Source organism: Leifsonia sp. NPDC056824 (assembly GCF_042789575.1).
Lineage (GTDB): Bacteria > Actinomycetota > Actinomycetes > Actinomycetales > Microbacteriaceae > Leifsonia.
The window spans coordinates 105293-162963 of record NZ_JBHUAV010000003.1 but is presented as its reverse complement, the minus strand read 5'-3'; the positions used below and the strand labels follow the sequence as shown (position 1 = coordinate 162963).

The window sequence follows — 57671 nt, the reverse complement described above, 5'->3', positions numbered from 1 at the left end:
GGCTCCTACTCGAACGCGACGATGAGCTCGACCTCGACGGGCGCGTCGAGCGGAAGGACTGCGACCCCGACGGCGGAGCGGGCGTGGACGCCGGCGTCGCCGAAGATCTCGCCGAGCACCTCGGACGCGCCGTTGATCACACCGGGCTGGCCGGTGAACGACGGGTCGGACGCGACGAAGCCCACGACCTTCACGACCCGGGTCACGCGGTCGAGCGAGCCGATGACGCTCTTGACTGCGGCGAGCGCGTTGAGCGCGCAGATGCGGGCGTACTCCTTGGCGTCGTCGGCCGGGACGAGGCCGTGGCCGTCGCCGACCTTGCCGGTCGCCGGGAGGGCGCCCGAGACCATCGGGAGCTGGCCGGAAGTGTAGACGTGGCCGGCGTCGACGACGGCAGGCGTGTAGGCGGCGACGGGCGGCACGACGTCCGGGAGGTCGATCCCGAGCTCGGCCAGGCGCGCTTCGACGGTGCCCATCAGGCGGCATCCTCGGCCGGCACCGGACGCTTGAGGTAGGCGACCAGACCGCCCTCCGGGCCGGTCACCACCTGCACCAACTCCCACCCCTCCGAACCCCAGTTGTTGAGGATGGCGGCGGTGTTATGGATCATGAGAGGAGTCGTAAGGTATTCCCAGCGCAGCATGGTGCTCTTTTCATTCGGGGGGTTTATCAGCTTCATCGCCTACTCTGATCCTATGTCTGCGCAAAAACCACAGGCTAGAGGTGTGCTCGGAGCAGTCGGCGCGTTCGTCGGCATGAGTGCCGTGGCCGGTCTTCTGGTCACCGCTGCCGTCACCCCCGCCATCGCCGTGACGGGCATGGCCGCCAACAACGGTATCGGTGTGTTCGAGGGCCTTCCCGAGTACCTCCAGATCGGTCAGCTCGCCCAGCCGACCACGATCTACGCGAAGAACGGCGACCAGGACGTCCCGCTCGCGACCTTCTACTCCCAGAACCGCCTGCCGGTCGGCTTCGACCAGATGTCGCAGGCGGTCAAGGACGCCGCGATCGCCGGTGAGGACCCGCGGTTCTACAGCCACGGCGGCGTCGACATCCAGGGCACCATGCGCGGTGTGCTGTCGACGGTCTCCGGCGGCGGCGTGCAGGGCGGCTCCTCGATCACCCAGCAGTACGTCAAGAACGTCCTGCTGCAGAAGTGCGAGGCCCTGCCGGTCAAGACCGCAGCGGAGAAGAAGACGTACCAGAACTGCGTCGACGACTCGACGGGCGTCACCCCCGACCGCAAGGTCAAGGAGATGAAGTTCGCGATCGGCCTGGAGAAGAAGTACACCAAGGACCAGATCCTCGAGGGCTACCTCAACATCGCCGGCTTCGGCGGTTCGGTCTACGGCATCGAGGCCGCGGCCCGCTACTACTACAACACCACGGCCGCGGCGCTGACCCCCGCGCAGGCCGCGAGCCTGGTCGCGATCGTCAACGAGCCGACCGGCCTCAAGATCGACAACCCCGCGTCGACGACGAACGGTGCGGCCGACGGCTACGCCAAGAACAAGGACCGCCGCGACTACATCCTCGGCAAGATGTACGAGTACAAGAAGCTGACCAAGGCGCAGTACGACGACGCGATCAAGACCCCGATCCAGCCGGTGATCACGCCGTCGGCGCGCGGCTGCCAGACCGCGGGCGGGGCGGCGTACTTCTGCGACTTCGTGCAGAAGATCATCCTCAACGACGCGTCGTTCGGCAAGGACCTGGACACCCGCACGGCGAACTTCAACCGTGGCGGCTACAAGATCTACACCTCGCTCGACATGGACCTCCAAAAGGTCGCGGAGGACACGCTCGCCTCCTATGTGCCGCAGGTCTACAAGGTCGACATCGGCGGCGTGCTGGTCGGCGTCCAGCCGGGCACCGGCCGTGTGCTCTACATGGCGCAGAACAAGCAGTACAGCCAGGACCCGGATGTCCTCAACTCGGGCGCGCAGTACACCAGCATCAACTACGCCACCGACTACGCCTACGGCGCTTCCGGCGGCTTCCAGGTGGGCTCCACGTACAAGGTCTTCACGCTGGCCGAGTGGCTCAAGCAGGGGCACTCGCTCAACGAGACCGTGAACGCGAACATCCGCACGTACACGAAGTTCAAGGACACCTGCGACGGCGACTGGACGGGCACGTACCGGCCGACGAACGACTCCAGCGGCGAGGAGGGCATCCGCACCGCCCAGAGCGCCACGACCCAGTCGATCAACACGGCGTTCATCGCGATGGCCTCCCAGCTCGACCTCTGCCAGATCCGAAATGAAGCCGAGGCCTTCGGCGTCCACACCGCGACGGGCACCCCACTCGGTACCACGCCCGCGTCGGTGCTCGGCACCAACAACATCGCCCCGCTGACGATGGCGACGGCGTTCGCCGGCATCGCGAACAACGGCCTGACCTGCTCGCCGATCGCGATCGACAAGATCGTCAGCGGTGACGGCAAGGAGGTGGCGCCGCCCGCGACCAAGTGCACGCAGTCGATCGACCCCGCCATCGCCAACGCGATGGCCAAGGGCCTCCAGGGGCCGCTCCAGAGCGGTGGAACGGCCAGCGGGATGAACACGACCGGCAAGGACATGCTCGGCAAGACGGGCACCACCGAGAACAACGAGCAGCTCTGGCTGGTCGCGGCGACCACCAAGGTCGCCGGCGCGTACTGGGTCGGCAACGTGACCGGCCACCAGGACATGCGCAGGATCTACCCGACGCACGGCACGACGCCCGCCATCGCGCGAACGGCCGTGATGCGGTCGATGATGTCCGCCGCGGTGGGCAAGTACGGCGGCGACCCGTTCCCTGCGCCTCCGAGCAAGCTGGTGCAGGGCGTCCAGGTCGCGGTCCCCGACCTCACCGGCAAGTCGCCCGACGAGGCGAAGACCATCCTGACCAGCCTCGGCCTGGACAGCGCGGACGGCGGCCCGCAGGATTCCGCCGCCCCCGCCGGCACGGTCGCATCGACCAACCCGCCCGCGGGCTCGCAGGTCGGCAAGGGGACCGTCATCACGATCTACACCAGCAACCAGTCGCTGGTCGCCATCCCGAACGTCGTCGGCCAGAAGTTCTCGGTGGCGCAGGCGGCCTTGGCGGCGGCCGGTTTCGTCGCGAAGGTCGGCCCCGGCTTCACCCCCGACGACGTCGTCCAGGCGATGGACCCTGGTGCGGGAACGGCTGCGAAGGCCGGCACCCAGGTGACCCTCACCCTGCAGAAGAGCACCCCCACTCCCGGCCCGGGAGCGGGCGGCTAGTGGCAGGCGCTTCACGCTTCCGGCCGGTGGGCACCGCACTCGCGGTGCTCGCCGGCGCGGGCGCGGCCGCCTTCGCGTATGGCTCGCTCGTGGAGCGCCGCGCGTTCACGCTGCGCGAGGTCAGCGTCCCTGTGCTGCCGGCCGGCGCCGAGCCGATCCGGGTGCTGCACCTGTCCGACCTGCACATGGCGCCGTGGCAGACCGACAAGCAGGAGTGGCTGCGCCGGCTCGCGCGCTTCCAGCCGGACCTCATCGTGGACACGGGCGACAACCTGAGCCATGAGAACGGTCTGGAGGGTATCCGCGCCGCGTTCGACGCGTTCCAGGGCATCCCCGGCGTCTTCGTGCACGGCTCGAACGACTACTTCGGCCCGCAGCTCAAGAACCCGTTCAAGTACTTCCTCGGCCCGTCGAAGCGGCACTCGTCGACGGCCCCGCGACTCGACGACAAGGCGCTCACCGAATACTTCCGGAGCCTCGGCTGGCTGAACCTCAACAACGCCGCGGGCGCCCTCGACATCCGCGGGACGCACCTCGAGTTCTTCGGCGTCAACGACCCGCACATCCAGGCCGACCGGGTGGAGGCCATCCCGGGCGCCCTGGACGAGCTGCGCGAGGACGACCCGTACTCCGACGACGCGATGTGGCCGGCGGACGAGCCGCGCACGGAGCGCCCCACCGTCACGCTCGGCGTGGTTCACGCACCGTACCGACGGGTGCTCGACGCATTCGTCACCTACGGCGCCTCGATGATCTTCGCGGGGCACACGCACGGCGGTCAGGTGTGCGTCCCCGGCTTCGGCGCGCTCGTCACCAACTGCGACATCCCGCGCGCCCAGGTGAAGGGGCTCAGCATCTGGCGGCACGCGTTCCGGGCGGCCTACCTGAACGTGTCGGCGGGGCTCGGCACGTCGATCTACGCGCCGGTGCGGTTCGCGTGCCGGCCGGAGGCGACGTTGGTCACGCTGACGGCGTCGGAGTGATCCGGGTGGTCATTCGCACCCCCCGCGCTCGTGTATCCTAGATGAGGCCTTCGGGCCACCGGGGTGTGGCGCAGCTTGGTAGCGCGCTTCGTTCGGGACGAAGAGGCCGCAGGTTCAAATCCTGTCACCCCGACCCAGTGGTAAGAGAAAAGGACGGCCGGCTCGCTCAGCGAGTCGGCCGTCCTTTTCTGTTACCACTGTTCGCTGGTGTCTATTGGGCCCCTGCCGCGAGGGGCCCCGGGCGACGCCCCGAGCGAAGCGAGGAGCGGCGTTCGGGGGAGCGCGTAGGGCGCACCCCGACCCAAGAGAAAAGAGCCGGTTCCCATGCGGAACCGGCTCTTTTCGCGTCCTGCCCTTCGAGCGCCCGATCGCGTCCTCACTTCGCCGAGATGCCTCCGAGCATGCCGGAGATGAAGCGCTTCTGCAGCACGAAGTACAGGATCACGATCGGGAGGGCGACGATGATGCCGGCCGCGCTCAGGAGCGAGTAGTCGGTGAGGTGCTCGCCCTTGAAGAACGCCAGCCCGAGCGGGGCCGTCCGGCGGTCCTCGCTCGTGATCAGCACCAGGGGCATCAGGAACTCGTTCCAGGTCCACATCGCCACGAGCACGCACATCGTCATGATCGGCGCGAGGGACGGCGGAACGATCACCTGCCACAGCACCCGCAGGTCGCGCGCACCGTCGATGCGAGCCGCCTCGATGATCTCGCCGGGGAACGAGCGGAACTGGTTGCGCATCCAGAAGATCGCGAACGCGAGCGACTGGGCGGTCTGCGGCAGGATGAGGCTCGGATACGTGTCGGTGAGTCCCACGCTGCGCAGGTTGAAGTACAGCGGGATGATGAACGCCTCCGCCGGCAGCATCAGCCCCGCGAGCATCACGAAGAAGAGGATGCCCGATCCGAGGAAGTCGAGCCGCGCGAACGCGAACCCGGCGAGCACGGCGAGGATCGTGGTGAGCGCGACGACCCCGACCGTCACGATGAGGCTCGACACCATGTAGGAGGCGAAGTGGCCCTCGGACCAAGCGGTCGCGAAGTTGCCGAGATCGACCTGCGTCGGCACGGCGAAGCCGCCGTTGTTCGTCTTCGCCGGCGTGACCGCCGAGAACAGCACTCCGATCAGCGGGACGATCGCGAAGAGCCCGAACAGCGACAGGACGACGTAGTCGACGATCTTCTCGCGGGCGGTGAGTCTCATTGCGCGTCCTTCGGCTGGAGCCGGCTGATGAGGGCGGTGACGACCATGATCACGGCGGTCAGGGCCACGGCGACCGCCGCAGCCGACCCCACCTGGCCCGTGTTGAAGGCCCGGTTGTATGCCTCGAATGCGGGCACGGTCGTGGAGGTGCCTGGGCCGCCTCCGGTCGTCACGTAGACGAGGTCGAACGTCTTCAGCGCCGACACCACGGTCAGCGTGAGGGCGACCGCGATCTGACCGCGCAGCGCGGGCAGTGTGATCGAGAAGAACTCGCGCGCCGCGCCGGCACCGTCGAGACGCCCCGCCTCGAACAGCTCCGGCTGGATGTTGCCGACACCGGAGAGGAACAGCACCAGGCAGAGCCCGATGTTGAGCCAGGTGCCGACGAACCCGATCGCGGGGAGGGCGAAGCTGTAGTCGCCGAGCCACACCCGGGCGAGGTCGCCGAGCCCGAGCACGCGCAGCGTCTGGTTCAGGAGGCCGTCCTGCGAGTAGATCGACACCCAGATCGTCGCCACCACGACCGAAGCGATGACCTGAGGCAGGAACAGGACGGTCCGGTACACGCTCATCCCGCGCAGAGCATTTGCCCGTGAGATCAGCGCCGTGAGGAACAGGGCGAAGAGGATCGGGACGGCCGCGTAGAACACCATCAGCACGAGAGCGTGCGCGAAGGCGCCGCGCAACTCCGGATCGGCGAACACCGACAGGTAGTTGGCGAAGCCTGCCCAGGTCGCCGCCGACAGCCCGTCCCAGTCGTAGAACGAGTACTGGATGGTCTGGAAGAACGGCCAGCCCAGGAAGATCGCGAAGACGACGAAGGCCGGGAGGACGTAGAGGTAGGCCACCCGGCTGCGGCGCCGGCGCCCCGGACGGGCGGGGCGCGTGGCCCCGTCCGTCCGGGCGCCGGTCGTCGCCGACGCGCCTCTGTTGGCGGTCACTGTCATCCGTTGCTCTTCGTGAACTTCGCGTAGTCGTCCTGCAGGGTCTGCCCGAACTGCTCCGGCGTCGTCTTCAGAGCGACGAGGTCCTGCGCGGCGGCGGTGATCGTGTCGTAGAACGTCGGGGTCGCGTAGTCGAGGTACGGGGTGATTCCGTTGCTCTTCGAGATGGTCATGTAGTCGGCCGTGATGTCACCGGTGACCGTTCCCTTGGCGGGTGCGGAGCCGCTGGGGACGACGGTGGGCAGGTTGCCGGTCTTGACCAGCACGTCCGACGCGTTCTTGTCGGTGACGAAGTCGATGTAGGCGGCTGCGGCATCGGCGTGCTTGGTCTTGGACGTGATCGCCCAGGCCAGGCCCTCGCCTCCCATGGTGACCGGGGTGGAGGAGCCCGCCGGCTTCAGAGCGGTGAACCCGATGTCCTTCGACGCGGCGGCATCGGCCAGCGTGGCGAGGTACCAGGTTCCGGTGACCAGGAAGGCGGCGCCTCCCTTGCCGAAGGCGGCGACCGCCGCATCACGCGAGACGCCGTTGGCCCCTGGCGTGATGTAGCCGGCCTTCTGCCAGCCCTGCACCACGCTGGCGGCCTTGACCGCGTTGGAGTCCGTCCAGGACCCACTGGACCCGCTCACCAGGTCGTTGACCTTGGTGCCGGCGAGCGCCGACAGGGCGAGCCCGTAGAGGTGGATCCCTGGGCTCTTCTCCACGTCGCCGTAGCTCAGGGGGAGGTCGCCCGCGGCCTTGACCTTGGCCATGTCGTCGGTCAGCTCCTGCAGGGTGGTGGGCGGCGAGTCGATGCCGGCCTTCTGGAGTACAGCCTTGTTGTAGTAGAGGCCGACGAGCTCGCCCGTCTGCGAGACGCCGAAGAGGTCATCGCCCTGCCAGGTCTTGCCGTCGGACGAGAACGAGTTGAGCTTGAGCAGGCTCGACGGGTAGTAGTCGTTCCACTTGTAGAGGCCGGCGTAGTCGTTGATCGGGCGCAGGAGCCCGGCCTTCACGAACGCGCCCATGTCGGGGTAGCCCTGGTTGGCCTGCACCACGTCCGGCGGGTTGTCGCCGGAGAGTGCGAGCTTGAGGGTCGTCTTGAGGTCGGAGAACGAGCGGGAGACGCGCTTGATCGTGACGTTCGGGTACTTCTTCTCGAAGGCGGCGTTCAACTGCTTCTGCGCGGCATCGATGCCGCCGTCGGTGTTCTGGTCCCACACGGTGAGCGTGATGGCGCCCGAGCCGATGCTCTTGGAGACCGGGCCGAGGCTGTGCGACGCGGCCGGGGCCGAGCCGCCGGGAGCACAGGCGGTCAGTCCGAGCGCGACGGCTGTCAGGGCTCCGGCGAGGAGCGCGGCTTTCCGGGTGAATCTCATGGTGTGTGTCCGTTCTGTCGGGGAACCGGGTTCGATTCGGGAGTGGTGCGGAACAGGGAACATGGTGCGGGGAGGTCGCGCGCCGGCCGGCGTGCGCCGATCACGGCGCGGCAGGCTCCGGGAGGCGATCGAGGAACGACCAGTCGCCCTCCGGCCGATGGCGTTCGACGAAGGCCAGGAGGTCCGCCGGTCTCGGTGCGCTGGCGGCGCCGCCGAGCCCGGTGACCGAGAGGGAAGCGCTGAGCGCCGCGAAGCGGAGGCGGTCGGGCAGGTCCCAGCCCCGGAGGCCGGCGGCCATGAACGTCGCGACGAAGACGTCGCCCGCTCCGGTCGGGTCGACCACGGTGACCTGCGGCGACGGCACTTCGACGATCCGCCCGGCCGCGGAGTCGACGGCCACGACGCCGCGCGGGCCGCGCGTCACCACCGCGAGCGCCACGCGCTCCGCGAGCGCTTTCGCCGCGGCGACCGCGTCGTCGGTGCGGGTGTAGCGCATGGCCTCCGCGTCGTTCGGGACGAAGACGTCGACCTCGCCCAGCCGGTCGAGGACTTCGCCGGACCACTTGCCCGTGTGATCCCAGCCGACGCCGCCGACCACGGTCGTGCCCGCCGATCGCAGTCTGGCCACCCACTCCGGGAGGTCGTCTGCGACGTCGACGTGCACGCCGGCGATGGCGCCGAGATCGTCCGGCACCTCCAGCCGGCCGAGGCGCTCCTGGTAGGTGATGAAGCTGCGGTCGTCGGCGGTGGTCAGCGAGACGGTCACCGGGCTCTGGTGGCCGGGCACGCGCCGGAGCAGACGGGTGTCGAGGTTGGGCTCGCCCTCCAGGGTGGAGCGGATGTGCGTTCCCAGCGGATCGTCTCCCAGCCGGGAGAGCAGGAGGGTGTGCGCGCCCGCTCTGGCAGCTGCCACTGCACGGTTCGCCGCGCCGCCCGCGGTGATGGTGAACGTATCCGCGTAGACCTCCGCTCCGACTTCCGGCACGTCCACCCCGGCGAAGACGACATCGCAGAAGATGTCGCCGGTGAACAGGAGCTCGGCTCCTTCGTGCAGCGGTCGTGCGGTCACGGGTTCTCCTCTTCGTCGCGGATCCGTGCGGGATGGGATGCTCGAGTTTGCGTGACTACGGGTCGGAACCGCTGATATCCAGCAAGCTTGCGCATCCAGTGTTTCAATTACATTACCCGCGTGACGCACTCTTGTTAAGTTTGCGCGATTTGTCAATTCCTTCTGAGCAAGTTTGCGTGACTTTGCTCAAGTGTGGGTAGAGTGTCCCCATGATCCTTCGCGAGAGGCAGAACCGCATCATCACCGCGTTGCAGGCCGACGGGTCCGCCTCCGTGCGCGAACTCGCGGCGGCCCTCGCGGTCAGCGAGTCGACGATCCGCAGAGACCTGGAACTCCTCGACCGCAACGGCGAGCTGACCCGCACGTACGGCGGGGCGGTCATCAAACCCGGCGCGACCGTGGAGGACCACGGCCGCACCCTCGACGAGGGCACGTTCGACGACAACCGCGACGTCGACCTCAAGTCGCGGATGGCCGACGCCGCCGCGGCGATGGTCACCGACGGGAGCGTCATCATCCTCGACATCGGCACGACGACTCCCCTGGTCGCCCGCCGGCTCCGGGGACGCGACATCACGGTCATCACCTCCAACCTCGCGGTGTTCGACGAGCTGCGCGACGACGAGGCGGTGCGGCTCGTGCTGCTCGGCGGCGTCGTGCGCCGCAACTACCGCACGCTCGTGGGCTCCCTCGCCGAGCTCGCCCTCAGCCAGATCAGCGCCGACATCGTGTTCCTCTCCTGCACCGGAGTCCGGGCCAACGGGCACGTCGTCGACAACATGGCCGTGGAGGCGCCCATCAAGCAGTCCATGATCGCCGCATCGGACAAGGTGGTCCTGCTGGCGTCCGAAGCCAAATTCCCGGGGAGCGGCGCCTTGCGGCTCTGCTCCCTCACCGATGTCGACGCGCTGGTCACCACCTCCGGTGCGCCCGACGAAACGCTCGCACTGTGCCGGAACGCCGGCGGAGAGGTCACTGTCGTATGAAGCTCTGCATCCTCGGTGGCGGAGGATTCCGCACCCCCTACGTCTACCAGGCGCTCTTGCGCGACACCGGAACGCCCCGGGTCGAGGAGGTGGCGCTCTACGATGTCGACGAAGACAGGCTGTCGGCGATGGTCGCCATCCTGACGGAGCTGGCCGCCGGGTTCCCGGACGCGCCACGCCTCTCGCCGACCACCGATCTGCGCCGTGCGGTCGACGGCAGCGACTACGTCTTCGCGGCCCTCCGCGTCGGCGGGCTGGAGGGCCGCCGCTGCGACGAGCACGTCGCGCTCGACCTCGACGTGCTCGGCCAGGAGACCACCGGCCCCGGCGGGCTCGCGTACGCCCTGCGGACCGTGCCGGTCATGGTGGAGGCCGCGAAGGCGATCAAGGAGCTCGCTCCCGACGCCTACGTGATGAACTTCACCAACCCGGCAGGCATCATCACCGAGGCGATGCAGTCGGTGCTCGGAGACCGTGTGCTCGGCATCTGCGACACGCCTTCCGGGCTCGGCCGCCGCGTGGCCGGCCTCCTCGGCCTCGACCACACCCGGGTGGAGATGGACTACGTGGGGCTCAACCACCTGGGCTGGATGCGGCGCGTGCTCTACAACGGCCGCGACGTCCTCCCCGACCTCCTGGCCGACGACACGCTGCTCGCGGCCATGGAGGAAGGGCACGTCTTCGGAACGGAGTGGATCCGCACGCTCGGCGCCGTTCCCAACGAGTACCTCTACTACTACTACTTCAACCGCGACGCTGTGCGCACGATCATCGATTCGGGCAGAACGCGGGGCGACTTCCTCGCCGAATCGCAGCGCGACTTCTACACGCGCGCCGCAGCGGCGGGCGACGGGGTCGCCGAGCTCTGGCGCTCCACGGTCGAACGCAGGAGCGCCTCCTACATGGCGGAGGCGAAGGGCGGAACGCAGGACGCCCCGACGCACGTCAGGGAGCGTGAGGCGGATCCCGCCCACCAGGGCTACGCGGGCGTGGCTCTCGGTGTCATGGCGGCCATCAGCCGCAACGAGCGGCAGACGATGATCCTCAACGTGCGCAACAACGGCACGATCCACGGCCTCCCCGACGACGCCGTGGTCGAGGTGCCGACCCTCGTCGACGCCAACGGGGTGCACCCGTTGACCACGGACCAGCCGAACCTGCACCAGCTCGGCCTGATGTCGCAGGTGAAGGATGTCGAACGGCGCACCATCGCCGCCGCTCTCACCGGCTCGAAGTCGGAGGCGGTGTCCGCGTTCGCCCTCCACCCGCTCGTGGACAGCGTGACCGTCGCCCGTCAGCTGGTGTCCGGCTACATCGACCGCATCCCCGAGGTCGCGGCGGTCCTCACGCGGTGAGGATCGTCGTCTCCGCCGGGCCGGAGGAGGCAGGGGAGGCCGCTGCGGATCTGGTGCTGCAGCGGCTCTCCGCCTCCTCCGGCCGGGTTCTCGGCGTCGCGACGGGGTCCAGCCCGCGGCCCCTGTACCGGGCGCTGGCCGCCTCCGTGCGCGCGGGCGCCGACCTCTCCGACGTCCGCGGCTTCGCCCTCGACGAGTACATCGGGCTCTCGCGCGCGCATCCGGAGAGCTACCACTCGATCGTCGAGCGCGACGTCGCGGCGCCCCTCGGCCTCCGGCCGGAGGCCATCCGGGTCCCGGACGGCCGGGCGGCCGATCCGACGGTCGCCGCAGCCGACTACGAGGCCGCGATCGCGGGCGCGGGCGGGATCGACGTGCAGATCCTCGGCATCGGGGCGAACGGCCACATCGGCTTCAACGAGCCGGGTTCGCCCCGCGGGTCACGCACGAGGATGGTGCGCCTCGAGGAGTCGACGAGGCGGGCGAACAGCCGCTTCTTCCGCTCGCTCGACGACGTGCCGACCCACGCGATCACCCAGGGCGTCTCCACCATCCTCGAGGCCCGCAGCATCGTCCTCATCGCGTCGGGGGAGGCGAAGGCCGTCGCGGTTCGTCGGTCGGTACAGGGCGCGTGGACCGAGGACGTGCCCGCCTCGCTGCTGCAGGGGCACGGTGACGTGACGTTCTTCCTCGACCCGGCTGCGGCGTCGCTTCTCGGCCGCGTGCCTGCGAAGGCCTGATCTCAAAAAGCGTCAGCCCTTCAAAACGCGTCGGGCCGCGCGAAATCCACCGTCGCGTACAGCGACTCCGGGTCGATGTGCGAGCGGATCAGGGGCAGCGTGCGCGACACGGTCGTGTTGATGCGCTCGCGGAGGTCGTCGGAGGAGATCGCGTAGTCCGTGAAGTCGGACTCGCTCGCGTAGATGCCCAGCGGCAGCGTCAGCGACTGGAAGAAGCCGAACAGTGGGCGCATCTGGTGCTCCACCAGCAGGGCGTGGCGGTCGCTGCCGCCGGTCGCGGTGAGGACGATCGGCTTGTCGACCAGCGCGTACTGGCCGATGTGGTCGAAGAAGAGTTTGAAGAGGCCCGTGTAAGTGGCGCGGTAGGCCGGTGAGCCCACCACGATGACGTCGGCGGCCTCCACCAGCTGCAGGGTCTCCTGCACCCGCGGGCTCAGGCCGCTGCGGAACGGGGCGGCGCCGAGCTCGCCGAGCAGGGGCGCCAGCTCGATGGTCGTGGCGGTCCCGCCCGTCGCCTCGGCGAACGAGCCTGCGACCGCGTCCACGAGGACCGTCGTGCGCGAGGGCGCGGTGGGGCTGCCGCTCACGCCGACGACCTGGGGTGCGTGTGCCATGCGGGGTACCGCCTTCACTGGGTGGGTCGGGAACGGGCCCAACGCTACCCCCGGCCCTCCGGGATCGCCCCTGCCGCCGTCACGGTCCGTCATGGAGCCCGTCACTCGGCCGGGTACAGCCCTGCCACGATCTCCAGGGAGCGGATGCGGCCCTCCACGGTCGCGGCGCCGGAGGAGACCATCAGCTCGTCCGCCCCGGTCGAGGCGATCAGCGCGTCGAGTCGCGCCTTCACCTGGTCGGGAGTCCCGATCGCCTGGCGGGCGTTCCGGGCGGCGATGAACTCCTCTTCGGCCGGGCTGAACTCGTAGGCGAGGGCCTCCTCGACGCTCACCGGCTGCGGCTTGAGGCCGCGGCGCATCCGCAGGAACGAGAGCTGGCCGGGCAGCGACAGCGCGCGCACCCGCTCCGGGTCGTCGTCCGACACCACGTTCACGGCGATCATGGCGTGCGGCTCGGCGAGCTGCTCCCCCGGCTCGAAGCGCGAACGGTAGAGGTCGAGGGCGGCCTCCGTGTTCTCCCCCGCGAAGTGGTGGGCGAACGCGAACGGGAGGCCGAGGGCCGCGGCGACCTGGGCGCTGTAGCCGCTCGACCCCAGCAGCCAGACCTGCGGAGCGTCGCCGAGGCCCGGCACGGCCGTGATGCCGTGCAGCGGGTTCGCGTCGCTCATGCCGCCGTAGAAGAGGCCGAACAGGTCGAGGAGCTGCTGCGGGAAGTCGTCCACCCCGAGGCCCTCCGCGCTGCGGCGCAAGGCCATCGCGGTCGCGCCGTCCGTGCCGGGCGCGCGGCCGATGCCGAGGTCGATGCGGTCGCCGTACAGCGCGCGGAGGGTGCCGAACTGCTCCGCGACCACGAGGGGCGCGTGATTGGGGAGCATCACGCCGCCCGAGCCGACCCGGATGCGCTCGGTCGCCGCCGCGACGCCCGCGATGAGGACGGCCGGGGCGCTGGAGGCGATCGCCGGCATCCCGTGGTGCTCGGCCACCCAGAAACGCCGGTAGCCGAGACGCTCCGCCTGCTGTGCGAGGCGGACCGTCCCGGCTACTGCGTCGGCGTTGCTGCCGCCGGCGGGTCTGCTGGCGAGGTCGAGGACATTGAGGGGGATGCTGGTGGAGGTCACAGGGAGGGCAACCGCTGCCGCCCTCCCGCCATTCCGGTCAGGTCAGGACGACCGGACCTTCCGCATCCACGCCGCGAGCGCGACGCTCACCAGGCCGATGACCAGGAGGCCGCCGCCCACCCAGATCGACCACTCGGCGATCACGGAGCCGGTGTCGGCGAGGCCGGAGCTGCCCGGGTCGTTGATGGTCGAGGAGCTCGCGTCAGCCGGTGTCACCGTGAGCGACGCGGAGCAGACGTGGCCGCTCGTGGCGCCGGTGCCGGTGATCGTGTACACGCCCGTCGCGTCGGACGGGAGCGTCACCTTGAGCACGTCGCTGCCGTCCGCGTTGGAGTGCTTGGTGAACGTCACCGAGCTCGCCATCACGATGGCGGAGCCGTTCGCGCCGCTGCCGACCCAGGTGATGCTCTCCCCGTCCGCCCAGGTGCCAGGGATGCAGGTCAGGGTCGCGGTGTGTCCGGCCTGGGTCACGCTCACGTCGAACGTGCAGGGTGCGCCGCTCGGGTACGACACAGCGTTCGCGGCCGCAGGCGCTGCGAGGAACAGCGCCGCGGTGACGGCTGCCGCCGCCAGGATCTTCTTCAACATTCGGGTACGCCTTCCCCTCGCCCGGCCAGTGCGTCGGGCATTAATGATTAATGCTCACTTTACGACGGAAGAACACGGCACGGCAATCCTCGCGACCGAGGGGCGTGCCCCCACATCGGGGGTCGTACCGTCCCCCTTCAGCGTCGGGGTGACGTCGACCGTGTAGCCGGGAGCCCACTGCGCGGTGCCGAGGAACTGCACGTCGATCGTCTTCGACTGGCCGGGCGCGAGTTGCACCTCCACGACCGCGACCGGGCGCCCGTTGTCCGTTCCCGCGATGGACGGGACATCCACGCCCTTGCTCTTCACCCCCGCGAGGAGCCCCTGCTCCGGACCGTAGAAGGCGATCCGCGTCTTGATGTCGCCGGGTGGGACGCCGTAGGACCCGGCTCCGGTGACGTAGGCCGGAAGCGCGGTGGCGGCGTTCGCGGGCGCGCCGTTGGTCAGGGTGACCTCCAGCATCGTTGTCACCTTCCCGTCCGCACGGCACACCGCGGCGCCCGCGGCGACCGACGTGCGCAGGTAGTAGTCCATCTTCGAGCCGGTGGCGTCGTTGAAGTAGACGCCGAGGGCGGCGGTCTCCGGCGTCGACACCGGCAGGGCGCCGGCGAGCGTCGTGGTCTCCAGGATCGACTGCTCCGACGCGTGCGAGCTCCAGATCTGGATGCGGTTCGAGGTCCCGGAGGCCGCGAGCGCCTTCACCAGCGCCGCCCCGTCGACCCCGCCCACGACGCGGTCGAACACGGCCGACGCCGCCTTGCTGAAGAAGGCGTCCTGCTTCTGCGGAGCGTCGGGATAGCGCGCGTAGATTCCACTGAGCAGGAGCGGTACGGCGTTCGCGGAGGTCAGCACGTCGCCGGACGGCAGTGTGACCGGCCCCGTCGCCTTCAGCATCGCGCTCAGGACGACCGGGTCGACGGTGATGACGCCGTCGACCACTCCGCCGTGCGTGCGCACCCACATCGCCGAGGCCGTCCGCGCCGCGAGCGGGAAGTCGGGGGTGAAGTTGACGTCCTGGAGGTACCGGCCGACCAGCGGGCCGTAGAGGCCGGAAGTCGCCGTCGGCACGTCGAAGACGGGCGTCGGCCACGGCCCGATGGAGGTCCCGGCCACCTCGGTGGAGAGCGCCACCGCCCCCTTGTCCGCGTTCACGAGCACGACCGAGCCGATGAGACCGCCGGTAGCGCGGAGCTCTGCAGGGTTCTGCGCGACGATCAGGTACGAGCGGGGGCCGTCCGCTCCGAGCATCCCCGGCAGGAGCCGGACGGTGTTGTCGACGGCCTGCAGGTCGGGAGCGACCTCCGCCATCAGCGAGCGCATCTTGGTGACGGCCGAGCCGATCGGGCTGATCACGCTGCTCCGGTCGATGGACCCGATGTCGCTCCTGGCCGAGTCGAAGGCCGTCTGCGCCTTGGCCATCACGGGCTGGGCGGCCACGATGGGCGCGAGGTCCAGCGTGCCGCCCGTCAGGTGCAGCGTACGCGGATCCACCGAGCCGGCGATCGAGACGAGCGGCTTGATGACATCGGAGGCCACGGCGTCGGTGGCTCGGGAGATGGTGCTCACCGCCGATAGGTTCCCGCCGACCCACGGGATGCCCTCCGCGAGCTGCCAGACCGGGTCGCTGGTGAGGGACACCGCGGCGTGCGCATGCTTCTGCAGCTCCGTGGCGGCCGACGCGGCCCCGGCGGTGTCGCTTTCCGCGACGGCGGCACGGACGGCTCTCACATCCGGCACGGCGGCGTTGAGCTCCTGCTGGGCGAGGAATCCCCGCAGGCCGATCCACGCGATGGCGAGGAGGACCAGGCCGGCGAGGACGATCAGGGCGAGGATGAGGCCGCGGCCGCGGGGGCTCCGGTGGCGGTGGCGCGCCTCGAACGGCGGGGCCGCGGGTCGCGGCGGCGCGTCGTGGTGCGAGAGACCAGTCGCCATGAGGATAAAGGTAACAAATCCTCAGTTTATTCAGCAGCCCCTTTCGTACCCCAAAATGGGGGCACGTCGGCGCGTCGTCAGCGCCCGAGCCCGCGGAACTGCCACCCGGCAGCGCGCCACCGCTCGGCGTCGAGCGCGTTGCGGCCGTCGATGACCCGGCGATGCGAGACCAGCGCGCCCAGCTCCTCCGGGTCGAGCCCGGTGAACTCCGGCCATTCGGTGATCAGCACGACGATGTCCGCGTCCGTTGCGGCCTCGGCCGCCGAGTCCACGTACGTGAGCTGCGGAGCGCGGCGGCGTGCGTTCGCGTTGGCCTCCGGATCGGTCGCCGTGACGATCGCGCCGTTCTCCGCCAGCCGCACGGCGATGTCCAGGGCCGGCGAGTCGCGGATGTCGTCCGAGTGCGGCTTGAAGGCCAGGCCCAGCACGGCGACACGCACGCCGTCGAGGGCGCCCGTCTCCTCGCGCACCAGCTCGACCACGCGCTCGCGGCGACGGAGGTTGATCTTGTCCACCTCGTCCAGGAACTTGACCGAGTCGCCCCGGCCGAGCTCCCGGGCGCGGGCACTGAACGCGCGGATGTCCTTCGGCAGGCAGCCGCCGCCGAAACCGACGCCGGCATTGAGGAAGCGCCGCCCGATCCGGGCGTCGTGACCGATGGCGTCCGCGAGCTGCGTCACGTCGGCGCCGGTGGCCTCCGCGATCTCGGCCATCGCATTGATGAACGAGATCTTCGTGGCCAGGAACGCGTTCGCCGCGACCTTCACCAGCTCCGCGGTCGCGTAGTCGGTGACGATGACCGGCGTGCCGTTCGCCACAGCGGCGGCGTACACCTCGTCGAGGATGCGCGCGGCCCGTGCGCCCTGCTCGCCCTCCGGCACGCCGTAGACGAGCCGGTCGGGGCTCACGGTGTCCTTGACGGCGAAGCCCTCGCGGAGGAACTCCGGGTTCCAGGCGAGCGTCGCACCGGGCACGCGCTGGGCGACGAGCTCCGCGAGCCGGGAGGCCGTGCCGACGGGGACGGTGCTCTTGCCGACGATGACGTCGCCGGGCGAGACGTGCTCCAAGAGCGAGTCGAAGGCGGCGTCCACGAACCGGAGGTCGGCGGCGTCGCTCCCCGCGGACTGCGGCGTGCCGACGGCGACGAAGTGCACGTCGGAGTCGGCGATGGCGGCGAAGTCGGTGGTGAACCGCAGCCGCCCACTGGCGGTGGCGGACGCGAGCACGTCCGGGAGGCCCGGCTCGAAGAACGGCGCGCGCGCCTCGGAGAGGGCGGCGATCTTCGCCTCGTCCACGTCGACGCCGACGACGGTGTGGCCGAGGTCGGCCATGGCTGCGGCGTGGACGGCTCCGAGGTAGCCGACGCCGATGACGGAGATGCGCATCAGGTGAAGTCCGGGTCCGGTTCGCTGTCGTAGGCGGTGGGCGTGGCTGCCGGCCAGTGCCGGCGGCCGTTGTTCAGCACGCCCTGGCTCTCGTCCAGGTAGCAGTTGCCGCACAGCGCCTCATAGCTGACCGAGGCGCCGTCGATGGCGACCTGGTCGCCGTCGAAGACGAAGACGCCGTCGATCTTGCGCGCGTTGAAGATCGCCTTGCGGCCGCAGCGGCAGATGGTCTTCAACTCCTCGAGGCTGTGGGCGACCTCCAGCAGGCGCCTGCTGCCGGGGAACGCGACCGTCTGGAAGTCGGTGCGGATGCCGTAGGCGAGCACCGGCACGTCGTCCAGCAGCGCGATCCGCAGCAGGTCGTCGATCTGCGCCTCGGTGAGGAACTGCGCCTCGTCGACCAGGAGCGCACTGACGTCGCGACCGAAGCGCTTGAGCGTGCGCTCGCGGTGCTGCTGGAAGCGTCCGTACGCGTCGGTCTCCGGCGCGATCAGGAAGTCCACCTGACGGGTCACGCCGAGGCGCGACAGGATGCCCATGTCGCCCTTGGTGTCGATCGCCGGCTTGGCGAGCAGCACCCGGTGCCCACGCTCCTCGTAGTTGTACGCCGCCTGGAGCATGGCGGTGCTCTTGCCGCTGTTCATCGCGCCGTAGCGGAAATACAGTTTTGCCACGGAGCAATCCTATGCGGGCGCCGGAGGGTCAGGTGAGGTAGCCGTCCTCCGCGGCGCGGCGGATGAGGTCGGCGCGCGAGCTCGTGGGCCTGCCGACCTTGCCGTACTTCTCGCGGACGCGGCGCAGGTAGGTCTTGGCCGTCTCGTACTGCACGTTCATCGCGCGGGCCACTTCGGAGGTGGTGCGGCCGTCGGCGTACAGCACCAGCGCCTGCCGCTCGCCATCGCTGAGCTTGGGGCGGGAGGCCTCGGGGACCGTCGGGCGCGGGCGCCAGGCGGGCGCCGGCTGCTTCTGGCCCGCGCTGCGGCCCATCGCGGCGAGGGCCGCGGCGATCAGCTCGGCCATCGGCTGGGTCTTCGTGACGTAGGCGACCGCGCCGGCGGCGAGCGCGGCGTCGCGGTCCTCCTGCGTGTCGACGGCGCTCAGGACGACCACCTTCGCGCCGGCCGCCCGGCAGGTGCGCACGCGCGCGCCGATCGACACGGACTCGCGGAGCTGGAGGTCCATGATGACCAGATCGGTCGGAAACGCATCGCTGTGGACGAGTTCCAGCCAGCTCCCCGCGCGCACGACGAGGTCGAAGTCGGGGGCGTTCCGGTCGATCCAGGCGGCGAGGCTGTCGAGGAGGATCTCGTGGTCGTCGAGGATGGCGAGCCGGATCGGGGCCGAAATGGAGATGGGATGCGCTGTGCTGGTACTCATGGCGTTCGCCTCTCAGGATAGGCGAAGCGGACGGTCAGCCCGCCTGCGCGAACGCGCATCGACGCCACCATCGACACCGACTGCAGCGCGCTGAGATACGGGACGAGCGCGGAGCGGAGCGCACGCCGCGGCTCGGCGACCATCGCGGTGAGAAGGAAGACCGGGGCGCCGGGCTGCGCCACCGTCATGGCCAGGCTGTCGGCGTCGAGTCCTGCGAGGTCGGCGACGGTCCCGATGAGCGCGCCGACGACCGCGCGCTGCTCCTCGCTCAGCACCTGTTCGAGCCGGTCGGGGTCGTGCACGCGGGAGCGGCGGTCCGCCTCCGTTCCCGCGCCTCGCCGGGAGAGGGCGAGCGCGACGGTCTCGGCCAGCCAGCCCCGATCCACGGCCTCCACGGCGGACGCACGAAGCCGCTCGGCGATGCTGCGGGCGACCCGCCGGTCCTGCTCGGTGATGACCCCGCGGGCGGCCAGTGCGGTCAGGAACGGGACCGCCTCGGCGTTCAGCGCGGTCGCCCGCTCCTGTGCGACCATCCGCGCGGCGACCTGCCGCAGCTCCGCGTCGAGCCGGAGCTGACCCGCCCGGGCGACCTCCCGCCAGCGGAGCGTCTCGCCGGTCATGGTCCACGCGTAGCCCGCGCCGCCGAACGCCAGGGCGAGCACCGGCGTGGCGGCGATGGTCGCGTAGACGAGCGGGTGGTTCGAGATGAGCAGCGACCGCCCCTGCAGCGCGGCGAGCGCGCCGAGGACGAGGGCGGCGATGACGGCGACGGTGAGCACTTCGCCGACGGGACGGTACAGCGGCATCGCCGCCAGCAGCAGGGCGACGGCCATCTGACCCCAGTCGTCCTGGATGCGCTGGTTGTGCCCCCAGACCGCCGCGGCGAAGAGACAGGCGGCGGCGACCGCGACGCCGATGATCGCCAGGTGCGACCACAGCCCCACCGGCGCGAGACCGGGATGCGTGCGGATCGTCGCGACGACGACGGCCAGCAGCAGCACGACGACGGCCCAGACCGCGAGGGCGGGACTGCGGAACTGGGCGTGGTGCTGGACCGTGGAGAACACCGCATAGGCCACCGCGACCGCGCCGAGCAGCGGGACGAGGAGCCAGGCGGACTGCACGCCGAGCGGGTCCAGCCGCTGCGGCGTGCGCTCGACGGGCAGCGACCGGTAGTGGACGATCGTCTCGGACAGCACCTGGTTCATGACGCCTCCGCCACCGGGAGGGTCATGATCACGGTCGTCCCGACGTCCTCGGCCGAGTAGACGGTGACCGTGCCGCCGACCTTGCTGACCCGGTCGTGCACCGACTGGCGCAGGCCCAGCCGGTCGCCGCCCGCGCCGGCTGCTGCCGCGAAGCCGCGACCGCCGTCGACGACCATGACCGAGACGGAGGCGTCGCCGCAGGAGAACGCGACCTCGGCGGTGGCGCTGCCGGAGTGCCGCAGCACGTTGACCAGGCACTGGCGGACGGCGAGGCCGACCGCGCGGCGGGCGTCGGCGGTCAGGAGCGCGACGGCCTCGCGCTCCCCGGAGATGTCGACGGCGATGCCCTCGTCGCGTGCGTCCTCGATGGCCCGGCGCAGTTCGCTGTCGTACCACGGGTCTTCGTCGGCCGGCGCGCGGTCGTCGACGGGCAGAGCGGCGCCGCCGAGCGTGCGGAGGTCGGACTCGATACGCTGCCGGAGCCGCGCGGGCAGCTCCCCCGGCTCCGTGGAGGCGACGGCGACGAGCTCGCTGAGCACGGTGTCGTGGAGGTCGGCCGTGGACTCCGCGAGCAGCTCGCGCCGCAGGTCGACGAGCCGGGCGTCGCGGACGGCGCGGTGGATGGCGCCCTGCGTCCGCGAGCGCGAGCCGCGGGTGAGCCCGTCGAAGGCGAGCACGCCGACCAGCAGCAGGTAGGCGCTCAGCGAGATGGCGTCCGGCCGGAAGTCGCGCCCGGCCGCGCTCGCCCCGAGGAACACGGCGGTCTCCGCGAGCGCGAACCCGAGGGTGGCCCACAGCACGCCGATGAGCGAGCCGGTGCCGGTTCCGCCGACCAGGGTCATCGCGACGACGGGGAGGGCGATGACGAGCAGGTTCGTGTCCTGATACTCGGGGGTGCTGTCGAAGATCAGGGAGACGTAGAAGTAGGTGCAGACCGCGCCGACGAGCAGGTAGGCGAGGGTGAGCAGGACGGTCCGGCCGCGCGACAGCAGGAGGAGCAGCGCGATCATCGGCAGCAGCACGAGGGTGCTGATCCAGGAGGCGGCGCCGGTGGTCCCGCCGACCGTCGACACGGCGACGTTGATCGCGGCCATGACCAGGCAGACCAGCGCGGCCCAGCGGGCCGCGGTCGCCAGCGCGCGCGAGTTCGCCGCCCGGGAGAGGTGGCTGGGAAGGCCGAGCGACACCGGACTCCTTCGGCGCGAGAGGGACCGGCGGTGGAGGCGTCGGTGGGAGATCGCGCGTCGGCGGCCTCCCAGTGGGGATTATGGCAGCAACCCTGCCCGCTGTGTACCCCGGGCAGGTCGGCGTGTTGTACCCCCGTGGGAGTGCGCGGCCCCCTCAGAACAACGTCGGCTGCACCCCGAGCGTCACCAGCGCCGACTCGGGCGCGACCTCCTCGGGCGCGACCCGATCCACCACGCGCCGCTCCCCCTCGCCGTCGCGCAGCATCCCGAGCGCCGACGACCGCACTCCTCCGGTCAGCGGGTCCTCCTGCCCGCGCTCGAGCCGGTGTGCTCGGATGAGCGGCTTGATCCGCGCCGCCAGCCACGTTCGGTACTCCTTGGGCGCGTACGTGCCGCGGCCGTACATGCTGCGGTATCGGGGCAGCAGCTCCGGATGCTCCCTCCCCAGCCACAGGTAGTACCACTCCTTGACCCCCGGCTTCAGGTGCAGCGCGGTGTAGAGCACGCTGGTGGCCCCGGCCTCCTTCGCCTGCCGCAGCGCCTCGTGGAGGTGCGCCCGGGTGTCCGTGAGGTACGGCAGGATCGGCATCAGGAACACCCCGCAGTCGAGCCCGTGCTCGCGCACGGCGGTGACGGTCGCCAGGCGCGCCTTCGTCGTGGGCGTTCCCGGTTCGACCGACTGCTGGAGCTCGTCGTCGTAGACCGCGATCGACATCGCCAGATCGACGGGGACCCGCTTCGCCGCCTCCGCCAGCCGGTCGAGGTCGCGCCGGAGTAGCGAGCCCTTGGTGAGGATGCTGAACGGCGTGCCGGAATCGGTCAGCGCGTCGATGATGCCGGGCATCAGCGCGTACCGCCCCTCCGCCCGCTGGTACGGGTCGGTGTTGGTGCCGAGCGCGACCGGGTGGTGGCCCCAGCTCGGCTTCGTCAGCTCCGTGCGCAGCACGTCGGCCACGTTGACCTTGACGATGATCTCCTGGTCGAAGTCCTTGCCCTGATCGAGCTCCAGATAGCTGTGCGTCGGGCGCGCGAAGCAGTACACGCAGGCGTGCGAGCAGCCGCGGTACGGGTTGATCGTCCAGCCGAAGGGCATCGGCCCTCCCCCGCCCGGGATCTTGTTGAGCGCCGACTTGGCGAGGATCTCGTGGAAGGTGATGCCCGCGAACTCCGGCGTGCGCACCGACCGCACCAGGTTGTTCAGCCGGGCGAGACCGGGCAGGGCCGACGGCGTCTCCACCGCCAGCTCCTGCCCGCTCCACCTCATGCAATCATTCGAACATATGTTCGAACCTTCGTCAAGCGTCGCGCAGCGTGGCGCTCCGCAGCGACACCACCTCCCCCGACCAGCGCTCGCGCAGCCACCGGTCGTGACTCGCCACCACGACCGCGCCGGGGTAGCCGCCGAGGGCGGCCTCCAACTCGGTCGCCAGGGTGAGCGAGAGATGGTTGGTCGGCTCGTCGAGCAGGAAGACGTGCGGCGGCCGCGCCATGATCAACGCCAGCGCCAGCCGGCGCTGCTGCCCCACGGAGAGCGTGCCGACCTCCCTGTCGAGGTCGCGCGGCGCGATCAGGCCGAGGCCCGAGAGCGGGACGGCCTCCGCGCGCCGCTCCCCCAGCGCCAGCTCGTAGATCCGCCGCGGGGTCTGCGTCGGGTCCGCGAAGCGAACGTCCTGCTCCAGGAGCTCCACCCGCAGGCCGCGGCGGCGCTGCACCGTCCCGACGAGCGGCACGATCCGCCCGGCGAGCACCGAGAGCAGCGTCGACTTGCCCGCACCGTTGGCGCCGGTCACGAGCACGCGCGACTGCGCCTCCACCGCGAACCGGTCGAGCCTCAGCCGGCCGGGGACATGGAGGTCGTCCGCCTGCAGCAGCGACCCGGCCTCCGCGCCCACCGGCTGGAACCCCGCGGGGATGCCGGAGAAGCCGAGCGGCTTGGGCGGCTTGCGGACCTGCGTGCTGGTCAGCTCCTCCAGCCGGCCGTCCGCGTTGCGCACGCGCCGGCTGATCTGCCTGTCCAGGGTGTTGCCCTTGTACGACTTCACGAACTTGTCGTTGTCGCGGACCTTGCCCGACCAGGCGATGGAGCGCGCGGTCACGTCGACCGCGTGCTTCAGCGCCGCGAGCTCGGCCTGCTCGTCGGCGTACTGCTTCTCCCAGCGGTGCCGTTCGGCCGTCTTCTCGGCGAGGTAGGCGCTGTAGCCGCCGCCGTACACAGTGGTGCCTGTGCGCGTCGGGTCGAGGTCGAGGAGGCCGGTGGCCGCCGAGTCGAGGAACGCGCGGTCGTGGCTCGCGAAGAGCACGGGACCGTGCCAGCCGAGGAGCTGCGACTCCAGGAACGCCGCGGCCGCGTCGTCCAGGTGGTTCGTCGGCTCGTCGAGCAGCAGCGCCTCCGGCCGGCCGAGCAGCAGCGCGGCCAGCGCGAACCGGCTGCGCTGTCCTCCGGAGACCTCGTCCAGCCGCCGGGCCAGCGGGATGCCGCCGACCCCGAGACCGTCGAGGAGAGCGTCGCGACGCGACGCGATCGACCACACCTCGGCGAGCTCGGCCGCCGCGAGGGCGGCGTCGTACCGCGCGTGCGCAGCGGGGTCGTCCCCCGCGAGCGCCGCAGCCGCGGCCTCCAGCTCGCGCTCGATGGCGCGCACCTCGGCGAGGGCGTCCTCGATCAGCGTGGCGAGCGTCTCGTCGGGCCGGAAGCGGACCTCCTGCCAGAGGAAGCCGACCCGCTTCGGCCGCTGGACGACGCCGGAGTCCGGGGTCTCCTCCCCGGCGAGCACCCGCAGCAGCGTGGACTTGCCCGCGCCGTTCTCACCGATCAGGCCGAGGCGGGCGCCAGGAGGCACGGTGAGGGAGACATCCGAGAGCACGCGCCGGTCGCCGTAGCTGACGGAGACACCGTCGGCGCGCAGTGGAGTGAGAGTGAGTGTTGGCATTGTGGACCACCTTCCGGGCGCTCCATCACGGAGCAGGCTCCCGCCGGGCGGACTTCCGCGTCGAGTGCGCCGGAGCGCCCGGTGCTGGGATACCAGGCGGCGCAGGACCTATGGGGTCGCTCACTCGATCGACGGCGCCTCGGGCGCGGGACGAGAGGAGGTGATCACTTCATAGCGAGGACGACGATAACAGGTCGCGCCCACGACTGTCCAGCCGATCCGTACCGAAAGGTACGGACCGGCTGCGGGTGGCCAGGGGTCAGGCCCGGACGACCTGACCGGCGGGGCTCTCCGCCAGGTCGAGCACCGCCGCGGTCTCGGCGAGCACGCGCTCGGCCTCCTCCGGGCGGTCGTTGAGCGTGGTGCCGACGGTCGGGATGAGCTGCTTCAGCGTCGGCAGCCAGCCCTCGTAACGGTCGGGGAAGCAGCGCTTCAGGAGGTCGACCATGATCGGCACGGCCGTCGACGCGCCGGGGGACGCGCCGAGCAGACCGGCGATCGAGCCGTCGGCGGAGGCGATCACCTCGGTGCCGAACTGCAGCACGCCGCCCTTCTTCGGGTCCTTCTTCATCACCTGCACGCGCTGGCCGGCGGTGATGAGTTCCCAGTCCTCCGACTTCGCGGTCGGCATGAACTCCTGCAGCGCCCTCAGCTTCTTCTCGCGGTTGGCGAGCACCTCGCCCGCCAGGTACTTGATGAGGGAGAAGTTGTCGCGCGCGACCGCGAGCATCGGGCCGAGGTTGCCCGCGCGGACCGAGCCGGGCAGGTCCCACCAGCTGCCGCTCTTCAGGAACTTGGGGCTGAAGCCCGCGTACGGGCCGAACAGCAGCGAGGTCTCGCCGTCCACCACGCGCGTGTCGAGGTGCGGAACCGACATCGGCGGAGCGCCGACCGCGGCCTTGCCGTAGACCTTCGCCTGGTGCTGCGCGACGATCTTCGGGTTGGTGGTGCGGAGGAACTGGCCGGAGATCGGGAATCCGCCGAAGCCCCTGATCTCGGGGATGCCGGACTTCTGCAGCAGGTGCAGGGCGCCGCCGCCCGCGCCGACGAACACGAAGCGCGCGAGCGCCTCGTGCGGGGTGTGGCCGACCTCGTGCCGCACCTTGATCTTCCAGAGCTCGTCCGCGGTGCGCTTGATGCTGAGCACCTTGTGGTTGAGCGCGAGCTCGGCGCCGTTCGCCACCAGGTCGTCCACGAGTGCGCGGGTGAGCGCGCCGAAGTCGACGTCGGTGCCCGCGGTCTGGCGGGTGGCGGCGATGCGCTGCTTGGCGTTGCGCTTCTTGGTGAGCAGCGGGGTCCACTCGCCGATCGTCGCCGGGTCCTCGGAGTATTCCATGCCCTCGAACAGCGGCTGGTCCTTGAGCGCTTCGTAGCGCTTGCGGAGGTAACGGACGTTGTCGCGGCCGCGCACGAACGTCATGTGCGGCGTCGCGTTGATGAACGTGTCCGGGGCGGGCAGGTGGCCCGCGGCGACCAGGGAGGCCCAGTACTGCCGGCTGAGCTGGAACTGCTCGTTGATGCTGATCGCCTTGGCGGGGTCGACGCTGCCGTCGGCGGCCTCCGGCATGTAGTTCAGCTCGCAGAGGGCGGCGTGGCCCGTTCCTGCGTTGTTCCACGGGTTCGAGCTCTCCTGGGCGACTTCGCCGAGGGACTCGTAGATGCGGATGGTCCAGTCGGGCTGGACGCGCTGGATCATGGAGCCCAGCGTCGCGCTCATGATGCCGCCGCCGATCAGGACGACGTCGATGGGGTCAGTGCTCACTAGACAATCCTACGGTGAGTGGGCTCGTCCCCGGCCGTCGCGCCAAGATTCTGTCTCGACATCAAGACATCCCCCTCACGCCCTCAACCGCTGAGGGGCACGTTGTTGTCACTTTCGGGGCGCGAAAGTGACAACGACGTGCCCCTCGGCGAGAGGGTCAGTGGGCGACGCGGGAGGCTAGGCGGGCGGCGACGAGTTCCGCGATCTGGACTGCGTTGAGCGCGGCGCCCTTGCGGAGGTTGTCGTTGCTGATGAAGAGCGCGATGCCGCGGCCCTCCGGGGCGCCCTCGTCCGCGCGGATGCGGCCGACGAAGCTCGGGTCCTGGCCGGCGGCCTCCAGCGGCGTGGGGACGTCGGTGAGCGTCACGCCGGGGGCATCGGACAGCAGCTCGGTGGCGCGCTCGGGGCTGAGCGGCGACGCGAACTCGGCGTTGATCGACAGCGAGTGGCCGGTGAAGACGGGCACCCGCACGCAGGTACCGCTGACCAGCAGCTCGGGGAGGCCGAGGATCTTGCGGCTCTCGTTGCGGAGCTTCTTCTCCTCGTCCGTCTCGTTAGAGCCGTCCTCGACGATCGAGCCGGCGAGCGGGATGACGTCGAACGCGATCGGGCGCACGTACTTGACCGGCTCGGGCATCGCGACGGACGAACCGTCGTGCACGAGCTGGAGCAGGTTCTCGTCGGCCACCGCGGTGCGGATCTGGCCGGCGAGCTCCTCGGCGCCGGCGAGGCCGGAGCCCGAGACCGCCTGGTAGGTGCTCACGATGAGGCGCTGGAGGCCGGCCTCCTCGTGCAGGACCTTCAGCACGGGCATGGCCGCCATCGTGGTGCAGTTGGGGTTCGCGATGATGCCCTTGCGCGCCTCGTCGATGGCCTCGGGGTTCACCTCGGAGACCACGAGCGGCACGTCCGGGTCCATCCGCCAGCCGCTGGAGTTGTCGATGACGATGGCGCCGGCCTCGGCGAACCGGGGCGCGTGCGCCTTCGAGCCGGTGGCGCCGGCCGAGAACAGGGCGATGTCGATGCCGGAGACATCGGCGGTCTCCACATCCTCGACGGTGATCTCCTCGCCGCGGAACGGCAGCTTCGTGCCGGCCGAACGCGACGACGCGAAGAAGCGGATGCTCTTCACCGGGAAGTCGCGCTCCTCCAGCAGCTGGCGCATCACGGCGCCGACCTGGCCGGTGGCGCCGACGACGGCGATGTCAAGGCCGGGAGTGGTCTCGCTCATGGTGTGTCCTTCGGTGTCGTGGTCTGAAGAGGAGAACGGGATGGCGACGGCGGCCATTCCCGCGGGTGGCGGGAACGGCTCAGCGGCCGGTGCCCGCGTAGACGATCGCCTTCTCGTCGCCGTCCAGCCCGAAGGCGGTGTGCACGACGCGGGCGGCCTCCGCCACGGTGTCGGCGCGGGTGACGACCGAGATGCGGATCTCGCTGGTGGAGATCATCTCGATGTTGATGCCGGCGATGTAGAGCGCCTCGAACAGCTTCGCGGAGACGCCGGAGTTGGTCCGCATCCCGGCGCCGACCAGGGCGAGCTTGCCGATCTGGTCGTCGTACTGGAGGGCCTGGAAGCCGACTTCGTCGCGCTCGCCGTTCAGAGCGGTCAGCACGCGCTGCCCCTCGGACTTCGGGAGGGTGAACGAGATGTCGGTGAGGCTGGTGGCCGCGGCGGACACGTTCTGGACGATCATGTCGACGTTGGCGTTGGCCTTCGCGACGATCTTGAAGATCTGCGCCGCCTTGCCCGGGACGTCGGGCACGCCGACGACGGTGATCTTCGCCTCGCTCAGATCGGTGGCGACTCCGGAGATGATCGGCTCTTCCACGATTCCATCCTTCTTCGCGGCCTCGGCCGCAGCTGCTTCGTTGAGGACGTACGTGCCCACCCGGTTCGAGAACGAGGAGCGTACGTGCAGGGTCACGTTGTGGCGGCGCGCGTACTCCACCGCGCGGATGTGCAGGACCTTGGCTCCGGCGGCCGCGAGCTCGAGCATCTCCTCGCTGGTGATGCGGTCGATCTTGCGCGCGAGCGGCACCTGCCGTGGGTCGGAGGTGAACACGCCGTCGACGTCGGTGTAGATCTCGCAGACCTCGGCGCCGAGCGCGGCGGCGAGGGCGACGGCGGTGGTGTCGGAGCCGCCGCGGCCGAGGGTCGTGATGTCGCGGGTGTCGCGGTTGAAGCCCTGGAAGCCGGCGACGATGGCGATCGCGCCCTCGTCCAGCGCCTCCTTGATGCGGCCGGGGGTGACGTCCACGATGCGGGCGGCGCCGTGCTGGGCGTCGGTGATCATGCCGGCCTGGCTGCCCGTGAAGGAGCGCGCGTCGTAGCCCATGCTCTTGATCGACATCGCGAGCAGCGCCATGGAGATGCGCTCCCCCGCCGTGAGCAGCATGTCCAGCTCGCGCGGCGCGGGGATCGGCGTGACCTCGTGGGCCAGGTCGACCAGCTCGTCGGTGGTGTCGCCCATCGCGGAGACGGCCACGACGACCTCGTTGCCCGCCTTGCGCGTCTCGACGATGCGCTTGGCGACGCGCTTGATGCTCTCGGCGTCGGCGACGGACGAGCCGCCGTATTTCTGAACGATCAGGGCCACAGGCACTCCAGAACTCACGGGAGTGACCATTCTACCGGCCACGGATATGCCCGCCCGGCCATGTGACACCACGCCCCCCATCCCCCGCTGAGGGGCACGTTGTTGTCGCTTTCGGGCGCGAAAAGTGACAACGACGTGCCCCTCGGCGGATGGAGACAGGGGTTAGGAGACCTGGCGGCGGCCCTCGAAGGCGCGGCCGAGGGTGACCTCGTCGGCGTACTCCAGGTCGCCGCCGACGGGGAGGCCGGAGGCGAGGCGGGTGACGCGGATCTCGAGCGTGGTCAGCAGGCGGCTGAGGTAGGTGGCCGTCGCCTCGCCCTCCAGGTTCGGGTCGGTCGCGATGATGACCTCCTGCACCGTGCCGTCGGCGAGGCGCTGCATGAGCTGCCGGATGCGGAGGTCGTCGGGCCCGACGCCATCGATCGGACTGATCGCGCCGCCGAGTACGTGGTACAGGCCGCGGAACTCGCGCGTGCGCTCGATGGCGACGACGTCCTTGGCCTCCTCGACCACGCAGATGGTGTCGGGAGAGCGGCGCGGATCTCGGCAGATCGTGCAGGTCGGCTGCTCAGAGACGTTGCCGCAGATCTCGCAGAAACGCACCTTGTCGCGCACTTCGAGCAGCACCTCGGCGAGCCGGGTGACATCGAAGCTCTCGGTCTGCAGGATGTGGAACGCGATGCGCTGCGCCGACTTCGGCCCGATGCCGGGGAGCCGGCCCAGCTCGTCGATCAGCTCCTGGACGATACCCTCGTACACGGCCTTACCTCATGCCGTTCATGGGAGGGGCGGGCTGCTCCTCCAGGAAGCGTGCGCCGAGGATCTCGCGGACGACGGCCTCCCCGTAGCGCTGCGGGGCCTGGAAGGTGGGCGTGCGGGCGCCGGAGGCGGGGGCGGAGCGCTCGGGGGTGGCGGGACGTTCTGCGGTGGGGCGCTCGGCCACGGGACGTTCTGGGGCCTGGCGCTCGGCAGCAGGGCGCGGGGCGGTGCGCTGTGGCGCTGCGGCGGGCACGACCGTCTCGGCGGTGGACGGTGCTGCCGCCCAGTCGCCCTCAGGCTCTTCCGGTACCTCGGACTCGTAGGGAGGCTCGATCTCCTCCGGCGGCTCCAGGTCGTCCGGCGCCACCTCGTCGGTCGCGGGAGCCGCGGCAGCTGGCGCGGCCGCGCGCACGGGAGCGACCTGCGGACGTTCCAGGGTGGCGACGGCGGCGGCCGCGGACGCCGGGATCGCGACCGTCGCCCACTCGGTGACGGAGGCCGCCGGACCCGAAGCGGACGACGTGGGCGCAGCCGACGATGCCGGGGCACCGGGCGCCTTCGACGATGCGGGGCGCGCGGGGGCACTGCTCGCAGACCCGTCCCCGTCGGCTCCGGGCCACGTCGGCGCCTCCGGGGCGGAGGGCGCTCCCGCGGACGGGCGCGGAGACGCTCCACCCGCGGGCGAGCCGTCGGCGCGCGCGATGAACTTGACCCGGATGCCCAGGATGTCGATGATCGCCTGGCGGAGGTACTCGCTCACGCCCTGGCCGCCCTGCGTCTGCGGCTGGCGGAAGCTCTGCACGTCGTTGTCGCTCGGGAACGACAGCGTCAGCACGTCGTCGTTGAGCGCGCGGACCTGGGCGGTGAACACCACCATCCACGCGCTGCGCTTGGCGCGCTGCACGGCGTCGAGGATCTGCGGCCAGGAGTCCTTGACCTGCTGCGTGCTCACGGCGCCGACGGCCGCGGGCGCAGCGGGAGCCTCGGGCGCAGCGACCGGCTCGGGAGCCGCCGGAGCCGGAGTCGGCTCCGCGGTCTTCGCGGGAGGCTCGACGGGCTCCGGCGCGGCCGGCGTCGAGACCGGGGCGGCCACCGGCGCCGAAGCAGCCGGCGCAGGAGCAGGCGCGGCCGCCGGAGAAGGAGCAGGCGCGGGCACCGAAGCACGAGCAGGAGCAGGCACCGAAGCACGAGCAGGAGCAGGAGCAGCGGTGGCCGCAGGCGCAGCACCCTCCCCCGCCCCACCCGCGTCACTCACTCCGACCCGCCGCTCCAGCCGCTCGACACGCGCCAGCGCCCCACGCTCGCTGTCGTCGCTCGACGGCACCAGGACGCGCGCGATCATCAGCTCCAGGTGCAGGCGCGGCGACGTCGCGCCGGTCATCTCGGTGAGCGCGGCGTTCACGATGTCGGCGGCCCGGCTGAGCTCGGCCGCGCCGAACTTCATCGCCTGGACGCCCATCCGGTCGAGCTCGTCCTGCGGCACCCCGCGCAGCACCGCGGCCGCACCGTCGACGCTCGTCGCGGCGACCACGATCAGGTCGCGCAGCCGCTCCAGGAGGTCGTCCACGAAGCGCCGCGGGTCCTGCCCCGTCTGGATGACGCGGTCCACGGCCGCGAACGCACCGGCCGCGTCGCGCGCGGCGATGGCGTCGATGACCTCGTCCAGCAGCGCGGCGTGCGTGTAGCCGAGGAGGGCGACGGCGCGCTCGTACTCGATGCTGCTGCCCTCGGAGCCGGCCATCAGCTGGTCGAGCAGGGAGAGCGTGTCTCGCGGCGAGCCGCCTCCGGCGCGCACCACCAGGGGCAGCACGCCAGGCGCGACCGTCATCCCTTCGCTGTCGCACAGCTGCTGGACGTACTCCAGCATCTGCGCGGGCGGCACCAGCCGGAACGGGTAGTGGTGCGTGCGCGAGCGGATCGTGCCGATGACCTTCTCGGGCTCCGTGGTCGCGAAGATGAACTTCACATGCTCCGGCGGCTCCTCCACGATCTTCAGCAGGGCGTTGAAGCCCTGCGGCGTGACCATGTGCGCCTCGTCGAGGATGAAGATCTTGTAGCGGTCGCGGGCGGGGGCGAATATGGCGCGCTCGCGGATGTCGCGGGCGTCGTCGACACCGTTGTGGCTGGCGGCGTCGATCTCGACCACGTCGAGCGATCCGGAGCCGTCGCGGCTCAGCTCGACGCAGCTCTCGCACTTTCCGCACGGGGTGTCGGTGGGGCCCTCCGCGCAGTTGAGGCAGCGGGCGAGGATGCGGGCCGACGTGGTCTTGCCGCAGCCGCGCGGCCCGGAGAACAGATAGGCGTGGTTGACCCGGTTGGTGCGCAGCGCCGTCATCAGCGGCTCGGTCACCTGCGATTGGCCGATCATGTCGGCGAAGGTGTCGGGCCGATAGCGGCGATACAGAGCGGTTACCACCCACACATGCTACTTGCCGCGACTGACATTCCGGCCGTTCCGGGGAACTCCCGCGCCGGCTCGGCCGGCCGGGCCCGCGGTCAGTGCCCCGGCACCGAGGACGGCGCCGTCAGCGCGGCCATGATGTCCGCCCAGAGCGCTTCCCGCGCGCGCTCCGTGGGCTGCGCGGCGGAGCCGGCCGGCAGCAGCAGCGGCGTGTACGGCGGCAGGTAGAAGAGGTGCGTCGCGCCCGGCGCGATCAGGTACGCGTCGCCCTCCTCCAGGGGACGCTTGCGCGCCCCGGCCGCCAGCCAGGCGCAGCCGTTCGCGATCTCCTCGTCTCGTCCGGCGCAGCCGAGCACGACGGGACCGGGGATGCGCTGGATGTCGAGCACGGCGGCGGGCACCGGATCGTGCGTGCCCGTCGTGCACGGCACCCAGGCGCCGCCGACCGTCACGGCCGGGCTCGGCACCGGGGACGGGCAGATCAGCCCGGTGGTGCCGCCCGGCGCGATCGCGCCGTAGACGGTGCCCGGATACGCGGAGGCCGCCCAGAGGGCGAGCTGCGCACCGCGCGAGGCGCCGAAGGTGAAGATCCGCTGGCCGTCCACTCCCGGCTGCGACTTGAGCCAGCTCAGGGCGGAGAGGAACCGCTCAGCGGGGAGGCTGCGCACCGGGTCGAGCTGCCCGGCGGAGCCGTAGGTGGAGAGGTCGAGCGTCGGGAAGCCGAAGGCCGCGAGCGTCGCCGACACGAGCACGCCGGTCGGCTCCCCCGGATCGGTGCCGTCGAACACGATGATCCCCGGCCGCACGCCCTCCGTCGAGCTCGTCGGCTGGAAGAAGTCGCCGGTGATCCCGTCGTCGAACACCGCGCGCGACGGCGCAGCCACCGACAGCCCGGTGCGCTGCACCCGGGTCTCCGCGACCCGGCGGCCGCCGACCGAGGCCTGGAGGTCGACCGAGAACGACGAGCCGCCCCAGGTCACGTCGGAGGTCGCCGCCTCCCCCGTGCTGCTGCGCATCGTCCAGAACAGGCCCATGCCGTCCGCCCCGGTGAACGGCGCCTCCAGCGGGACGTCGCGCGCGAGGTCGACCACGCCGTCGGCCGGGACGGCGTAGACCGCCTGCGACGACCACAGGGCGCCCGGGACCAGCGACGCGCGGATCGTCACCTCCTGGCCTGGCGGCAGCGCGAGGACCTGGATGCCGACCGGCTGCCACACCGGGCTCGGGTTGGCGCTCAGCGCGAAGCGCGGTCCGGCCGCGCCCTGCTGGGTGCCGCAGCCCACCAGCGCGACCGCGGCGAGCACGACGCCGGCCAGCGCCGCGAGCACGCGGCGCGCGGCGGGGCGGGACGTCCTGGCGGGGTTCACGGTCCGATGGCTCCTTCCAGCAACGCGGTCACCCGCGACCAGAATGCCACCCTGGCGTCCTCGGTTGCCTGCGCCGTGGCCGGTGGGAGGCCGCCGAGTCCGATCGGCAGCATCGGCGGCGCGCTCAGCTCGTGCGCCGAGCCGGGGGCGATCAGCGTCTCCCCCAGCGCCCGCGCGCCGCGCTCGTCCGCCCCGGCGCGGGTCCAGTCGCACGCGCTCGGGAGCAGCTCGTCGGCCGTCCCGCAGGCGAGCAGCAGCGGCCCCGGGATGCGGTTCAGCGGCAGGATGGGCGTGTCCGCGATCCGGCTGTTCGGGCTCGCGCACGGCACCGCGCGGCCCTCGTTCAGCAGGGTGGGCGCGCCGGACGACGACGCGCACAGCTCGGCGGTCGGTCCGCTCGCGGAAATGGCGCCGTAGACCGACTGCGGCTCGCTCGCCGCGAACCAGAGCGCGAGCGGGGCCGCGCGGCCGGTGCCGTAGACGATGATGCGGTTCGGGTCGACGCCCGGGTCCCGCGCGAGCCAGGCGCGCGCGGCGTCGAAGGCCTCCACCGAGAGGGCGGCCGAGCCCGGGATCTGCCCCTCCGGCCCGAAGGCGGGGAGCAGGAGCACGGGGAAGCCGATCGCGGCGATCCGGCGCGCGGCGAAGGCGCCGGACGCGGCGTCGTCGTCGCCGTCGATGAGGACGACGCCGGGCCGCGGATGCACGAGCGTCGGCAGCGGGGTGAACAGGATGCCCGCCCGCAGCGCCGAGCTCTGGTCGGCGGAGGGCGCGGCGGCGGAGGCCGCGGCGCCGGCAGGGACGGCGGCTCTGGCGAGAGCGTCCACCGTCACGACGCGCCCGACGCTCTGGGCGGACAGGGGCGTGCGCGGCACCCGGGCGGCGGCGACGCGGACGCCCTGCTGCTCGGCGGTGAGCTCGATCTGGACAGGGCCCTCGGCCCAGGCGCGTTCGAGCTGCGTCTGGCTGAGCGAGGGTCCGGACATGCTCCAGAGCGGCGCGGCGGCGTCCGGCCGCACGTACGGGGCGGTGATCGGCTGCTGGGAGGAGAGGTCGACCCGGCCGCTGGGCGGCACGGCGTAGAGGGCGCGGGAGGTCCAGGTCCCCGCGATCGTGGTCGCGGTGGCGCGGAGGACGACGTCCTCCCCCGGCGCCAGCCCGGTGAGCGAGACGACGACCGGGTCGGCGGTGGCGTTCCCGAAGCGCGCGACCACGATGCGGGCGCCGCCGGCCGGTGCGACACAGCCGGTGAGGGCCGCGACCGCGACGATCGCGGCAGCGGCGGCGAGCGCGCGCAGCCGGCCCCTCACGACAGCACCGCCCGCAGCAGCAGCTGCCCGACCGCGTTCCAGAACGCGATCCGCGCCTGCTCGGTCGCCTGGCCGTCCGCACCCGATCCGTCGCCGGGGACCGGCAGAGCGATGGGGAGGCCGGGCGGCACCGTGACCGCGTGCGCCGCGCCCAGGCCAACGAGCAGCTTGTCGCCCGCGCGCGGCGCCCGGGTGGCGGTGAGCTCCTGCTGCACGGCGCACGCGCCAGGGAACACCCGGTCCACCTGGCCGCAGGTCAGGACGACCGGTCCGTTCACGCCGGTCAGCGGCGGCGCGGCCGTCGTCCCGACGCCCGGGCTGCGCTCGCAGGGCACGCCGACACCGCCCTCGAAGACCGGCGACGCGCTCGATCCCGCGAGGCAGAGCAGCTCGGCGGGCCCTCCGCCGGCGAACAGCCCGTGCAGCCGGGTCGGGAACCGGGTCGCCGCCCAGATCGCGAGCTGCTCCGACGCTCCGGTGCCGTAGACGAAGACGTGGCGCGCGTCGACCGACGCGAGCCGGTCCAGCCAATCCAGGATCGCCGAAATCGTCCCGGCGTCGGTCACCGTGGAGAGGTGCACGCCGTCCGCCGAGGTCATCGGCACGACGAACACCGAGGCGCCGAACTGCGAGAGCAGTGCCGCCGTAAAGTCCGCCGACGCCCCGGATTCCGGATCATCGAACATCAGCACAGCCGGACCGGACGGCCGCTCGAGGGACGACGCGTCGTAGAACCGGCCGATCGGCGAGTCCTCGTGCGTCTCGTGCGGCGGGAGCGCGAGGGCGCCCGACGGCGCGAGGTCGTGCGTGAAGATGGTGTGGCCGCGCATCGTGCCGCCCAGCCCCTCCAGCCGGAACGTGCGCCGGGCGACGACCCGGTCGCCGTCGCTCGCGGTCAGCGTCACTGGGTTGGTGTCCACCATCCACTGCTGGACCAGGTCGTCGGGGCCGAGCTCCGGGCCGCGCAGCGACCAGAACAGGCCGGCCGAGTCCGGCGCGGCGAACGGCGCGAACAGCGGCTTGTCGCGCGCGAGGTCGACCGTCCCGTCGCCGGCGACGTCGTAGCTGGCGGCCGAGGTCCAGGTGCCGCGCGAGGAGTCGAGGGAGGCCGTGATCCGCACCCGGGTGCCCGGCTCGGCGTCGATCAGCTCCAGCGGGACCGGCCACAGCACGGAGCTGTAGCGGATCAGCGGCGGCGTGATGAACCGCGGGCCGACCTGGTTGCCGTCCGAGGCGCAGCCCGCCAGCGCGGCGCCGGCGACGAGCACCACGGCGACCGAGGCGGCGAGCGCCGGCCGCAGCCCGGCCTTCCGGGTGGACCTGCCGTCCCGCCCGGCTCCGTCGCCGCGCCGCCGCATGGTGCACCCGTCCGCTCAGCCCGCGCCCACCGCCTGCAGCGACTGACGGGCGATCTCCAGCTCTTCGTCGGTCGGCACGACGAGCACGGCCACGCGGGAGTCGTCGGTCGAGATGAGCCGCTCCTCCCGCGAGGGGCTCGCGTTGCGCTCGGGGTCGAGGCGGATGCCGAGCACCTCCAGGCCCGCGCAGACCTCGGCGCGCAGCCGGGCGTCGTTCTCGCCGACGCCGGCGGTGAAGGTCAGCACGTCGAGGCCGCCGAGCTCGGCCGTGTAGGCGCCGATGTAGTGCTTGAGCCGGTGCACGGTGGTGTCGAGCGCGAGGCGCGCAGCGGCGTCCCCGGACTCGGCGGCGTGGCGGACGTCCCGCATGTCGCCGTGGCCGGAGAGCCCGAGCAGGCCGCTGCGCCGGTTGAGCAGCTCGTCGAGGTCGTCGATGCCGAGACTGGCGCGCCGGGCCAGGTGCAGCAGCACCGCGGGGTCGAGGTCGCCGGAGCGGGTGCCCATGACGAGCCCCTCCAGCGGCGTCATCCCCATCGAGGTGTCGACCGAGCGGCCGGCGTCGACGGCGCAGACCGACGCACCGTTGCCGAGGTGGAGGACGATCTGCTTCAGCTCGCCGAGCGGCCGGCCGAGGAACTCCGCCGCCGCTGCCGACACGTACTTGTGCGAGGTGCCGTGGAAGCCGTACCGGCGGACCCGGTGCTTCTCGGCGAGCGCGGCGTCGATCGCGTAGGTGTAGGCCTCCGGCGCCAGCGTCTGGTGGAAGGCCGTGTCGAAGACCGCGACGTGCTCCACGTCGGGGAACGCCTTCTTCGCCGCGCGGATGCCCTGCAGGTTGGCCGGGTTGTGCAGCGGGGCGAGGTCGGAGAGGTCCTCGATGTTGATCTCCACCAGGTCGGTGACGATCGTCGGCTCGAAGAACCGCTTGCCGCCGTGGACCACCCGGTGTCCGACCGCGGCGAGCGGGTTCTCGTCCAGACTCGGGCCCTCGGCGGCGAACGCGTCGAGCATCACCCGGAAGGCGGCCGTGTGGTCGGGGATCGCGAGCGTGGTCTCCCACCTGCCGCCCGGTCCCGTGTGCCGGATGCTGCCGGAGGGCTCCCCGATGCGCTCGATGAGGCCGGAGGCCAGCGCCTCGTCGCTCCCGGCATCGATGAGCTGGTACTTCAGCGACGACGAGCCGCTGTTGACCACCAGGACGGCGCTCATGTCAGCGCCGCCTGGATCGCGGTGATGGCGACGGTGTCCACGATGTCCTCGACCGTCGCACCGCGGGACAGGTCGTTGATCGGCTTGCGGAGGCCCTGGAGGACCGGTCCGATCGCGACCGCTCCCGCGCTCCGCTGCACCGCCTTGTACGTGTTGTTGCCGGTGTTGAGGTCGGGGAAGATGAACACCGTCGCCCGGCCGGCGACCTGCGAGCCCGGCATCTTCGCCGCCGCGACCGCAGCATCCGCCGCCGCGTCGTACTGGATGGGACCGACGACCGCGAGTTCCGGCGCGCGCTCCTTGACCAGCTCGGTCGCCGTGCGCACCTTGTCCACGTCCGCGCCCGCTCCGGAGTCGCCGGTGGAGTAGGACAGCATCGCCACGCGCGGGTCGATGCCGAACTGCTCCGCCGTGCGCGCCGACGAGACGGCGATGTCGGCGAGCTGCCCGGCCGTCGGGTCCGGCACTACGGCGCAGTCGCCGTAGACCAGCACCCGGTCCGCCAGCGCCATCAGGAAAACGCTCGACACCACGGAGACGCCCGGCGTGGTCTTGATGATCTCGAACGCCGGCCGGATGGTGTGCGCCGTCGTGTGCGCGGCGCCGGACACCATCCCGTCGGCGAGGCCCAGGTGCACCATCATCGTTCCGAAGTAGGAGGCGTCGGTGACGGTGTCCGCTGCCTGGTCGACCGTGATGCCCTTGTGCGCACGCAGCTTCGCGTACTCGTTCGCGAACCGCAGCCGCAGCACGTCGTCGAACGGGCTCAGGACCTCCGCTTTGCCGATGTCCACGCCGAGCTCGATGGCGCGTGACCGCACCTCGAACGGCTCGCCGAGGATCGTCAGCCGGGCGACGCCGCGTGCCAGCAGCGTGGCGGCGGCGCGCAGGATGCGGTCGTCCTCCCCCTCCGGCAGCACGATGTGCTTGTCCGCGGCGCGGGCGCGCTCGATGAGGTCGTACTCGAACATGAGCGGCGTGACCACCGCGTGCCGGGAGACGTCCAGCAGGGCGAGCAGCCGCTCCGCGTCGACGTGGCGCTCGTACAGCGCGAGCGCGGTGTCGTACTTGCGCTGCGAGTCGGCGGCGAGCCGGCCGCGCGCGTGCGTGATGCGCACCACCGTGTCGTAGGTCTGCAGCGGCGTGCGGACGATCGGCAGCGGCGAGCGGAGGCCCGCGAGCAGCCGCTCGATCGGTTCGGGGAGGTCGAAGCCGCCGTTCAGGACGATGCCCGCGATGGACGGGAAGGTGCCGGACGCGTTGGCCATCAACACGGCGAGCAGCACTTCGGTGCGGTCGCCGGGGACGACCACGACCGCGCCCTCCGCGAGCCGCGGCAGCACGTTGTTCATCGACATGCCCGCGACCACGACGCCGAGCGCCTCGCGCGCCAGCAGTGCCTCGTCGCCCGCGATCAGCTCGGCGTCGGTGACCTCCATGATCGAGCGGATGCTCGGCGCGACCAGGAAGAGGTCCTCCGGGATCGCCCACACCGGAGGCAGCTCGGGGCCGGACGCCACGCTGCTCCCGGCGGCCGCGACCGCGCCGCCGACGGCGGCCACGATCTCGTCGAGCCGGTCGCCGTCCGCGCGGTTCGCGACGACCGCGACGACGCCGGCGTGCTCCTGGCGCAGCTCGGCGAGCGCCAGCTCCGCGAGCTGGCGCAGCTCCTCCGGCGACCGCGGATCGGCCTGCCCGAGCCGTTCGCCGAAGCCCTGGCCGATGCGGCCGCCCAGCACCAGCAGCACCGGCGCGCCGAGGTTCGCGGCGATGCGCGCGTTGTAGCCGAGCTCGGTCGGGCTGCCGACGTCGGTGTAGTCGGAGCCGAGGATGACGACCGCGTCGCAGCGCGCCTCCACCTCGTGGAAGCGCCGGACGATCTCACCGAGGGCCGCGTCGGCGTCGGCGTGCACGTCGTCGTAGGTGACGCCGATGGCCTCCTCGTAGCTGAGGTCGGCGGTCACCCGGCTGAGCAGCAGCTCGAGCACGTAGTCCCGTTCGACGGCGGAGCGCGCGATCGGCCGGAACACGCCGACGCGTTCGACGGAGTGCCGCAGCGACTCCAGGACGCCGAGCGCCACCGTCGACTTGCCGGTGTGTCCTTCCGCGGAGGTGATGTAGAGCGAACGGGCCACTTTCAGCGGGTCTCCTCGTCTGTGATGCTGTCTTCGATGCTGTCGATGCTGTCGATGCTGTCGATGCTGTCTGCGCTGTCGATGCTGTCCGTGCGTTCGATCGGCGCGAGGCGGTAGCTGCCCTCGAGCACGGCCGGGCCGGGGGCGTACAGCCGCAGCAGCGGCCGGAACTCCCCCTCCGGCGCGGGCAGCCAGTTGGCCGCGGCCTTCGCGTCGTCCGGCCGGGTCGCGCTGATCGTGATGGTCAGCCCGCCGTCGTCGTCGTAGACGATCCCGGGCGTCCGGTCGCCGATCGAGTACCGCCCGATCGGGTTCGTCACCAGGAAGAAGTGCGGGACGTCGTACATGGTCAGCGACCAGAACGCGTGCACGGGCGGGGTCGGGCTCAGGCGCAGCCGGTAGACGCGCGCCCCGCTGAGCTGTTCACCCGCTGCGTCCACGTAGGTCGGGAAGTAGGCGGCCTCGTACCCGTGGTTGCCCCACAGCCCCCCGAGCGCGGCGCCGGCCCGGCGGGCGTAGCGCGTGGTCGGGTCGGTGAGCTGCCAGCCGCGGCTGTCGAGCGCGCCGACCTCGAAGAAGTCGGTGTTGTAGTCGAAGACGTGGAGGTTCACCTGCCAGCCGCCGGTCGTCGGCACGGTCGTGTGCAGCGACGACTCCAGCGCCTGCTTGCCGACGGCGTAGCCCTCCTCGAGCGCGTCGCGGACGCCCTCCGGCAGCTCGGCGATCGGTGTCGCACCCGTCAGCCCGATCGGCTCGTAGGTCGCCAGCGCGTCCCGGTCGTGATCGGCAGGAGGGAACTCGCGCGACCACACCCGCAGCCGCTCGAAGAAGGTCAGCGCCTCCGTCGGGCCGGCCGCCACCTCCGGAATGCCCGCCGGCGGCGCGAACGTCTCGAGCGTCGGGGTGAGCGCGGTGGCGTCCTGGAGGGCGTGCACGGCGGGGAGGTCGTCCTCCCCCGCGACGGCCCAGCGCCCGACGACCGTGCCGACCCGGGTCGGGAAGCGGATGACGGTCGGATCGTCGTCCGCCTGCTCACCCTCCCAGCCGGGCGGGACGAGCAGGAACTCACCCGCCGCCGAGCCGGTGGCCCGCGTGCCGACGTAGGCGAAATTGTTCGTCCACGCGTCCACGAACTGGAGCACGTAGTACCGGTCGCCGACGGCGGGGACGGTGAGGCGGACGGGTCCGATACTCAGGTCGAGTTGCGCGATCGAGTACAAGGTGTCGTTGTTGACCGAGACGAAGGTGGTCTCCGGCCCGGCCAGCGTGCGCGCGTGCCCGAACGCGTTGAACGGCGTCGGCGGCACCGCGCCGAGCCCCTCGTGCGTGAACCGCCCGACCTGCTCCAGATCGAACACGAGCGGGAACCCGACCACGAACGCCTCGGAGGCGAGCTCGGCGATCCCCTGCTCGACGGCTTCCTGCTCGGTCATACCCGCACCTCGACTCGTCGGAGTGTCATTCTACAAAGCGTAGAACAATCTGGAGAATGGTGGTCAGCTGCTGTGCTGCCCACACTCTACGCGGCGCGTGTGACGGGTGCCTGAACACGAAAAAGACCCCCCACGCACCCGCCAGAGCCCGGTTACCCTTGCTGCGTTTCCGCCCTGGGGGAGTTGGCCTGGATGGCGCCACGTGGGGAGCCGGGAACAAGTCTAGCGGGTCCGACTGGGAGGCCGTGCACAGCGGGACCCCCGGCGTCCGCTAAGATATTGTGAGCCGTCGCCCGCAGGGTGATGGCAACCCAGGAGAATTCGCCTAGTGGCCTATGGCGCACGCTTGGAAAGCGTGTTGGGTGCAAGCCCTCGGGGGTTCGAATCCCCCATTCTCCGCCAACTTCCAGAGTTGACGAAGGCCCCGAGATCCGCGTGATTACACGGAAGTCGGGGCCTCTTCTCTCGCCCCCGCTCCCGCGCGCTCTGAACTCAACCGGATAGGTCGACGCGGTCGGCCAACGCTTCGACCTCCCGGAGAGAGTCGGCGGTCCCACGGCTCGGGACGTACTCCAACCCCCATCGTCCTGTGTAACCGAGATCCCGGAGGAGGCGGAACTGCGCCTCCCAGTCGATCGTGCCCGTCCCCGGCTCATGCCGGCCCGGGACATCGGCCACCTGGACGTGCCCCACCAGGCCGATGTTGTGGACGAGCTCGACCGCGAGGTCCTCTCCCATGACCAACGCGTGGTACGCGTCGAGCAGTAGTCGAAGCTGCGAGGCGCCGACTTCGCGCACGATGCCGAGGCCCTCCTGTGTCGACGACAGGTACGTCCCGACGTGGTCGACACGGGAGTTCAGCGGCTCCAGGAGGAGGGTGACGTCGCTGCCCTCGACGATCGCCGCAGCACGCGAAAGCACGGAGACGACCGCCGCGTGCTGCGCCCGACGCGGAACGCCGTCAATTTCCTGGCCCGCAACCACCACCAGATTCGGGGCTCCGAGCGCTAGCGCGACCTCCAGTGAGTCGCGCACACCCCCGAGGTAGCGATCATGAGTCGACGGGTCGGTGAGCTGAAGCTGCGGGTCGACGACGAGGGACAGGAGGGTGACCCCTGTCTCATCGAGTGCGATCCGGATGGCCTCCACGTCCTTGTCGCGCCAGCCCCAGATCTCGACGGCGTCGATTCCGTGGGCAGCCGCGGCGCGGATGCGGTCGGCGGTCGAATCGCCCACTTCGGTGAACAGCCATTCAAGGTTCGCGGCGATGCTGGTCAATGCGTTCGCTCCTCCGCGATGATCGCGACCCCCTGCCCGTGCAGCACGAGTCCTGCAGCGGCGGTTCCGCTGAGGACGTCGGTCCCGGGCAGTTCGAGTGTCACGGGTTCGTCGGTGTGGTTGATCGCGACGAGGTGGTCGCCGCGACGCACGAACTCCACGCCGGGCACGCGAGGAAGGCGGTCCACGCCGGCAAAGGTCAGCACATGATTCAGAAGGGCGGCCAGCGGTTCCAGGTCGAGGCGGGTGGCGACGTACCAGGCCTCACCGGAGCCCCGTGCGTGCTTGGTCACCGCCGGCAGACCGTCGAGCACGCCACCCCCGAACGTCGCTTCGACGTCCGCATCGTCGACGCGGACGTATTCGCCCCACTCGCTCGCGGAGGCTTCACCGCCCACGATGTCACCGACCACCTGTAGCGCAGGCGGCTCCCCGCCGCCGATCGCCGGGAGGTCCGGGGCGGCTGGCGGCGCGAACTCCTCCACCCATACCCCGAGCGTCCCGCGGAGCGGGCCGAGGTAGCCTCCGGTCCGCACATGCAGGTCCTCGTCGAGCACGCCGGTGAGGTAGCCGACGACCAGGGTGCCGCCGCCCGTTGCGTAGTGGTCGAGCGACTCCAGTTGAGCGTCGGAGGCGACGAACAGCGACGGCACGACCACCGCGCGATACCGGGTGAGGTCGTCGTCGGCCCGGGCGAAGTCCACGGTGGCGCCCGTCGCCGCGAGGGCGGCGTACCAGCCGAAGACGTCGACGAGGTAGTTCACCGCCGTCGGGGAGGCCTCCTGCTCGATGGCCCACCAGGAGTCCCAGTCGAACACGATCGCCACCTGCGCCGGCACGGAGGCCCCGAGTAGACCCTCCACTCCCGAGAGGCTCGCCAGCTCGGCGCCGAGCTGCTCCACTTCGCGGAAGACGCGCGTGTCCGTGCCGCCGTGTGGAACCATGCCGGCGTGGAACTTCTCGGCGCCCGCCACGGCTTGGCGCCACTGGAAGAAGAGAATCCCGTCGGCGCCACGCGCGACGCTCTGATAGGACCACGCCCGCATCTGGCCGGGCCGCTTGGCCGCGTTGCGTTCACGCCAGTTCACGGCGCCGGGAGACTGCTCCATCAGGAGCCACGGCTTGCCGCCGCCGAGGGAACGCATCAGGTCGCGCTGCATCGCGCCGTAGACCGGCGAGCGCGGGTCGGCGGGGTCGGGGTAGGAGTCGTCCGACACGATGTCGACCTCCTGCACCCACGCCCAGTAGTCGGCCGGTTTGAAGAAGCCCATGAAGTTCGTGGTGACCGGCAGGCTGGAGCGGGACCGGATGATCGCCTTCTCCGCCCGGAAGCACGCGAGCAGCTCGTCGGAGCTGAACCGGTCGAAGTCCAGGAGCTGCGTCGGGTTCTTGAAGCTCGGCGCCGCGCGCGGGGGCAGGATCTCGTCGAACCGGGCGTAATGCTGCGACCAGAACGCGGTCCCCCACGCCTCGTTCAGCGCGCCGATCGTCGCGTACTTCTCCTCCAGCCACACCCGGAAGGCCGACGCCGACGCGTCGCAGTAGCAGTGGCTGACGTGGCAGCCGTACTCGTTGTTGACGTGCCACAGCTCCAGCGCCGGGTGCTCCGCGTAGCGGTCGACGATCGCCTGCATCAGCCGGGCGGCATACCGCCGGTAGACCGGCGAGCTCGGACAGTACGCCTGCCTGCTGCCAGACCACAGGGTGACCCCCTCGGCCGTGACGGGCAGCATCTCCGGATGCTTCATGGCCAGCCAGGGCGGCGGCGAGGCCGTCGCCGTGGCCAGGTCGATCCGCACCCCTCCCGCGTGCAGCAGGTCGAGCACCTCGTCGAGCCACGCGAAGTCGAACGCGCCGTCCCGCGGCTCGATCCGCGCCCACGAGAAGATGCCGACCGACACCAGGTTCACCCCGGCCCGATTCATCAGCTCCACATCTTCGCGCCAGACCTCGGGGTCCCACTGCTCGGGGTTGTAGTCGCCGCCGTAGGCGAAACCTCGTGCCTGCAACATGTCGGTCACTCTTTCACGCTCCCGCTCGCCAAACCCGTGGTCCAGTACCGCTGCAAGAAGAGGAACGCGATCACCAGCGGGATGATCGACACCAGCGAACCCGTGATGACGACGGAGAACAGCGCCTGCGACCCGCCGCCCGCGGCGCTCGTCGCCTGCTGCTGGGCGAGGCCGACGGTGAGCGGGTAGAGCTGGGAGCTGTTCAGCATGATCAGCGGGAGGAAGTAGTTGTTCCAGGTGCCGACCAGGGCGAACAGGAACACCGTGACGATGCCCGGCGCGAGCAGCCGCAGACCCACCTGCCAGAAGATGCGGAACTCGCCCGCTCCATCCACCCTGCCCGCCTCGATCATCGAGTCGGGGATGGCGTCGGCGGCGTAGACCCGCATGAGGAAGACGCCGAAGGGGCTGACCAGCGACGGGACGATGACCGCGGCGGGGGTGTTCGTGATGCCGAGCTGGCTGAACATCAGATAGGTGGGCAGCGCCAGCGCGGTGAGGGGGATCATGATCGCACCGAGCACGACGCTGAACATGAGGATCGCGCCGGGGAAGCGGTATTTGGCGAAGGCGTAGCCGGCCATGGTCGCCAGCAGCGACGCGCCGACCGCGCTGACGAGCGCGTAGACGAGCGTGTTGATCGCCCAGTGGACGTAGATGCCGTTCTGCGCGGTGAAGACCGCGCCGATGTTGGTGAACAGCTCGAACGTGTGGCCGAAGGCGAAGCCGAAGGTGGTGAACAGGTCGCCGTTGCTCTTGGTCGACGCGATGAACAGCCAGACGATCGGGAGCACGAAGTACAGCGCGCAGATCCAGAGCAGCACCGTCAGCAGCGTGCTCCGCCGGGTCTCGCGGTTGTAGGACTTCGTCCGGCCGCGGGTGTTGCGGCGGCGCGGCGCGGCGGTCGTGACAGGTGTCGGACCCGGGCGGGTCGTCGTGTCAGTCATTGCGGGCCTCCTTCCGCTGGGTGGTGAGCTGTACGACGTAGGACACGACCGCGATCACGAGTCCCAGCAGGAAGGCGATCGCCGCAGCGTAGTTGACGTCTTGGTTGGTGAACGCGAGGTTGTACGCGTAGTAGTTGGGCGTGTAGCCGTTGTCGATCACGTTCGGCGCGATCGAGTGCAGCAGGCTCGGCTCGTTGAAGAGCTGGAACGTTCCGATGATCGAGAAGATCACCGTCAGGATGATCGCCGGGCGGATGCCGGGGATCTTGATGCTCCAGGCGACCCGCCACTGGCTGGCGCCGTCGATCTCGGCGGCCTCGAACAGCTCCGTCGGGATCGACCGCAGGGCCGCGTACATGATGATCATGTTGTAGCCGACGAACGCCCAGGTCACGATGTTCATCATCGAGCCGAGCATGTTCCCCGCGCCGAGCAGATCGGGGGCCGCGAGTCCGATGGCCCGGAAGGTCTGGGCGATCGGGCCGAAGTCGTTGCCGTACAGGTAGCCCCACATCAGGGTCGCGACCACGCCCGGCACGGCGAACGGCAGGAAGATCAACAGCCGGAGGGCGACGGACCCGCGCACCCGGCCGCTGTCGAGCGCGAGGGCGAAGAACAGCGACAGGGCCAGCATGATCGGCACCTGGATGACCAGGAAGAGCGCCATCCGCCCGAGCCCGGCAAGGAAGTCGGGATCGGTGAACGCACGGACGTAGTTGGTGAACCACGCGAACGTCTGGCCGCCGATGAGCTGCGTCGTGAACAGGCTGAGGTACCCGGAGTAGAAGAGCGGCAGGAGCAGCATGACGACGAAGACGATCATGAACGGCGCCACGAACAGGTAGGCCGCGCGGTTGAGCCGCCGCTGGTTGGCGTTGCGCCGGCGGCGCGGCTGAGCCGCGGCCTCCTTCGCTCGCACCCGGCCGGGTGCGACGGACTGGGTCATGATGAACTCCCTTGTTCGATCCTGTGCCGATCCGGCCGGCGGCGGAGCCTGCGCCGCCGCCGGCCGAGGTGGCGGTCCTACTTGTTGACGGAGAAGCCCTGCTGGGTGCCGTACGTGACGAGCGCCTTCTGCCAGGCGTCGAGCCCGGCCGAGAGGTCGCCCTTGGCCGCGAGCGCCTTACCGACAGTCTCGGTGTAGCTCGAGTACGCGTAGTCCATGTACGGCAGCCAGTCGAACTTCGTGTCGACCGTGGTCGAGATGCCCGCGAACAGCTCGTTCACCTTCTGGCCGCCGTAGAACGGCGCCTGCTGGTCGACGAACTGCGGGTCCTGCAGCGTCGCGGTCGACGTCGGGAACAGGAACTGCTTGTTCGCGAACATCAACGTGGACTCCGGGTCGTTATTGATGAACTTGGCCAGCTCGTACGCGGCGATCGGGTTCTTCGTCGTCTTCAGCACCGCGTCGGACGAACCGCCCCAGTTACCGGATGCCGCCTTCACTCCCGGCGTCTGCGGCAGCTCGGCGGCTCGCCAGAGCCCGGAGGTCTTGCCCGCGGTGCCCTGGAGGAACACCGGAGCCCACGCAGCGGTGAGCCAGCCGGCGTACTTGCCGTTCGCCAGACCCTGGTACCAGCTGTCGGTGAAGTCGGGGTCGGTCGAGACGTAGCCCTTCTGGATCAGGTCCTGCCAGTACGCGGCGACCTTCTTCGCCTCCGCGCTGTTGACGTTCACCGTCACGCCCTTCTTGCCGTCGTAGCCGAACGGCTTGACCCCGGCCTGCCACAGCAGCCCCAGCATCTGGCCGGCCTGGCCGGAGGCGAGGTTCGACATGTACACGCCGGTCTTCTCCTTGACGGTCGCGGCATCGGCCGCATACTCGTCCCAGGTCTTCGGCGCCGAAGTCACCCCGGCCTTCGACAGGATGTCCTCGCGGTAGAGGTTGCCCATCGGGCCGGAGTCCTGCGGGATGGCGTAGATGCCGTCGTTCTGCTTGACCTGGTTCCAGACCCACGGCACGTACTGGCTGCCGAGCCCGGAGGCGCCGTACGGGTTGAGGTTGAGGAGCGAGTCGGTGACCGTGAAGGAGGAGATGTACTGGAACTCCATCTGCGCCACGTCGGGAGCACCCTTGCCCGCCTTCAGCGCCGTGCGCAGCTTCTGGTAGTGCGCGGCGCCCTGGCCGACGTTCTCGACGTCGACCGTGATCGCCGGGTACTTCTTCTCGAAGAGCGCCACCTCGTTCTTGATGTTGGGCACCCACGTCCAGAAGGTGAGGTTCGTCGGCGTCTTCATCGCCTTGTCGATCTCAGCCTGGCTGACCGGCTTGGTGGTGTCCGACGACCCGCTGCCCCCGCCGGTGCAGCCGGTGAGCACGAGCGCGGCAGCCAGGAGGCCCGTGCCCAGCGCCAGTGCTGATCTCGGTGCTTTCTTCCTCATGTGCGTTTCTCTTTCTCTTGGTTGAATCAGGATGGTCCGGTCACGACTGCGAGCCGGGGATCTCGAACACGGCGACGCCGCGCGCCTCGAGGGGGAAGTGGGATCCGGCGGAGAACCGCTCGCCGGTCTCCACATGGATGCTGTCGGTGGGCACGGTGACGATGTGTGCGTCGGCCGACCAGTTGTGCACGAAGACGACCGTGCCGTGGCCCGCGCGTCCGGTGCTGACGGTGACGGGGCTTTCGGCCCGCCAGGCCCGCGCTGCGGTTTCGGGAACGAGCCAGCGCGCGATGCTCCGCGCGAGCGGCTCGTTCGGCACGGTACCGACGTAGGTGATCCGTCCGGCGCCGAACGGCGTGGTCGTGATCGCGGCCTCCGCTCCGAGCTCGGTGGGCCGGTAGGAGACGAGGGTGTCCGCTCCGTCGAGGTTCAGCACATCCACCCACGCCGTCGCCTGCGACCCCGGTTCGAGCTCGAAGCCCTCCCCCGCGGTGACCTCGAGCGGTTCGGCGAGGTTGCTGTACTCGTCGTACCAGACGCCTGCGGCGTCGTGCAGGCGGTCCGGTGCCACGCCGCGGCGCGCACGCGCCAGCTCGTCGCCGTAGCCGGTTCGGATGCCGAGCACGAGGTGGCCCCCGGCCTCGGCGTACGCACGCAGAGCGTCGAGCAGCGCGTCGTCTGCGACGTACTCCGCTGCGGCGACGAGCACCGGATACCGCGAGGCGAGCTCGGCCGCGGACTGCTTGACGAACTGCCGCGGGTGCTGCACCCGCACCTGCGCACCGGTCTCGCTGAGGCCGCGGTAGAAGGCGTCGACGATGCGCGCGTACGAGCGCCGGTCCGCCGTCCCGTCCTCCACCGCGAGCGGCGGGTAGAACTCGAACGACCACTTGGTGTCGGTCGAGTGGAGCATCAGCACATCGGCATCCGGCTCGAACCCGTCGAGCGCTCCACCGATGCGCTTCAGGCTCGCCCCCAGTTCCGCCACCTCGCGGTAGATGCGGCCGGGCACCTGGCTGTGCGGCAGCACGCCGCCCCAGTAGGTCTCGACGCCGAAATGCAGCGTGTGCCAGTGCCAGTACTCGACCATCCGGGAGCCGCGGGCGACGAGCGCGAAGGCGGCTTGCTTGATCTGGCCCGGGTAGGGCGGCTGGTTCTGCCACGGTCCGCCGATGGACTGCGCGTTGGTCTCGGTGACGAGGAAGCGCTCCTGCCGCGACGAGTAGGCGCGGTCTCCCCACTGGAACAGCGCCCATGGACCGGTGTGCCACCAGTCGGCGCGGCGCGGGAGGTCGACATCGGCCGAGAGTCCGTCCTGCATGAGGTAGTACGGGTTGCCTGCGGTGATGTCGAGGGAGGCCGCCAATTGGTCGTCGGAGATCTGCGGCCGCGAATACGAGATACAGGTCGTCACGAACTGGTCGTCCCTGGCGTACTCCCGCACGATCCCGGCCTGCCAGGCGATGAGGTCGGTCGCCTGATCGCCCTGGAAGCGCCGCCACTCGAGCTGGTACTGCGGCATCAGGTTCCCGCCCGGACGCCAGAGCTCGGACCACTCCGCGATGCGGTGCGACCAGTAGACCAGGCCCCACTCCTCGTTCAGTCGCTCGACGGTGCCGTACCGGCCGCGCAGCCACGCCACGAAAGCCTGGAACGTACTCTCGTTGTGCGGCAGGTTGTTGCCCGGCTCGTTGTCCACCTGGTAACCGATCACGGCCGGGTGGTCGGCGTACCTGGCCACGACCTCGCGGGTGATCCGCTCGGCGTACCTGCGGTAGACCGGTACCGACTGGTCCATCTCCTGGCGCGCACCCCAGCCGTGCGCGTGACCATCGCCGTCGACGGCGGCGATCTCGGGGTGCAGGGTCTGCAGCCACGGCGGGATCGCGTACGTCGGGGTCCCGAGGATGACCGCGATGCCCCGAGCGTGCGCTCCGTCGAGCACCGGCTGCAGCCAGTCGAGGTCGAACTCGCCGTTGCGCGGCTCCCAGGTGGACCACACCGACTCCCCGACGCGGATCACCGTGAACCCCGCCTCCGCCATCAGGTCGAGGTCGCGGTCCAGCGTCCCCTGCTCCTGGTACTCGGCGTAGTAGGCGGCTCCGAACAGCACACCGGGGAACTGGGGGTTCAGCGTCATCATCGACCTTCCGCGTCGTTGCGTCGTTGTCGTCCGAACCGAATGTGACCGGTCACTGTTGTCGACAACATTTGATTGTTGGCAAGAGTACACAGGGCTGTGCCGGGTCACAAGCACCGTGACCGAACGGTTACGTTCCACCCCTCGCGGAGGGTGCGACGGCCGTGGATCCTCGAACCACGAGCTCGGGGAGCCGGTAGCGCGGTACCTCGCCGATGTCCTCCCCCTCGATCTTGGCGATCAGCACGTTCATCAAATACGCGCCCTCCCCCTCGAAGTCGAGGCGGATGGTGGTGAGCGGCGGCAAGTGGAACCGCGACTCCGGGGAATCGTCCATTCCGATGACGCTTACGTCCTCCGGTACGCGGATGCCGCGCTCGGCGAGCCCGAAGATCAATCCGATCGCCATGCTGTCGTTCGACATCGCCACCGCGGTCACATCGTCCGGGAGATCGAGGGCCGCACGGTAGCCGGACTCGGCCGACCAGTCGCCTTCGTACTCCCAGACCAGCTCCAAGCCGAGTTCGGCGGCAGCCTCGACGAAGCTGCTGCGCCGCTCCCCCGAGGCGGTCCACACCTGCGGCCCGGCCACGAACGCGACCCTGCGATGCCCAAGCTCGGCGAGGTGGGCGGCGGCGAGCCGGCCGGGGAAGCTGCGCGGGTTGACTCCGGACACCCCGAGCGTCTCCGAGGAGTCCATGGCGACGGGCACGTCGAGCCTCCGGTCGGCGACCGCGTCGTGCACCACGACCGTCTGCGCCGTCGCGAAGACTCCCGCGATCTGATGCTCCATGATGACATCGAGCGCCTCGTCCACCGACGCGGCGTTCTCCCCGTCCATCGATGCGATGTCGAGCACGAAGCCACGGCTCCGCGCCGCCATGGTGGCGCCCGCGATGATCCGCCCCGGGCCGGACAACTCCATCCGATGCGCCAGGATTCCTATCCGATTCGACTGCCGCGAGCGCAGCCAGCGGGCCGCGCCGTTCGGCCGGTAGTCGAGCTCCTCGATCGCGACCTGGACCCGCTCCCGGGTCGCCGGCCGGATGCCCTCGAACCCATTGAGGAATCGGGTCACGGTCTGATGCGACACACCCGCCTGGCGCGCCACGTCGTAAATGGTGGCCCGCTTCATGCAACCGAGTGTATCCACGGACGCGTGTGCGGGAGGGCGGAATGAAGAGCGACGCGCGCCGCCTCGACCCGACGCCGGGGGCGAGGACTGATCGTGGCGTCGTGATACCGCTTCAAATACATCGCGATCCTCTCCGGCCCAAATGTGAACCCTGACGCCACTCCTGAGGCCGCCATCAGGCGACCACGCCCGGTCCGCGCCACCCGAGGGCACGGACCGGACCTCTGTGATCGCCGCCTCAGCGGAGGATGTCCTCGTCGAGGGTCTCCGCCGTCTCGACGCTCGCCGACGGAACGGGCGCCCCGGCTCCGGAGGGCACGCTCCGGCGGAATCCGCGGGTGAGGTAGGCGAGCCAGCCGATGCCGATCGCCAGCCAGATCGCGCCGACGATCTGCGCGCTGGGCTGAAGCTGCGACAACAGCGCCAGATCCACGACGGCTCCGACGATCGGGATCAGCGAGAGAAGCGCCCGGGCGACGCGGGACCGCGTCATACGCTCCCTCCAGATGAGCACGAGGAACGAGACGTTCACGGCGGTGAAGGCGAGGAAGGCCCCGAAGTTGATGAGCGAGGTCGCCTGGGCGATGTCCAGCCCGAGCCCGATGAACCCGACGGCGCCGACGATGAGGACGTTGATCCACGGGACCCGGTACTTCACGCTGAGCCGCGAGAACACGCGCTTCGGCAGCACACCGTCGCGGCCCATCACGTAGAGCAGGCGACTCGACGTGGCCTGGATGGCGAGGCCGGAAGCGAACCCGCCGACGATGCCCACGATGTTGAGCGCGTCCGCGAAGAACTTGCCGCCGGCCTGGACCGAGATGGTGTATCCGGCGATGTCCGCGTTCTGGAAATGGCCGCCCGGGTGCACGAGCTGCATGAGCCAGGACACGACGATGAAGATGCCGCCGCCGATCGCGACGGTCAGCAGGATTCCGCGCGGGATGGTGCGCTGCGGGTTCTTCGTCTCCTCGCTGAGGGTGCTGATGGCGTCGAATCCCAGGAACGAGTAGGCGGCGATGGCCGCAGCGGATGCGATCGCCGCGATGGAGGTGTTCGGATTGAGGAGGGCCGCTCCGGCGTCCGGCGCAGGGCGCGCGGCGAGGTAGCCGATCATCACGATCGCGAACACGGCGATGCCGGCCAGCGCCAGAACCGTCAGCGCGGTGTTGACCCGATCCGCGAGCACGATGCCGAGCACGTTGATGACGGTGGTCAATCCGATGTTGAGCACCAGCCACGCCCAGATGGGAACGCCGGGGAACTGAGCGTTCAGGTAGATCGACTGGATGAGCCAGGCGACCATCGGCAGGAACAGGTAGTCGAGCAGGATGGCCCAGCCGACCAGGAACCCTGGCCCGCGTCCGAGCATGCTGCTCGCGTACGTGAAGGACGATCCCGAGCTCGGAAAGCGTTTGGCGAGGGCGGCGTACGACAGGGCGGTCAAAAGCATCGCCGCCGTGGCCGCGAGATAGGCCATGGGAGCGACGCCGCCGCTCACCTCGGCCACGACGCCGAAGGTGGACTGGACGATTCCGGGTGCCATGTAGGCGAGCCCGAAGAAGATCACTCCTGCGAGGCCGAGCCGCGTGGCCAGGGTGACGGGTTGATGCGAGGTCATGCGATTTCCTCCTGGATGGGGGTCGCTGGAGTCCAGCGTGCGGGGTCGAGCGTTCCTGCGTACAGCGGCAGTTCGATGACACGGTCGCCCGTGGTGAACTGCGACCACGGCCGGGAGACGGCAGCGGTGCCGTACCGGCGCGTGGTGGTCACGGCGTCGAAGTCGACGACATCGGTGAGGACTGTCGTCTCGGAGGACGGAGAAGCGACGCGGATGCGCCCTTCGGGGTCGACGAGCAGCGACCGGCCGCGGCCCGTCGGTGCGGCCGAGTTCACGGACGCGACCCAGCACTGGTTGACGATGGCGTTCGCCTGGGTGATCACCACCTCCTGCTGACGATCGCTGGTGTCGGTCTGCACGAGGCAGAGGACCAGCTCCGCGCCCATCCACGCGAGGTGCCTGGTGAGCTCGGGGAACCAGGAGTCGTAGCAGATCGAGAGCCCGACGCGCCCACGCCCGGGGATGTCGAAGACGACGAACTCGGTACCGGGCCGGGAGACCTCGAGGGGCCGCCACGGGAAGACCTTGCGGTAGACGGCGACTCGTCGTCCGTCCGGCCCGAACACGAGCGCGGTGTTGTAAACGCCTCCGGCACCGTCGGCTTCGTAGATGCTCCCTGGCACGAGCCAGATCTTCAACTCGGCCGCCAGGTCCGAGAGCGCCCGCAGACGGTCGTCGCCGAGCGTCACAGCGAGCTGGTGAGGCTGCTCGTCCCCCTCCGGCGTGGACAGGTGGAGTTCGGGGAAGACCCACAACTCGATCTCGGGGTGCACACGCACCTGCGCTCGCAACGTGTCCGCGAAAGCGGCGACATCGCTCTGGGCGGGAACTTGTGACAGTGCGATGGGGAGCAGCCGGGTCATGGAAGCCTTCCGAATAAGTTAACGAAGTTTTGTTTAATAAACGTGTCCGTGTCAAGAGCGGGACGCCGCGCGCCTCGCGACGGGGCACCACGACGGGGCGGGGCAGTGTGGCAGAGTGGGCGGATGGCACGTCCGCGCAACCAAGAGGCCCGGCGACGCGAGATCGTGGAGGCGACCGCTCTCACGCTGGTCGATCGCGGGTACGCCAAGACCCGCCTGCGCGACATCGCGGAGGCCGCGGGGGTGACTCCGGCGTCCGTCCTGTACTACTACCCCGAGATCACCGACCTTTTCGCGGAGACCTACGCTATCGCCGCAGCCGAGTACGTGGCGCACCGACGCGAACGGATGCTCGCCGAACCCGACCCGTTCGACAGGCTCCGGGCGGGCATCGAGTCGGGCGTCCCCGTTCCCGGCACGGGGTCGGCCGCGGCGACGGTCCTCCTGGTCGAACTCGAGCCGATGGCGAGCAGGCATCCGGTCGTCGCGCGCGAACACGGTGCGTTCCTCGAGGCGCAGGAAGACCTCTACGCTCAGGCTCTCGAGGAGGGCGAGGCGGCCGCCGTGTTCAGCCTGACTCTCGGAGTCCGGGACACGGCTCGGACGCTCGTCGCCATGGAGGACGGTCTCGCCCTCGACGTGCTCACCGGTCGTGCGGACCACGACAAGACGGTGGCCCTGATCGTCGCGCTCGCGCGGAGCCTGACCGGTGCGACGGCCCGCTGAGCCGCTGTCACGCGCGTCCCGGCTGCGCTCTGTTTTGGGGGCACCGGGTGACCCTCCACCTGAACTAGGGTGAGGGATCGAGCCGATTTCCGCCTGAGGGGGTTTGCGGTCCAGGACGTTTCCGGTGTGCTGGCGTTGAGGAAGGTCACGTCATGAGCGCACCGCACGGTACCCGTGGGACTATTCAGACTCCGCCGGTCGGCCGGCGCCGAATGCGTGGGTCGGTCCGCCGGGTGTGGCATGTGCGGGTGGTGGCGCTGGTCGGCGCGGTGGCCCTGGCGGCGCCGTTGGCTGTCCTCGGTGGGGCGGTGTCGGCCTCGGCCGCCACCGGCTATGTCGTAAGCGCCACCGTGCCCGTCGGCCACGGCCCGGCCGGGGTGGCGGTGAATGCGACCACCAACACCGTGTACGTGACCAACGGGAGCGATAACACGGTGTCGGTGATCAATGGGGCCACGCACACCGTCATCGGCACCGTGGCCGTCGGCAACAACCCGTATGGGGTGGCGGTGAATGCGACCACGAACACCGTGTACGTGACCAACGCGAACGACAGCACGATGTCGGTGATCAACGCGGCCACGAATACGGTGACCGCCACCGTGGCAGTGGGCACGAACCCGACAGGGGTGGCGGTGAATGCGATCACGAACACCGTGTACGTGGCCGATCAGGATGAGGCCAAGGTCTCGGTGATCGACGGGGCCACCAACACGATCACCACCATAGTGTCCGTCGGCCGGGGCCCATTCGGGCTGGCGGTGAATGCGACCACGAACACCGTGTACGTGATGAACAGTTGGGACGTCACGATGTCCGTGATCGATGGGGCCACCGACACGGTGACCCTCACCATGGGCGTCGCCGGCCTCTCGTACGGGGTGGCGGTGAACGCGGCCACGAACACCGTGTACGTGAGCAACTACGCAGCCGCAACGGTGACCGTGATGGACGGGGCCACCAACACAGTGACCGCCACTGTGGCCCCGGCGGGCGCCGGCAGCCCCTATGGGGTGGCGGTCGATGCGAGCACGAACACCGTCTACGTGTCCGACCAGGGCGGCACCAGTGGAGTGTGGGTGATCGACGGGGCCACCAACACGGTGACCGCCGGCGTGCGCGTGGGCGCCAACCCCGAGTTCGGGGTGGCGGTGAACGCGAGCACCCACACCGCGTACGAGCCCAACCAGCGCGACAACACCGTTTCGGTGATCACCCCGGCAATGACACCGGGCGCACCGACGGCAGTCGTGGCCACGGCGGGTGACGGGCAGGCGTCCGTCGCGTTCTCCCCTCCGGCCAGCGACGGCGGCTCGGCCGTCACCAGGTACACGGTCACCGCCACCGACGCGACGACACCGGGCAACGGTGGGCAGACCGCGACAGGCACCGGTTCCCCACTCACCGTGACCGGCCTCCACAACGGGGACACGTACCAGTTCTCGGTGACCGCGACGAACGCCGTAGGTACCGGGCCCGCCTCCACGGTGTCCAACGCCGTCACCCCGGCGGCAACGCCGGCGATTCCGACGCCGCCGAGCCCGTCACCGACGCCGGCAAGCCCGGTGGCCGTATCGGCGACCACGTCGTTGGCGGCAACCGGTTCGGACCAGGCGCTCCCGGCGGGACTGGCGGGGCTTCTGCTGGCCGCTGGATTCGTTGTACTCGGCGCGGCACGGTTCCGCGCCCGTGCCAAAAAGCCACACATCGGCTGAGCCCGCAACTCTCATCGCAGGGGTTGGTACATCTCGGCGATCGGAACCCGCGGTGTATCCGCCCTGGGCTACGTGGTCCACGACCACCGGTCGAGCTGCTCTCTGCTTGGCGCGGTCGGATGCAGCTGAGTTAGCTGGGTTCGACGGTGAACAGGGTCGCGAGCCGATCGAGCTGCTGCGACCATCCCGGCTCAAGCCCCGCCAGCATCGCGGCCATCGTCCTATCGGGCGCGCTCGCATGGACGGTGAGCGCGAGGCGCGTCGAGTCGTCCCCGTACAAGACGACTTCAACCTCCACAGGAAAGATGACCTCGCCCTCCGCATCAATCGGGGATAGGTCGAAGGCCAGGCGTCGCCCCGCCTGCACCTCGCGCACCGTGCCCGCGGATGAGTACTCGGCGCCGTCGCCCTCACGCAGCACCAACTCCACGCGGGCACCCGGCTCGGGCTCCACCGCGCAGCGGACCACAGTGAAGTGGCGCGGCGCCCACCAGTGCGCAGCGACCGCGGGGTCGGTCCATGCGCGCCAGACCGCATCACGGGATGCGGCGATCGTGCGCTCGAAGGCGAGGTCGACGGTAGCCGGACCGCCGGAGGCAGTGCGGGTCTCAGCATGGGCGACGCCGGCCGCGTAGTCCGCGAGCGCGCGGTCGTCCTCGGTCTCGACCGCCAGGGTGTCGAGCCAGGAGGCGAGCTCGCGCAGCGCATCTCGGTTCAGGCTCGCGAGCCGACGGCGGCCGATTCGCTGCACGCGCACCACGCCGGCCGTCTCGAGTGCCTGAATGTGTTTCGTCGTCTGCGGCTGCAGCGCACCCAGCTCATCCGCGATCTCGCCGACCGTACGCGGACCCGCGGCAAGGAGCGTGAGGACCCGGAACCGCGTCGGCTCACCGACTGCTGCGAAAACCTGTTTCGCATCCACGCGATCATCCTCTCGCAAACGATCTGCTTGACACATTCGTTTAGACGAATATATCGTGGCCATCCGAACCAACGCAAACCCACCAAACGCCGGGCCTCCGGCTACGACAGGAGATCGTCATGAAGACCATTGAACGCACCGTATCCGCCTCGCGCGAGACGATCTGGGAACTGTGGACCACCCCTGAAGGGATCTCGCAGTGGTGGGCGCCGGAGGGCTTCCGCACCAAGGTGAGCGCCCTCGACCTCCGCCCGGACGGCGAGCTGGTCTACACGATGACGGCAGAGGCGCCCGAGATGGTCGCCTTCATGGAGCAGAATGGCCTCCCACTGGCGACCGAGTCGCGAAAGTACTTCACCGAACTGGATGCGCCATCCCGGATCGCCTACCGCTCAGTCATCGACTTCGTTCCCGACCACGAGCCCTACGAGCAGCTGACCGTCGTCGATCTCGAGCCGGTCGAGGGCGGCACGCGCGTCACCATGCATGCCGAAGAGCTGCACGACGACGTCTGGACCGAGCGCCTGCTCGCCGGCCGCGCGAACGAGCTGGACAACCTGGCCCGGCTGGTGGCGTGAGGGTTCGACACGGCTCGCGCCTCAAGTGGCATCGCGCGCGATGTCCTGAGACATGACCACCGCAGCGACCGTGACCGCCCAAGACCGCGCCGTGACCGACAGCCTGCGCGGGTCGTTCCTCGAGATCGCCGACATGGTCGAAGCTGCCGAGCCGGACCTCATCGGTTCCGTTTTGCGTGCGCCCCTGCGCGTACGAGGGGACCCCCGTTCCCTAGAACGAGAGCCCCCTCCTTCTCTTCGGCTACCCGAAAGCCCAAGGGAACCTTTCGGGGCTCAAACGGTGCGACTCAGACGGTCACATCACCGCACAGGTGGACGTGCACCCCGAGCTCGGCGAAGAACGCCGCCTTCGCGCGCAGCGCGCGGTCGGCGCCATCGGCGTCCGGGGCGTAGGCGACCTGCGCGTGGTTGGCCTTGTGACGCGCCATGAGCTGGTCACGGCTGACCCCGTCGAGCACCGCGTGCATGATCGGCCACTGCGGGTCGGTCGCGTCGAGACGACGCCGGGTCTCCTCCTCCGGCAGCTCAACGACGTGGCCGCGGCCGAGGTCGACGTGCAGGGCGCTGTCCATGATGAACACGCGCGACCAGACGATCTCGCCCGGCTTGGAGACTCCGGACAGGGTGCCGCCGCCGAGCGGGAAGAACATCGAGGGCTGGCGCATGCTCCAGCTCTTGTCGTAGCCGCCGTTGTGCGAGGCAGGCACCGACCCGGAGATCTCGAAGACCCAGACGAACTCGCCGGCGTACTCCTCGCCCCAGCGGATGTCGTGCAGGGTGGTCGCCGCGTCGAAGCCC

General features: G+C 70.4%; 47 protein-coding genes, 2 tRNA genes and 1 other RNA gene (1 of these 50 cut by a window edge). 10 read left to right on the top strand and 40 right to left on the bottom strand.

The window, feature by feature from the left end:
* Positions 1-5: 5 nt before the first annotated feature.
* Entirely contained in the window at positions 6-476 is a 471-nt protein-coding gene (locus ACFRFH_RS13650) for a RidA family protein (protein WP_382463547.1), read from the bottom strand.
* On the bottom strand, positions 476-643 hold the full coding sequence (locus tag ACFRFH_RS13645) for a DUF4177 domain-containing protein (protein WP_219732693.1): 168 nt from the start codon (positions 641-643) through the stop codon (positions 476-478). Before ACFRFH_RS13645 ends, ACFRFH_RS13650 begins: the two co-directional genes overlap by 1 nt.
* Before the next feature lie 82 nt (positions 644-725).
* On the opposite strand from ACFRFH_RS13645, the gene ACFRFH_RS13640 reads away from it, so the two are divergent.
* The 3 genes from ACFRFH_RS13640 to ACFRFH_RS13630 all read left to right on the top strand — a co-directional run bounded on the left by ACFRFH_RS13640 (position 726) and on the right by ACFRFH_RS13630 (position 4364).
* Entirely contained in the window at positions 726-3248 is a 2523-nt protein-coding gene (locus ACFRFH_RS13640; RefSeq protein WP_382463546.1) for a transglycosylase domain-containing protein, read from the top strand.
* 26 nt (positions 3249-3274) lie between these two features.
* Complete coding sequence (locus ACFRFH_RS13635; protein WP_382463545.1) at positions 3275-4231, top strand: metallophosphoesterase; 957 nt, start codon at positions 3275-3277, stop codon at positions 4229-4231.
* Positions 4232-4290: 59 nt separating this feature from the next.
* Positions 4291-4364, top strand: a tRNA-Pro gene (locus ACFRFH_RS13630).
* A 243-nt stretch (positions 4365-4607) separates the two neighbouring features.
* On the opposite strand, the gene ACFRFH_RS13625 is transcribed toward ACFRFH_RS13630, so the two are convergent.
* The 4 genes from ACFRFH_RS13625 to ACFRFH_RS13610 form a co-directional block, all read right to left on the bottom strand.
* Positions 4608-5432 carry a carbohydrate ABC transporter permease gene (locus tag ACFRFH_RS13625; protein WP_382463544.1) on the bottom strand — a complete coding sequence of 275 codons (825 nt, stop codon included), beginning with the start codon at positions 5430-5432 and terminating at the stop codon, positions 4608-4610.
* Positions 5429-6373 (bottom strand): carbohydrate ABC transporter permease, encoded by a 945-nt coding sequence (locus ACFRFH_RS13620; RefSeq protein ID WP_382463543.1) that lies wholly within the window; start codon positions 6371-6373, stop codon positions 5429-5431. Before ACFRFH_RS13620 ends, ACFRFH_RS13625 begins: the two co-directional genes overlap by 4 nt.
* A 2-nt stretch (positions 6374-6375) precedes the next feature.
* Entirely contained in the window at positions 6376-7734 is a 1359-nt protein-coding gene (locus ACFRFH_RS13615; RefSeq protein ID WP_382463542.1) for an extracellular solute-binding protein, read from the bottom strand.
* A 100-nt stretch (positions 7735-7834) separates the two neighbouring features.
* Positions 7835-8803: a carbohydrate kinase family protein gene (locus ACFRFH_RS13610; protein WP_382463541.1), complete on the bottom strand. Its 969-nt coding sequence runs from the start codon at positions 8801-8803 to the stop codon at positions 7835-7837.
* 209 nt (positions 8804-9012) lie between these two features.
* Here ACFRFH_RS13610 and ACFRFH_RS13605 point away from each other — a divergent pair, with 209 nt between their 5' ends.
* The 3 genes from ACFRFH_RS13605 to ACFRFH_RS13595 are packed head-to-tail and all read left to right on the top strand — an operon-like array spanning position 9013 to position 11884.
* Positions 9013-9789: a DeoR/GlpR family DNA-binding transcription regulator gene (locus ACFRFH_RS13605; RefSeq protein WP_382463540.1), complete on the top strand. Its 777-nt coding sequence runs from the start codon at positions 9013-9015 to the stop codon at positions 9787-9789.
* Complete coding sequence (locus tag ACFRFH_RS13600) at positions 9786-11144, top strand: 6-phospho-beta-glucosidase (protein WP_382463539.1); 1359 nt, start codon at positions 9786-9788, stop codon at positions 11142-11144. Before ACFRFH_RS13605 ends, ACFRFH_RS13600 begins: the two co-directional genes overlap by 4 nt.
* The gene (locus tag ACFRFH_RS13595; RefSeq protein WP_382463538.1) at positions 11141-11884 is read left to right on the top strand and encodes a glucosamine-6-phosphate deaminase; all 744 of its coding nucleotides are present in this window, start codon (positions 11141-11143) and stop codon (positions 11882-11884) included. Before ACFRFH_RS13600 ends, ACFRFH_RS13595 begins: the two co-directional genes overlap by 4 nt.
* A 20-nt stretch (positions 11885-11904) precedes the next feature.
* On the opposite strand, the gene msuE is transcribed toward ACFRFH_RS13595, so the two are convergent.
* The 23 genes from msuE to ffs form a co-directional block, all read right to left on the bottom strand.
* Positions 11905-12498: an FMN reductase gene (gene msuE, locus ACFRFH_RS13590; RefSeq protein WP_382463537.1), complete on the bottom strand. Its 594-nt coding sequence runs from the start codon at positions 12496-12498 to the stop codon at positions 11905-11907.
* A gap of 101 nt (positions 12499-12599) precedes the next feature.
* The gene (locus tag ACFRFH_RS13585; protein ID WP_382463536.1) at positions 12600-13616 is read right to left on the bottom strand and encodes an LLM class flavin-dependent oxidoreductase; all 1017 of its coding nucleotides are present in this window, start codon (positions 13614-13616) and stop codon (positions 12600-12602) included.
* Positions 13617-13658: 42 nt separating this feature from the next.
* Positions 13659-14204 (bottom strand): hypothetical protein, encoded by a 546-nt coding sequence (locus tag ACFRFH_RS13580; protein WP_382463535.1) that lies wholly within the window; start codon positions 14202-14204, stop codon positions 13659-13661.
* 54 nt (positions 14205-14258) lie between these two features.
* Positions 14259-16136, bottom strand: coding sequence for a DUF4012 domain-containing protein (locus tag ACFRFH_RS13575; RefSeq protein WP_382463534.1), 1878 nt, complete (start codon positions 16134-16136; stop codon positions 14259-14261).
* Between the two features lie 77 nt (positions 16137-16213).
* Entirely contained in the window at positions 16214-17521 is a 1308-nt protein-coding gene (locus ACFRFH_RS13570) for a UDP-glucose dehydrogenase family protein (RefSeq protein ID WP_382463533.1), read from the bottom strand.
* Complete coding sequence (locus tag ACFRFH_RS13565) at positions 17521-18195, bottom strand: thymidine kinase (protein ID WP_382463532.1); 675 nt, start codon at positions 18193-18195, stop codon at positions 17521-17523. The genes ACFRFH_RS13570 and ACFRFH_RS13565 overlap by 1 nt, the downstream gene beginning before the upstream one ends.
* A 28-nt stretch (positions 18196-18223) precedes the next feature.
* Entirely contained in the window at positions 18224-18898 is a 675-nt protein-coding gene (locus ACFRFH_RS13560) for a response regulator transcription factor (RefSeq protein WP_382463531.1), read from the bottom strand.
* Entirely contained in the window at positions 18895-20106 is a 1212-nt protein-coding gene (locus ACFRFH_RS13555) for a hypothetical protein (protein WP_382463530.1), read from the bottom strand. Before ACFRFH_RS13555 ends, ACFRFH_RS13560 begins: the two co-directional genes overlap by 4 nt.
* Positions 20103-21293, bottom strand: a complete 1191-nt coding sequence (locus tag ACFRFH_RS13550) for a sensor histidine kinase (protein WP_382463529.1) — start codon at positions 21291-21293, stop codon at positions 20103-20105. The genes ACFRFH_RS13555 and ACFRFH_RS13550 overlap by 4 nt, the downstream gene beginning before the upstream one ends.
* A gap of 154 nt (positions 21294-21447) precedes the next feature.
* Positions 21448-22557 carry an Rv2578c family radical SAM protein gene (locus tag ACFRFH_RS13545; protein WP_382463528.1) on the bottom strand — a complete coding sequence of 370 codons (1110 nt, stop codon included), beginning with the start codon at positions 22555-22557 and terminating at the stop codon, positions 21448-21450.
* A 31-nt stretch (positions 22558-22588) separates the two neighbouring features.
* The gene (locus ACFRFH_RS13540) at positions 22589-24223 is read right to left on the bottom strand and encodes an ABC-F family ATP-binding cassette domain-containing protein (protein ID WP_382463527.1); all 1635 of its coding nucleotides are present in this window, start codon (positions 24221-24223) and stop codon (positions 22589-22591) included.
* Between the two features lie 259 nt (positions 24224-24482).
* The gene (locus tag ACFRFH_RS13535) at positions 24483-25985 is read right to left on the bottom strand and encodes a malate:quinone oxidoreductase (protein WP_382463526.1); all 1503 of its coding nucleotides are present in this window, start codon (positions 25983-25985) and stop codon (positions 24483-24485) included.
* Positions 25986-26142: 157 nt separating this feature from the next.
* The gene (locus ACFRFH_RS13530; RefSeq protein ID WP_382463525.1) at positions 26143-27216 is read right to left on the bottom strand and encodes an aspartate-semialdehyde dehydrogenase; all 1074 of its coding nucleotides are present in this window, start codon (positions 27214-27216) and stop codon (positions 26143-26145) included.
* A 79-nt stretch (positions 27217-27295) separates the two neighbouring features.
* Positions 27296-28582, bottom strand: a complete 1287-nt coding sequence (locus ACFRFH_RS13525; protein WP_382463841.1) for an aspartate kinase — start codon at positions 28580-28582, stop codon at positions 27296-27298.
* Positions 28583-28744: 162 nt separating this feature from the next.
* A complete protein-coding gene (gene recR, locus ACFRFH_RS13520) occupies positions 28745-29341 on the bottom strand; it encodes a recombination mediator RecR (RefSeq protein ID WP_370056432.1) in 597 nt (198 codons plus the stop codon).
* A gap of 4 nt (positions 29342-29345) precedes the next feature.
* Complete coding sequence (locus ACFRFH_RS13515; RefSeq protein WP_382463524.1) at positions 29346-31757, bottom strand: DNA polymerase III subunit gamma and tau; 2412 nt, start codon at positions 31755-31757, stop codon at positions 29346-29348.
* 80 nt (positions 31758-31837) lie between these two features.
* Positions 31838-33109 carry an acyl-CoA thioesterase/BAAT N-terminal domain-containing protein gene (locus ACFRFH_RS13510; protein ID WP_382463523.1) on the bottom strand — a complete coding sequence of 424 codons (1272 nt, stop codon included), beginning with the start codon at positions 33107-33109 and terminating at the stop codon, positions 31838-31840.
* Entirely contained in the window at positions 33106-34419 is a 1314-nt protein-coding gene (locus ACFRFH_RS13505) for an acyl-CoA thioesterase/BAAT N-terminal domain-containing protein (protein WP_382463522.1), read from the bottom strand. The genes ACFRFH_RS13510 and ACFRFH_RS13505 overlap by 4 nt, the downstream gene beginning before the upstream one ends.
* Positions 34416-35777, bottom strand: a complete 1362-nt coding sequence (locus ACFRFH_RS13500; protein WP_382463521.1) for an acyl-CoA thioesterase/BAAT N-terminal domain-containing protein — start codon at positions 35775-35777, stop codon at positions 34416-34418. Before ACFRFH_RS13500 ends, ACFRFH_RS13505 begins: the two co-directional genes overlap by 4 nt.
* Positions 35778-35792: 15 nt before the next feature.
* Positions 35793-36986 carry an acetate/propionate family kinase gene (locus tag ACFRFH_RS13495; protein ID WP_382463520.1) on the bottom strand — a complete coding sequence of 398 codons (1194 nt, stop codon included), beginning with the start codon at positions 36984-36986 and terminating at the stop codon, positions 35793-35795.
* Entirely contained in the window at positions 36983-39121 is a 2139-nt protein-coding gene (gene pta, locus ACFRFH_RS13490) for a phosphate acetyltransferase (protein ID WP_382463519.1), read from the bottom strand. Before pta ends, ACFRFH_RS13495 begins: the two co-directional genes overlap by 4 nt.
* Before the next feature lie 2 nt (positions 39122-39123).
* Positions 39124-40554 (bottom strand): DUF1254 domain-containing protein, encoded by a 1431-nt coding sequence (locus ACFRFH_RS13485; RefSeq protein ID WP_382463518.1) that lies wholly within the window; start codon positions 40552-40554, stop codon positions 39124-39126.
* A 118-nt stretch (positions 40555-40672) separates the two neighbouring features.
* An RNA gene (ffs, locus tag ACFRFH_RS13480) (signal recognition particle sRNA small type) lies at positions 40673-40769 on the bottom strand.
* A 99-nt stretch (positions 40770-40868) separates the two neighbouring features.
* Here ffs and ACFRFH_RS13475 point away from each other — a divergent pair.
* Positions 40869-40956 (top strand) — tRNA-Ser (locus ACFRFH_RS13475).
* A gap of 90 nt (positions 40957-41046) precedes the next feature.
* On the opposite strand, the gene ACFRFH_RS13470 is transcribed toward ACFRFH_RS13475, so the two are convergent.
* The 9 genes from ACFRFH_RS13470 to ACFRFH_RS13430 form a co-directional block, all read right to left on the bottom strand.
* Positions 41047-41832 carry a hydroxypyruvate isomerase family protein gene (locus ACFRFH_RS13470; protein WP_382463517.1) on the bottom strand — a complete coding sequence of 262 codons (786 nt, stop codon included), beginning with the start codon at positions 41830-41832 and terminating at the stop codon, positions 41047-41049.
* Entirely contained in the window at positions 41829-43844 is a 2016-nt protein-coding gene (locus ACFRFH_RS13465) for a beta-galactosidase (protein WP_382463516.1), read from the bottom strand. Before ACFRFH_RS13465 ends, ACFRFH_RS13470 begins: the two co-directional genes overlap by 4 nt.
* Positions 43845-43849: 5 nt before the next feature.
* Positions 43850-44791 carry a carbohydrate ABC transporter permease gene (locus tag ACFRFH_RS13460; protein ID WP_382463515.1) on the bottom strand — a complete coding sequence of 314 codons (942 nt, stop codon included), beginning with the start codon at positions 44789-44791 and terminating at the stop codon, positions 43850-43852.
* Positions 44784-45737 (bottom strand): carbohydrate ABC transporter permease, encoded by a 954-nt coding sequence (locus ACFRFH_RS13455; RefSeq protein ID WP_382463514.1) that lies wholly within the window; start codon positions 45735-45737, stop codon positions 44784-44786. Before ACFRFH_RS13455 ends, ACFRFH_RS13460 begins: the two co-directional genes overlap by 8 nt.
* 77 nt (positions 45738-45814) lie before the next feature.
* On the bottom strand, positions 45815-47173 hold the full coding sequence (locus tag ACFRFH_RS13450) for an ABC transporter substrate-binding protein (protein ID WP_382463513.1): 1359 nt from the start codon (positions 47171-47173) through the stop codon (positions 45815-45817).
* A 40-nt stretch (positions 47174-47213) separates the two neighbouring features.
* The gene (locus ACFRFH_RS13445) at positions 47214-49313 is read right to left on the bottom strand and encodes a beta-galactosidase (protein ID WP_382463512.1); all 2100 of its coding nucleotides are present in this window, start codon (positions 49311-49313) and stop codon (positions 47214-47216) included.
* Between the two features lie 130 nt (positions 49314-49443).
* Positions 49444-50448, bottom strand: coding sequence for a LacI family DNA-binding transcriptional regulator (locus tag ACFRFH_RS13440; RefSeq protein WP_382463511.1), 1005 nt, complete (start codon positions 50446-50448; stop codon positions 49444-49446).
* A 238-nt stretch (positions 50449-50686) separates the two neighbouring features.
* Complete coding sequence (locus ACFRFH_RS13435) at positions 50687-52069, bottom strand: APC family permease (protein WP_382463510.1); 1383 nt, start codon at positions 52067-52069, stop codon at positions 50687-50689.
* Positions 52066-52932, bottom strand: a complete 867-nt coding sequence (locus ACFRFH_RS13430) for a carbon-nitrogen hydrolase family protein (protein ID WP_382463509.1) — start codon at positions 52930-52932, stop codon at positions 52066-52068. The genes ACFRFH_RS13435 and ACFRFH_RS13430 overlap by 4 nt, the downstream gene beginning before the upstream one ends.
* Positions 52933-53055: 123 nt before the next feature.
* Between ACFRFH_RS13430 and ACFRFH_RS13425 the strand changes: the two genes are divergently transcribed.
* Both ACFRFH_RS13425 and ACFRFH_RS13420 read left to right on the top strand, forming a co-directional pair.
* Complete coding sequence (locus ACFRFH_RS13425; protein ID WP_382463508.1) at positions 53056-53658, top strand: TetR/AcrR family transcriptional regulator; 603 nt, start codon at positions 53056-53058, stop codon at positions 53656-53658.
* Between the two features lie 212 nt (positions 53659-53870).
* Positions 53871-55373: a fibronectin type III domain-containing protein gene (locus tag ACFRFH_RS13420; RefSeq protein ID WP_382463507.1), complete on the top strand. Its 1503-nt coding sequence runs from the start codon at positions 53871-53873 to the stop codon at positions 55371-55373.
* Positions 55374-55503: 130 nt separating this feature from the next.
* Here the strand turns inward: ACFRFH_RS13420 and ACFRFH_RS13415 are convergent, their stop codons facing one another.
* Positions 55504-56295, bottom strand: a complete 792-nt coding sequence (locus tag ACFRFH_RS13415; protein ID WP_382463506.1) for a metalloregulator ArsR/SmtB family transcription factor — start codon at positions 56293-56295, stop codon at positions 55504-55506.
* Positions 56296-56414: 119 nt separating this feature from the next.
* On the opposite strand from ACFRFH_RS13415, the gene ACFRFH_RS13410 reads away from it, so the two are divergent.
* Positions 56415-56873, top strand: coding sequence for an SRPBCC domain-containing protein (locus tag ACFRFH_RS13410; RefSeq protein WP_382463505.1), 459 nt, complete (start codon positions 56415-56417; stop codon positions 56871-56873).
* 287 nt (positions 56874-57160) lie between these two features.
* Here the strand turns inward: ACFRFH_RS13410 and ACFRFH_RS13405 are convergent, their stop codons facing one another.
* Positions 57161-57671 carry the 3' portion of a fucose isomerase gene (locus ACFRFH_RS13405; protein WP_382463504.1) on the bottom strand. It continues 1127 nt past the right edge of the window, so only the last 511 of its 1638 coding nucleotides appear in the window; its start codon lies beyond the right edge, outside the window; its stop codon occupies positions 57161-57163.

Bases quoted from the DNA above. Each gene is read 5' to 3' on its own strand.
- ACFRFH_RS13650 (WP_382463547.1), bottom strand. From the start codon at position 476: ATGGGCACCGTCGAAGCGCGCCTGGCCGAGCTCGGGATCGACCTCCCG.
- ACFRFH_RS13645 (WP_219732693.1), bottom strand. From the start codon at position 643: ATGCTGCGCTGGGAATACCTTACGACTCCTCTCATGATCCATAACACC.
- ACFRFH_RS13625 (WP_382463544.1), bottom strand. From the start codon at position 5,432: ATGAGACTCACCGCCCGCGAGAAGATCGTCGACTACGTCGTCCTGTCG.
- ACFRFH_RS13615 (WP_382463542.1), bottom strand. From the start codon at position 7,734: ATGAGATTCACCCGGAAAGCCGCGCTCCTCGCCGGAGCCCTGACAGCC.
- ACFRFH_RS13605 (WP_382463540.1), top strand. From the start codon at position 9,013: ATGATCCTTCGCGAGAGGCAGAACCGCATCATCACCGCGTTGCAGGCC.
- ACFRFH_RS13600 (WP_382463539.1), top strand. From the start codon at position 9,786: ATGAAGCTCTGCATCCTCGGTGGCGGAGGATTCCGCACCCCCTACGTC.
- msuE (WP_382463537.1), bottom strand. From the start codon at position 12,498: ATGGCACACGCACCCCAGGTCGTCGGCGTGAGCGGCAGCCCCACCGCG.
- ACFRFH_RS13580 (WP_382463535.1), bottom strand. From the start codon at position 14,204: ATGTTGAAGAAGATCCTGGCGGCGGCAGCCGTCACCGCGGCGCTGTTC.
- ACFRFH_RS13575 (WP_382463534.1), bottom strand. From the start codon at position 16,136: ATGGCGACTGGTCTCTCGCACCACGACGCGCCGCCGCGACCCGCGGCC.
- ACFRFH_RS13570 (WP_382463533.1), bottom strand. From the start codon at position 17,521: ATGCGCATCTCCGTCATCGGCGTCGGCTACCTCGGAGCCGTCCACGCC.
- ACFRFH_RS13560 (WP_382463531.1), bottom strand. From the start codon at position 18,898: ATGAGTACCAGCACAGCGCATCCCATCTCCATTTCGGCCCCGATCCGG.
- ACFRFH_RS13555 (WP_382463530.1), bottom strand. From the start codon at position 20,106: ATGAACCAGGTGCTGTCCGAGACGATCGTCCACTACCGGTCGCTGCCC.
- ACFRFH_RS13545 (WP_382463528.1), bottom strand. From the start codon at position 22,557: ATGAGGTGGAGCGGGCAGGAGCTGGCGGTGGAGACGCCGTCGGCCCTG.
- ACFRFH_RS13540 (WP_382463527.1), bottom strand. From the start codon at position 24,223: ATGCCAACACTCACTCTCACTCCACTGCGCGCCGACGGTGTCTCCGTC.
- ACFRFH_RS13530 (WP_382463525.1), bottom strand. From the start codon at position 27,216: ATGAGCGAGACCACTCCCGGCCTTGACATCGCCGTCGTCGGCGCCACC.
- ACFRFH_RS13500 (WP_382463521.1), bottom strand. From the start codon at position 35,777: ATGCGGCGGCGCGGCGACGGAGCCGGGCGGGACGGCAGGTCCACCCGG.
- ACFRFH_RS13495 (WP_382463520.1), bottom strand. From the start codon at position 36,986: ATGAGCGCCGTCCTGGTGGTCAACAGCGGCTCGTCGTCGCTGAAGTAC.
- ACFRFH_RS13485 (WP_382463518.1), bottom strand. From the start codon at position 40,554: ATGACCGAGCAGGAAGCCGTCGAGCAGGGGATCGCCGAGCTCGCCTCC.
- ACFRFH_RS13465 (WP_382463516.1), bottom strand. From the start codon at position 43,844: ATGTTGCAGGCACGAGGTTTCGCCTACGGCGGCGACTACAACCCCGAG.
- ACFRFH_RS13460 (WP_382463515.1), bottom strand. From the start codon at position 44,791: ATGACTGACACGACGACCCGCCCGGGTCCGACACCTGTCACGACCGCC.
- ACFRFH_RS13455 (WP_382463514.1), bottom strand. From the start codon at position 45,737: ATGACCCAGTCCGTCGCACCCGGCCGGGTGCGAGCGAAGGAGGCCGCG.
- ACFRFH_RS13450 (WP_382463513.1), bottom strand. From the start codon at position 47,173: ATGAGGAAGAAAGCACCGAGATCAGCACTGGCGCTGGGCACGGGCCTC.
- ACFRFH_RS13445 (WP_382463512.1), bottom strand. From the start codon at position 49,313: ATGACGCTGAACCCCCAGTTCCCCGGTGTGCTGTTCGGAGCCGCCTAC.
- ACFRFH_RS13440 (WP_382463511.1), bottom strand. From the start codon at position 50,448: ATGAAGCGGGCCACCATTTACGACGTGGCGCGCCAGGCGGGTGTGTCG.
- ACFRFH_RS13435 (WP_382463510.1), bottom strand. From the start codon at position 52,069: ATGACCTCGCATCAACCCGTCACCCTGGCCACGCGGCTCGGCCTCGCA.
- ACFRFH_RS13430 (WP_382463509.1), bottom strand. From the start codon at position 52,932: ATGACCCGGCTGCTCCCCATCGCACTGTCACAAGTTCCCGCCCAGAGC.
- ACFRFH_RS13425 (WP_382463508.1), top strand. From the start codon at position 53,056: ATGGCACGTCCGCGCAACCAAGAGGCCCGGCGACGCGAGATCGTGGAG.
- ACFRFH_RS13420 (WP_382463507.1), top strand. From the start codon at position 53,871: ATGCGTGGGTCGGTCCGCCGGGTGTGGCATGTGCGGGTGGTGGCGCTG.
- ACFRFH_RS13410 (WP_382463505.1), top strand. From the start codon at position 56,415: ATGAAGACCATTGAACGCACCGTATCCGCCTCGCGCGAGACGATCTGG.